62 protein-coding genes, 1 tRNA gene and 1 pseudogene (1 of these 64 only partly in view) are annotated in these 54,222 nt (G+C 62.7%); 37 read left to right on the plus strand and 27 right to left on the minus strand.

Going from position 1 to position 54,222, the window contains the following annotated elements:
- Positions 1–407: hypothetical protein (locus tag QZ409_RS20400; protein WP_296715041.1), on the plus strand; the 407-nt coding region annotated here is incomplete at its 5' end.
- A 32-nt stretch (positions 408–439) separates the two neighbouring features.
- Positions 440–1,552 carry a hypothetical protein gene (locus QZ409_RS20405; RefSeq protein WP_296715043.1) on the plus strand — a complete coding sequence of 371 codons (1,113 nt, stop codon included), beginning with the start codon at positions 440–442 and terminating at the stop codon, positions 1,550–1,552.
- A gap of 287 nt (positions 1,553–1,839) precedes the next feature.
- Here the strand turns inward: QZ409_RS20405 and QZ409_RS20410 are convergent, their stop codons facing one another.
- Genes QZ409_RS20410 through QZ409_RS20420 form a run of 3 tightly spaced genes read right to left on the minus strand, consistent with a single transcriptional unit; the run spans position 1,840 to position 3,685 of the window.
- Entirely contained in the window at positions 1,840–2,235 is a 396-nt protein-coding gene (locus tag QZ409_RS20410) for a hypothetical protein (RefSeq protein WP_296715044.1), read from the minus strand.
- The gene (locus QZ409_RS20415; protein WP_296715046.1) at positions 2,232–2,441 is read right to left on the minus strand and encodes a hypothetical protein; all 210 of its coding nucleotides are present in this window, start codon (positions 2,439–2,441) and stop codon (positions 2,232–2,234) included. The genes QZ409_RS20410 and QZ409_RS20415 overlap by 4 nt, the downstream gene beginning before the upstream one ends.
- Positions 2,438–3,685 carry a site-specific integrase gene (locus QZ409_RS20420; RefSeq protein WP_296715049.1) on the minus strand — a complete coding sequence of 416 codons (1,248 nt, stop codon included), beginning with the start codon at positions 3,683–3,685 and terminating at the stop codon, positions 2,438–2,440. Before QZ409_RS20420 ends, QZ409_RS20415 begins: the two co-directional genes overlap by 4 nt.
- A gap of 159 nt (positions 3,686–3,844) precedes the next feature.
- On the opposite strand from QZ409_RS20420, the gene QZ409_RS20425 reads away from it, so the two are divergent.
- The 21 genes from QZ409_RS20425 (at position 3,845) to QZ409_RS20525 (ending at position 17,396) form a co-directional block, all read left to right on the plus strand.
- Positions 3,845–5,542, plus strand: a complete 1,698-nt coding sequence (locus QZ409_RS20425; protein WP_296715050.1) for an ATP-binding protein — start codon at positions 3,845–3,847, stop codon at positions 5,540–5,542.
- 140 nt (positions 5,543–5,682) lie between these two features.
- Entirely contained in the window at positions 5,683–6,003 is a 321-nt protein-coding gene (locus tag QZ409_RS20430; RefSeq protein ID WP_283364461.1) for an iron-sulfur cluster assembly accessory protein, read from the plus strand.
- A gap of 30 nt (positions 6,004–6,033) precedes the next feature.
- Positions 6,034–6,324: a NifU family protein gene (locus QZ409_RS20435; protein WP_296715051.1), complete on the plus strand. Its 291-nt coding sequence runs from the start codon at positions 6,034–6,036 to the stop codon at positions 6,322–6,324.
- Between the two features lie 47 nt (positions 6,325–6,371).
- Positions 6,372–7,097, plus strand: coding sequence for a serine O-acetyltransferase (cysE, locus tag QZ409_RS20440; protein WP_296715052.1), 726 nt, complete (start codon positions 6,372–6,374; stop codon positions 7,095–7,097).
- 3 nt (positions 7,098–7,100) lie between these two features.
- Complete coding sequence (gene nifW / locus QZ409_RS20445) at positions 7,101–7,442, plus strand: nitrogenase stabilizing/protective protein NifW (protein ID WP_296715053.1); 342 nt, start codon at positions 7,101–7,103, stop codon at positions 7,440–7,442.
- A 140-nt stretch (positions 7,443–7,582) separates the two neighbouring features.
- The gene (gene nifA / locus QZ409_RS20450) at positions 7,583–9,298 is read left to right on the plus strand and encodes a nif-specific transcriptional activator NifA (RefSeq protein WP_296715054.1); all 1,716 of its coding nucleotides are present in this window, start codon (positions 7,583–7,585) and stop codon (positions 9,296–9,298) included.
- A 185-nt stretch (positions 9,299–9,483) separates the two neighbouring features.
- On the plus strand, positions 9,484–9,678 hold the full coding sequence (locus tag QZ409_RS20455; RefSeq protein ID WP_283364465.1) for a 4Fe-4S binding protein: 195 nt from the start codon (positions 9,484–9,486) through the stop codon (positions 9,676–9,678).
- 145 nt (positions 9,679–9,823) lie between these two features.
- On the plus strand, positions 9,824–10,042 hold the full coding sequence (nifT, locus tag QZ409_RS20460; RefSeq protein WP_296715055.1) for a putative nitrogen fixation protein NifT: 219 nt from the start codon (positions 9,824–9,826) through the stop codon (positions 10,040–10,042).
- Between the two features lie 2 nt (positions 10,043–10,044).
- A complete protein-coding gene (locus QZ409_RS20465) occupies positions 10,045–10,911 on the plus strand; it encodes an SIR2 family protein (RefSeq protein ID WP_296715555.1) in 867 nt (288 codons plus the stop codon).
- Positions 10,908–11,156, plus strand: a complete 249-nt coding sequence (locus QZ409_RS20470) for a hypothetical protein (protein ID WP_296715057.1) — start codon at positions 10,908–10,910, stop codon at positions 11,154–11,156. The genes QZ409_RS20465 and QZ409_RS20470 overlap by 4 nt, the downstream gene beginning before the upstream one ends.
- A gap of 25 nt (positions 11,157–11,181) precedes the next feature.
- Positions 11,182–12,747 carry a nitrogenase cofactor biosynthesis protein NifB gene (nifB, locus tag QZ409_RS20475; RefSeq protein ID WP_296715058.1) on the plus strand — a complete coding sequence of 522 codons (1,566 nt, stop codon included), beginning with the start codon at positions 11,182–11,184 and terminating at the stop codon, positions 12,745–12,747.
- Between the two features lie 24 nt (positions 12,748–12,771).
- A complete protein-coding gene (locus QZ409_RS20480; RefSeq protein WP_283364468.1) occupies positions 12,772–12,993 on the plus strand; it encodes a 4Fe-4S binding protein in 222 nt (73 codons plus the stop codon).
- A 7-nt stretch (positions 12,994–13,000) separates the two neighbouring features.
- Entirely contained in the window at positions 13,001–13,312 is a 312-nt protein-coding gene (locus tag QZ409_RS20485; protein WP_296715059.1) for an iron-sulfur cluster assembly accessory protein, read from the plus strand.
- Between the two features lie 31 nt (positions 13,313–13,343).
- On the plus strand, positions 13,344–13,898 hold the full coding sequence (locus tag QZ409_RS20490) for a hypothetical protein (RefSeq protein WP_296715060.1): 555 nt from the start codon (positions 13,344–13,346) through the stop codon (positions 13,896–13,898).
- A gap of 7 nt (positions 13,899–13,905) precedes the next feature.
- On the plus strand, positions 13,906–14,679 hold the full coding sequence (locus QZ409_RS20495; protein WP_296715556.1) for a 4Fe4S-binding leucine-rich repeat protein: 774 nt from the start codon (positions 13,906–13,908) through the stop codon (positions 14,677–14,679).
- Positions 14,676–14,993, plus strand: coding sequence for a nitrogen fixation protein NifZ (locus QZ409_RS20500; protein ID WP_283364471.1), 318 nt, complete (start codon positions 14,676–14,678; stop codon positions 14,991–14,993). The genes QZ409_RS20495 and QZ409_RS20500 overlap by 4 nt, the downstream gene beginning before the upstream one ends.
- Positions 14,990–15,229: a nitrogen fixation protein NifZ gene (locus QZ409_RS20505; RefSeq protein ID WP_296715063.1), complete on the plus strand. Its 240-nt coding sequence runs from the start codon at positions 14,990–14,992 to the stop codon at positions 15,227–15,229. Before QZ409_RS20500 ends, QZ409_RS20505 begins: the two co-directional genes overlap by 4 nt.
- A gap of 27 nt (positions 15,230–15,256) precedes the next feature.
- Entirely contained in the window at positions 15,257–15,526 is a 270-nt protein-coding gene (locus QZ409_RS20510; protein WP_296715065.1) for a hypothetical protein, read from the plus strand.
- Entirely contained in the window at positions 15,523–16,710 is a 1,188-nt protein-coding gene (locus tag QZ409_RS20515) for a DegT/DnrJ/EryC1/StrS family aminotransferase (protein WP_296715066.1), read from the plus strand. The genes QZ409_RS20510 and QZ409_RS20515 overlap by 4 nt, the downstream gene beginning before the upstream one ends.
- Positions 16,711–16,748: 38 nt before the next feature.
- Positions 16,749–17,048 carry a 2Fe-2S iron-sulfur cluster-binding protein gene (locus QZ409_RS20520; protein ID WP_296715067.1) on the plus strand — a complete coding sequence of 100 codons (300 nt, stop codon included), beginning with the start codon at positions 16,749–16,751 and terminating at the stop codon, positions 17,046–17,048.
- Positions 17,049–17,180: 132 nt separating this feature from the next.
- Complete coding sequence (locus QZ409_RS20525) at positions 17,181–17,396, plus strand: hypothetical protein (RefSeq protein WP_296715068.1); 216 nt, start codon at positions 17,181–17,183, stop codon at positions 17,394–17,396.
- Positions 17,397–17,481: 85 nt separating this feature from the next.
- Here the strand turns inward: QZ409_RS20525 and QZ409_RS20530 are convergent, their stop codons facing one another.
- Positions 17,482–17,907 carry a SufE family protein gene (locus QZ409_RS20530; protein ID WP_296715069.1) on the minus strand — a complete coding sequence of 142 codons (426 nt, stop codon included), beginning with the start codon at positions 17,905–17,907 and terminating at the stop codon, positions 17,482–17,484.
- Between the two features lie 143 nt (positions 17,908–18,050).
- On the minus strand, positions 18,051–18,695 hold the full coding sequence (locus QZ409_RS20535; RefSeq protein ID WP_296715558.1) for a glutathione S-transferase N-terminal domain-containing protein: 645 nt from the start codon (positions 18,693–18,695) through the stop codon (positions 18,051–18,053).
- Positions 18,696–18,834: 139 nt separating this feature from the next.
- On the opposite strand from QZ409_RS20535, the gene QZ409_RS20540 reads away from it, so the two are divergent.
- The 4 genes from QZ409_RS20540 to QZ409_RS20555 are packed head-to-tail and all read left to right on the plus strand — an operon-like array spanning position 18,835 to position 20,154.
- Complete coding sequence (locus tag QZ409_RS20540) at positions 18,835–19,299, plus strand: Rieske 2Fe-2S domain-containing protein (protein WP_296715071.1); 465 nt, start codon at positions 18,835–18,837, stop codon at positions 19,297–19,299.
- Positions 19,300–19,301: 2 nt separating this feature from the next.
- The gene (locus QZ409_RS20545; protein ID WP_296715073.1) at positions 19,302–19,592 is read left to right on the plus strand and encodes a DUF6156 family protein; all 291 of its coding nucleotides are present in this window, start codon (positions 19,302–19,304) and stop codon (positions 19,590–19,592) included.
- Positions 19,589–19,756 (plus strand): hypothetical protein, encoded by a 168-nt coding sequence (locus tag QZ409_RS20550; RefSeq protein WP_296715074.1) that lies wholly within the window; start codon positions 19,589–19,591, stop codon positions 19,754–19,756. The genes QZ409_RS20545 and QZ409_RS20550 overlap by 4 nt, the downstream gene beginning before the upstream one ends.
- Positions 19,753–20,154 carry a group II truncated hemoglobin gene (locus QZ409_RS20555; protein WP_296715075.1) on the plus strand — a complete coding sequence of 134 codons (402 nt, stop codon included), beginning with the start codon at positions 19,753–19,755 and terminating at the stop codon, positions 20,152–20,154. Before QZ409_RS20550 ends, QZ409_RS20555 begins: the two co-directional genes overlap by 4 nt.
- 169 nt (positions 20,155–20,323) lie before the next feature.
- Here the strand turns inward: QZ409_RS20555 and QZ409_RS20560 are convergent, their stop codons facing one another.
- A complete protein-coding gene (locus QZ409_RS20560; RefSeq protein ID WP_296715076.1) occupies positions 20,324–21,757 on the minus strand; it encodes a DUF1254 domain-containing protein in 1,434 nt (477 codons plus the stop codon).
- 130 nt (positions 21,758–21,887) lie between these two features.
- On the opposite strand from QZ409_RS20560, the gene QZ409_RS20565 reads away from it, so the two are divergent.
- On the plus strand, positions 21,888–22,913 hold the full coding sequence (locus QZ409_RS20565; protein WP_296715077.1) for an AraC family transcriptional regulator: 1,026 nt from the start codon (positions 21,888–21,890) through the stop codon (positions 22,911–22,913).
- A gap of 42 nt (positions 22,914–22,955) precedes the next feature.
- Here the strand turns inward: QZ409_RS20565 and QZ409_RS20570 are convergent, their stop codons facing one another.
- The 8 genes from QZ409_RS20570 to gltB form a co-directional block, all read right to left on the minus strand.
- On the minus strand, positions 22,956–23,195 hold the full coding sequence (locus QZ409_RS20570) for a hypothetical protein (protein WP_296715079.1): 240 nt from the start codon (positions 23,193–23,195) through the stop codon (positions 22,956–22,958).
- Positions 23,196–23,229: 34 nt separating this feature from the next.
- Positions 23,230–23,469 (minus strand): hypothetical protein, encoded by a 240-nt coding sequence (locus QZ409_RS20575; protein WP_296715080.1) that lies wholly within the window; start codon positions 23,467–23,469, stop codon positions 23,230–23,232.
- A gap of 29 nt (positions 23,470–23,498) precedes the next feature.
- The gene (gene nifV, locus QZ409_RS20580; protein ID WP_296715082.1) at positions 23,499–24,656 is read right to left on the minus strand and encodes a homocitrate synthase; all 1,158 of its coding nucleotides are present in this window, start codon (positions 24,654–24,656) and stop codon (positions 23,499–23,501) included.
- An 8-nt stretch (positions 24,657–24,664) separates the two neighbouring features.
- The gene (gene nifS, locus QZ409_RS20585) at positions 24,665–25,849 is read right to left on the minus strand and encodes a cysteine desulfurase NifS (RefSeq protein WP_296715085.1); all 1,185 of its coding nucleotides are present in this window, start codon (positions 25,847–25,849) and stop codon (positions 24,665–24,667) included.
- Positions 25,850–25,867: 18 nt separating this feature from the next.
- A complete protein-coding gene (locus QZ409_RS20590) occupies positions 25,868–26,188 on the minus strand; it encodes an iron-sulfur cluster assembly accessory protein (protein WP_296715088.1) in 321 nt (106 codons plus the stop codon).
- Positions 26,189–26,302: 114 nt separating this feature from the next.
- A complete protein-coding gene (locus QZ409_RS20595) occupies positions 26,303–27,196 on the minus strand; it encodes a helix-turn-helix transcriptional regulator (RefSeq protein WP_296715090.1) in 894 nt (297 codons plus the stop codon).
- Positions 27,197–27,327: 131 nt separating this feature from the next.
- On the minus strand, positions 27,328–28,746 hold the full coding sequence (locus QZ409_RS20600) for a glutamate synthase subunit beta (RefSeq protein WP_296715091.1): 1,419 nt from the start codon (positions 28,744–28,746) through the stop codon (positions 27,328–27,330).
- A 14-nt stretch (positions 28,747–28,760) separates the two neighbouring features.
- Positions 28,761–33,419: a glutamate synthase large subunit gene (gene gltB / locus QZ409_RS20605; RefSeq protein WP_296715560.1), complete on the minus strand. Its 4,659-nt coding sequence runs from the start codon at positions 33,417–33,419 to the stop codon at positions 28,761–28,763.
- A gap of 543 nt (positions 33,420–33,962) precedes the next feature.
- Between gltB and QZ409_RS20610 the strand changes: the two genes are divergently transcribed.
- Positions 33,963–34,607, plus strand: coding sequence for a hypothetical protein (locus tag QZ409_RS20610; protein ID WP_296715092.1), 645 nt, complete (start codon positions 33,963–33,965; stop codon positions 34,605–34,607).
- A gap of 73 nt (positions 34,608–34,680) precedes the next feature.
- Here QZ409_RS20610 and QZ409_RS20615 read toward each other — a convergent pair whose 3' ends face one another.
- On the minus strand, positions 34,681–35,169 hold the full coding sequence (locus QZ409_RS20615; protein ID WP_296715095.1) for an Hsp20 family protein: 489 nt from the start codon (positions 35,167–35,169) through the stop codon (positions 34,681–34,683).
- Between the two features lie 197 nt (positions 35,170–35,366).
- Between QZ409_RS20615 and QZ409_RS20620 the strand changes: the two genes are divergently transcribed.
- Entirely contained in the window at positions 35,367–36,353 is a 987-nt protein-coding gene (locus tag QZ409_RS20620) for an alpha/beta hydrolase (protein ID WP_296715098.1), read from the plus strand.
- On the opposite strand, the gene hisN is transcribed toward QZ409_RS20620, so the two are convergent.
- Both hisN and QZ409_RS20630 read right to left on the minus strand, forming a co-directional pair.
- The gene (gene hisN, locus QZ409_RS20625; RefSeq protein WP_296715562.1) at positions 36,336–37,139 is read right to left on the minus strand and encodes a histidinol-phosphatase; all 804 of its coding nucleotides are present in this window, start codon (positions 37,137–37,139) and stop codon (positions 36,336–36,338) included. The two genes, QZ409_RS20620 and hisN, sit on opposite strands and share 18 nt — an antisense overlap.
- Before the next feature lie 484 nt (positions 37,140–37,623).
- Complete coding sequence (locus QZ409_RS20630) at positions 37,624–38,547, minus strand: N-formylglutamate amidohydrolase (RefSeq protein WP_296715099.1); 924 nt, start codon at positions 38,545–38,547, stop codon at positions 37,624–37,626.
- 207 nt (positions 38,548–38,754) lie between these two features.
- Between QZ409_RS20630 and QZ409_RS20635 the strand changes: the two genes are divergently transcribed.
- The 3 genes from QZ409_RS20635 (at position 38,755) to ada (ending at position 40,596) form a co-directional block, all read left to right on the plus strand.
- A complete protein-coding gene (locus QZ409_RS20635; RefSeq protein ID WP_283364496.1) occupies positions 38,755–39,135 on the plus strand; it encodes a response regulator in 381 nt (126 codons plus the stop codon).
- Between the two features lie 94 nt (positions 39,136–39,229).
- Positions 39,230–39,304: transfer RNA gene (locus QZ409_RS20640), tRNA-Val, on the plus strand.
- Between the two features lie 206 nt (positions 39,305–39,510).
- A complete protein-coding gene (gene ada / locus QZ409_RS20645; protein ID WP_296715116.1) occupies positions 39,511–40,596 on the plus strand; it encodes a bifunctional DNA-binding transcriptional regulator/O6-methylguanine-DNA methyltransferase Ada in 1,086 nt (361 codons plus the stop codon).
- Between the two features lie 11 nt (positions 40,597–40,607).
- On the opposite strand, the gene QZ409_RS20650 is transcribed toward ada, so the two are convergent.
- Positions 40,608–41,264 carry a pyridoxamine 5'-phosphate oxidase family protein gene (locus QZ409_RS20650; protein WP_296715119.1) on the minus strand — a complete coding sequence of 219 codons (657 nt, stop codon included), beginning with the start codon at positions 41,262–41,264 and terminating at the stop codon, positions 40,608–40,610.
- Positions 41,265–41,832: 568 nt separating this feature from the next.
- Entirely contained in the window at positions 41,833–42,300 is a 468-nt protein-coding gene (locus tag QZ409_RS20655) for a YdcH family protein (protein WP_296715121.1), read from the minus strand.
- Positions 42,301–42,397: 97 nt separating this feature from the next.
- Between QZ409_RS20655 and QZ409_RS20660 the strand changes: the two genes are divergently transcribed.
- Both QZ409_RS20660 and QZ409_RS20665 read left to right on the plus strand, forming a co-directional pair.
- Positions 42,398–43,315 carry a hydrogen peroxide-inducible genes activator gene (locus tag QZ409_RS20660; RefSeq protein ID WP_296715122.1) on the plus strand — a complete coding sequence of 306 codons (918 nt, stop codon included), beginning with the start codon at positions 42,398–42,400 and terminating at the stop codon, positions 43,313–43,315.
- 650 nt (positions 43,316–43,965) lie between these two features.
- Positions 43,966–44,712 (plus strand): SH3 domain-containing protein, encoded by a 747-nt coding sequence (locus tag QZ409_RS20665; protein ID WP_296715124.1) that lies wholly within the window; start codon positions 43,966–43,968, stop codon positions 44,710–44,712.
- A 108-nt stretch (positions 44,713–44,820) separates the two neighbouring features.
- Here QZ409_RS20665 and QZ409_RS20670 read toward each other — a convergent pair whose 3' ends face one another.
- The 7 genes and pseudogenes from QZ409_RS20670 to QZ409_RS20700 form a co-directional block, all read right to left on the minus strand.
- Entirely contained in the window at positions 44,821–45,615 is a 795-nt protein-coding gene (locus tag QZ409_RS20670; protein ID WP_296715126.1) for a TonB family protein, read from the minus strand.
- The gene (gene exbD / locus QZ409_RS20675) at positions 45,612–46,064 is read right to left on the minus strand and encodes a TonB system transport protein ExbD (RefSeq protein WP_296715128.1); all 453 of its coding nucleotides are present in this window, start codon (positions 46,062–46,064) and stop codon (positions 45,612–45,614) included. Before exbD ends, QZ409_RS20670 begins: the two co-directional genes overlap by 4 nt.
- 3 nt (positions 46,065–46,067) lie before the next feature.
- A pseudogene (exbB, locus tag QZ409_RS20680) lies at positions 46,068–46,763 on the minus strand (tonB-system energizer ExbB); the annotation flags it as partial.
- Positions 46,764–46,786: 23 nt separating this feature from the next.
- Positions 46,787–47,470, minus strand: a complete 684-nt coding sequence (locus QZ409_RS20685) for a Fe2+-dependent dioxygenase (RefSeq protein ID WP_296715131.1) — start codon at positions 47,468–47,470, stop codon at positions 46,787–46,789.
- A gap of 13 nt (positions 47,471–47,483) precedes the next feature.
- Positions 47,484–49,949 (minus strand): TonB-dependent receptor, encoded by a 2,466-nt coding sequence (locus QZ409_RS20690; RefSeq protein ID WP_296715133.1) that lies wholly within the window; start codon positions 49,947–49,949, stop codon positions 47,484–47,486.
- A 37-nt stretch (positions 49,950–49,986) separates the two neighbouring features.
- The gene (locus QZ409_RS20695) at positions 49,987–50,226 is read right to left on the minus strand and encodes a hypothetical protein (protein WP_296715135.1); all 240 of its coding nucleotides are present in this window, start codon (positions 50,224–50,226) and stop codon (positions 49,987–49,989) included.
- A 337-nt stretch (positions 50,227–50,563) separates the two neighbouring features.
- A complete protein-coding gene (locus QZ409_RS20700; RefSeq protein ID WP_296715136.1) occupies positions 50,564–51,631 on the minus strand; it encodes a potassium channel protein in 1,068 nt (355 codons plus the stop codon).
- 195 nt (positions 51,632–51,826) lie between these two features.
- Here QZ409_RS20700 and QZ409_RS20705 point away from each other — a divergent pair, with 195 nt between their 5' ends.
- Positions 51,827–53,320 (plus strand): hypothetical protein, encoded by a 1,494-nt coding sequence (locus QZ409_RS20705; protein ID WP_296715137.1) that lies wholly within the window; start codon positions 51,827–51,829, stop codon positions 53,318–53,320.
- Between the two features lie 10 nt (positions 53,321–53,330).
- Here QZ409_RS20705 and QZ409_RS20710 read toward each other — a convergent pair whose 3' ends face one another.
- Positions 53,331–53,672, minus strand: a complete 342-nt coding sequence (locus QZ409_RS20710; protein ID WP_296715138.1) for a hypothetical protein — start codon at positions 53,670–53,672, stop codon at positions 53,331–53,333.
- 287 nt (positions 53,673–53,959) lie between these two features.
- On the opposite strand from QZ409_RS20710, the gene QZ409_RS20715 reads away from it, so the two are divergent.
- On the plus strand, positions 53,960–54,222 hold the beginning of the coding sequence (locus QZ409_RS20715) for a DEAD/DEAH box helicase (RefSeq protein WP_296715139.1). 1,102 nt of this gene lie beyond the right edge of the window; 263 of the gene's 1,365 nt are visible here — the first part of the coding sequence; it begins with the start codon at positions 53,960–53,962; its stop codon lies beyond the right edge, outside the window.

A 54,222-nucleotide genomic window follows, 5' to 3' on the forward strand; every position in this document is an offset into this window, starting at 1 on the left:
ACGGCGAAACATCATCAATCCTGACCTGCGGCGGCAAACTGCAAGTGGCCGGCTTCAAATCGGAACGCTGGCCGGCTTCAGATCGGAATAGGTGGCCGGCTTCCTATTGGAATGCGTGGCCGGCTTCGTCGGAATCCGCATGTTCTTCGCTCCTTGGCTTTGATTCCTTGTTTTGGTGTGTGACCAGAATCAGAGATATCGCAAAGATCACGCCGGTCCAATGGTTGGTTGCAGATGCGTTGCGGCGGCTGGCGCACGATCACCCTCCAATTCATCCCGTATTCTTTTTCAGGCTATGCGCAACAATAAAAAAGATTGTGGAAGTACAACTGCAAATAAAAACGCGCAATCATGGCCGTTTAACGCTGGCCGCGCTTGACTGTAGGCAGGCCTACACTATTATGTAGGCAAGCCCACAAACACGCAAAGCCGCAAAGTCATGTCTATTCTTGAAAAAATACCGTCAGCTCGCAAAGTCATGCGTGACAACTTCGATGACGCCTGCGCAAAGGCCAGCGGCGACGGTCAATATCGTTTCAGCCTGCGGCAGTTGTTCTACGTGCTGCGGCCTTTAGTCATGGCGGCCACCGGCAAGGCGCTGGAATACGGGAACTTCGAGGCCTTCATTACCGATCATGAGGCCAAGGAGGGGGAAACCCCCGGCATTTACCGCGACAACCGCGGAGTGCTTTACCAGCCGCACTCCGGGCTGAGCGAGGATGGTGAAAAGCCCCTCGGCACGCTCATGGTCGAATCCTATGCGCGCCCCGCGTGGACGTTCAACAAAATCATCTACATCGAAAAGCAGGGCTTCTTTGAACTGCTCAAGGACCAGAAATGGCCGGAGCGTCATGACTGCGCCCTTATCACGTCGAAGGGCTTCGCCAGCCGCGCCGCCAAGGACTTGATTGACAAGCTGGTCGAAACTGGCGAGCCAATCCAAGTGTTCGTGGTCCATGACAGTGACGCCGCTGGGACCATGATCGTGCAAACCCTGCGCGATGAAACCAAGGCGCGCGGCGCGCGTCAGGTGGAAGTCATCAATATCGGCTTGGACCCTTGGGAAGCTGCGGCCATGAACCTGCCAGAAGAAGCGGTTGAGTGGCGCGGCAAGAAGGAGCAGGCGGTTGCGCAATACGTCAAGGATTATGACGCGGAGCATGGGACCGACTACGAGGGCGACCTTGGCGTAAGACGCACCGAACTGAACGCCATGACCAGCCCAGAATTCCTTGAATGGCTCACGTCGAAGATGGAGGCGCATGGCGCGGGCAAGGTCATCCCGCCGGTCGAGGTCATGTTGCACACCGCCCAGTTCGGCATTGAATATAATCTTGAGCGTCGGGTCCGCGCCAAAGTCATGGCGGAACTTGATATTGAAGGGCAGGTCGCGGCGCGCTTGACGGCGGCCAAGGCGCTTGTGGGCTTGCCTACAGTGTCATTGGACGCCGCCGCCGCATGGCTTGAGCGTCGCCCTGAGCGCACCTGGAACGGTTACGCCTTTGCCGTTGCGGACGGCTTGACGGGGGAAATTGACGACGCCGACCTGTGACGGGGCGCGGATCGGGCCAGTCATGGCGAATGCCAAAACATCCACAAAATCTTAGCAATCACCCAAGCCAGCGCTATGAGCTCGTGGTTGGTCCAGTTGGCGCACCACCGCATGAAGGCGGAACGCTTGGTTGTATTCTTGGGATTGTCAGTCAATTGCCGGTCCTCTCACCAAAAAAGCTATGAGAGAAGCGGAGCTATTTAGTAGTCGCGCGCCGAGGCGGATCGGTCAAGATGCAGTTTGTGTGAGATAGACCTCTGTGGACAACCTCGCGGCTCGATCAGGGCCTAATTTTCGCCCGAATCATTCCAACCAAGCTCCTTAGCCACCTTGCGCAGTTCAGCCATGTCGGGGTCTTCTGGCTCGTCCACTTCAGAACCTGCCACCGGCTCCCGGTCTTCGCCCTCAAGCGGCACGTAGCCCGGCGGCGGCTGTAGCACGGGCCGCTTGCCCATTGCGCCCTTGACCGGGCGCACGCCGTCCCACACGTAGCCCTCGGGCGAAGGGCCGGGAACCATCTGCCCATTGACCAGATACCCTATGACATTCAGCAGGCCATTATCGCCCATGCCCGGCAGCGGCCCATACACCCATTTGTTGCACCAATCTTCAAAGGTGCGCTTTGACTTTTCCTTCTTCCACTGCGCCCGAGCGCGCTTGAGTTCGGCTTTCGTCAGCTTCATGCCCGCCTCCTGAACACAAGCACATTGCCGCCGGTCAGGGGCGGCGCTACGGCGGCCCGGCGCGGCCTAAGGCCCATGCCCACCTTGACCGCGTACAGCATGGCCACGGCGGCCCGGCAGGCCGCCCAGCCCAGCACGGCCAGCACCCACCGGCAGGCCCAAACCGTCACCATGATCGTGCAAAGGATAATCAACGCGGCCATCATGCCATTTCCTCGACAGGCGGCTTGGTGGCAATCCGCCACATGGCCAGAACATGGTCAGCCCACGCCTGCATCATCAATGCCCGTTCATCCAAAAAATCCGTCCGCAAATACGCACGAGTCACGGCATTTCCAACGCTATGGGCAATCGCAGTCTCGGCGTGGTTATCGGGGTAGCCCTTGACCGCCGCCCACACGCGGAAGGAACTCCTCATGCCATGCACGGACATCTGTCGATAACCCAACACTTCATGCAGACATTGGAACAATGAACCCCCAGCCAACATCTTGCCGGTCGTCGGTGACGGAAACACCAGCATGTCCGCCTTGACCTGCTTTGGCCGCACCATGCTCAGGATTTCCATGGCCGCCGTGCTGAGCGGGACGCGGTGCTCCTTAGCTCCTTTCATGAGAGCAGGGGGACAGGTCCACAAGGCCTTGTCCATCGACACCATGCCCCACGTCATTCCCCGCACTTCTGCGCCGCGAGCGGCTGTGAGCAGGCAAAAAGCCAGCGGCTTGGCCAAGGCGCTGCGGTCGAACGCCCTCCGCATGACATAGTAAAGCTCGGGCACCTTTTCCCATGGCATGGAATCATAATGGCCGGTTTCAATGGGCCGCTTTCCAAGTTGCGCCGTCAGCTTTTTGATCTTGACCGGATTGATTTCCACGTACTCGCACGCCTCAAGCCAATCGAACACTTGCCGCAGGTGCCCCACGGCGGCCACGGCGGCTTGATGTTTGGTGCCCCATACCGGCTTGATAGCTGCCCGGACCATTTCAAAGGTGATCTGGTCAATGGGAATGTCATTCAAATCCGCAAAATAGCTGCGCACTGACCGTTCAATGGCGTCACGGCGGCTCGACCCTTTCCACTCGTGCTTTTTCAGCGCCAGATATTCCGTGGTGAAGGCCTTGAGCGTTTGCGCTTGGCCTTCGACCGGGGGCGCTGGCGTGGTGTCCACCACCACGGACGGAGGCTTGGCCTGACGCTTGCTTTCTGAAGGATCAATTCCGCCCGCGACCAACGACATCAATCGTTTGGCCTCCGCACGCGCGGCCTTCAAATCCATCTCAGGGTAAGGCTCACCGATGCTTATCTCAGTGACGCCGCCGGTCGGCCTCGAAAACCGCAGCCGCCATGTTTTGCCCCGTGCCCCTGCGCAGAAATACAGGTTCGGGCCGCAGAGCAGCCGCGCGCCGGGCAGGGCGGCTTCCAGTTGTTTGTCAGTAACGCTTGTACCCATTCTGTTCCTCCCTCTGTGTCAACGCTATTACAGTGAGGGGATAAAGAGCGCAAGCAGGATTTCCCGACGCCTTGGCCTGCGCCCCTTTGTAAACCCCTATTTACAAGGGGCTTGGCCAATCTCTAAACCCCTCCCCCTCAAGGCATATGGAAGTTGAGCATGAAGCTTCATATCGCGCGCCCCTATGTCGAGGCTCTGGCCGCTGATTTCCCCGAGCTCGAATCCCTCAAGGCGCAACTGGTTTTCGGCGACAAGGTCGAGGTTCCGTTTCAGCAGCTTTCCGGCCCGCAGGTCGATCGTCTTCACGAGCTTTACGGCGAGGCGGGCGCGCCGATGTACAGCGCCCGCGCGCAGCTGGCGACGCTTCGCCGCGCGCTCGAAGGCGGGGCCACGCGCTTTACGGCCGAGGATCTCGAGGCCGTCGTGCCGGCCATCGCGGCCTTCCTGATCGAGGACGCGCAGCGCGGCTGGCTGTTCTCCATCAATGTCGCCGGAAGGCCCTTGCCCTTCGTCGTCGCGCGCATCGATTACACGCCGGCCTCCAATGACGAGACCGGCCGCATCTTCGTCGAGCTGAAGGCCAATTCGAAAGGCGAACTCGCGACAGTGCAATTGCGCATCGCCGCGGGCGATATCGTCGGCAAGACGGTCGCGGGCATTTTCGCGGCAAAGGGCTTTTTGCGCGAGACGCCGGAGCTGATCGCCGCCTATGACGCCAATGCGCGCAATTATTTCGAGTGGCGCTCGCATTATGGCGCGCAATTCTCGGGCAGCGGCCTTGGCTTTTTCGCCGAGGATCCATCCTCATCCCACCGCAGCAACGACTGGACCCGGAAGGACAGCGTGATCCTGTCCTCGGGCGGCAATCCGGCCCGTCTGGTCAATGACGAAAGCCTACTGGCCGGCCGCGCGCTGACCCTGGAGCTGACCGGCGACATTCTCGGCAATTATCTCCGCAAGGCGGCCAAGAGCAATCTCTATGCGGAAGAGGATGAAGTCGCCGCCGCCCAGGCGACGATCAGCAAGGATTTGTTCCGGCAGATCCCGGTCCATCCCTTCATCCTGATGTTCCATCTCGACCTGCATCATTATGTCTGGGCGCATGTCGAGGACGTCCAGCCCTATGCCTACCAGCCGGACCTCAAGCAGAAGCTGGTTCTGCCCGAAGAGCAGACCGACCTGATCGACATTCTCACCGCCGAGATGGACGTGCTGATGGACGACATCGTCGCGGGCAAGTCCGGCGGCACGACCGTGCTTTGCGCCGGCCCGCCCGGAGTCGGCAAGACGCTGACGGCCGAAGTCTATTCGGAAATCGTCCGGCGGCCGCTCTATCGCGTCCATTCCGGCCAACTCGGCCTCAATGTCGCGGCGATGGAGACATCGCTGAAGGAGGCGCTCCTGCGCGCACAGCGCTGGGGCGCGGTCATGCTGATCGATGAGGCCGACGTCTATATCAAGCGGCGGCAAGACGACATGACCATGAATGCGGTGGTCGGCGTGTTTCTGCGCGTGCTGGAATATTTCAACGGCCTGCTCTTTCTTACCACCAACCGCATTGACGATATCGACGAGGCTATCGTTTCGCGCTGCATCGCGCTGATCCGCTTCCATGCGCCGGACGGCGAGGCGCGCCATCGCATCTGGCAGGTGATGTCGGAGCAGTTCGCCCTGAACCTCGACGACAGCCTGATCTCGACCCTGGTCGAGATCTATCCCCAGACGAGCGGACGCGACATCAAAGGTCTGGCGAAGCTGGTCGCGAAATATTGTCGCCATCGCGACATCCCGCCGGATATCGACGTCTTCAAGCGTTGCGCGATCTTCCGTGGGCTCGAACTCGCCGCCACAGCCTGAATCCGTACATGTCGCCAACCTGACAACGCGGCGACCCTTGTGAAATTCCCAAGAAAACAAAGGGATAAAAAGTTTTCAGGTTCTGGCGCGGGTCTTGCTAATTCATAAGGCAAAGCGCCTTACATTTTGGAGGACCGGCAATGATCCATCTGACCGACAGCGCCATCAACGCTGTCCGCAACGCCATCAAGGGGGCGTCCGAGCCCGTGCAGGGCTTGCGCCTCAAAGTTGAGACGGGCGGCTGCGCCGGCAACAAATATCTGATGGGTCTCGTCAAGACTCCGGAAGAGAGCGACGAGGTGGTCGAGCGCGACGGCGTCAAGGTTTTCGTCGAGAACAGCAGCCTCGAACTTCTCGCCGGCATCACCATCGATTTTGTCGTCGCCATCGAAGGCGCCGGCTTCACGTTCGACAATCCGAACGCCACGCATTCTTGCTCCTGTGGCAAGAGCTTCGGCTGATTTTCCCGCGCAAGCAGAGGGTTCAAGACCATGCAGACTGATGTTGTGGAAACCAAGTCCGAAGCCGCTCCCGATGCCGAGCGCCTGCGTCGCATCCGCGACGTGATCGAGGAAATCCGTCCGAACCTGCGTCGGGACGGCGGCGATTGCGAGTTGATCTCGGTCGAGGGCAACAAGATCAACGTCAAGCTCACCGGCGCCTGCGTGTTCTGCAAGCTGGCCAGCGCGACGCTCGAAGGCATCCAGGCCAAGATGGTCGAGACGCTCGGCGAGTTCGTTCGCGTCATTCCGGTTCCGATGGGTTCGCGTTCGGGCCATTGAGGCTGAAAATGTCCATAGTCGCCACATCTTTCGACAGGGACGCAGCTATGAAGTCGTCCAAAAGTCCTGGGAAAGAGCGTCTCTGGAAGCTGTGGCGGGATGACGTCGCCTGCGTGAAGGCGCGCGATCCAGCGGCGCGCAATGTGCTCGAAGTGGTTCTGACCTATCCGGGCGTCCATGCGATCATCTGGCATCGCCTCGCCAACAGGCTATGGCTGTCCGGCTTCAAGTTCCCCGCGCGATTCGTCTCGTGGTTTGCTCGTCTGGTCACCAATGTCGATATTCATCCGGGCGCGACCATCGGGCGGAGCTTCTTCATCGATCATGGCGCAGGCGTTGTGATCGGCGAGACCGCCGAGATCGGCGATAACGTCACCATGTATCACGGCGTCACGCTTGGCGGCGTGAGCTGGTCGCCCGGCCGGCGTCATCCGATCATCGAGGATGGCGTGCTGATCGGCGCCGGGGCGAAGATTCTCGGGCCAATCAAGGTCGGCGGGGGCGCTCGGATCGGGGCCAATTCGGTCGTGGTCGAAGAAGTTCCTCCCGGCGTCACGGCGGTCGGCATTCCCGCGCGGATCGTCCGCGCGCCGACGACCCGCAGCGCCATCGGCACACGGGTCAATCTCGACCATCATCTGATCGCCGACCCGGTCGGCGAGGTTTTGTCGCTCCTGCTCGATCGCGTCGAATTTCTGGAGGCGCGGCTCAATCACATGCAACGCCGCGCGAGAAAGCCGGAAGCTGCGTGCGAAGAGAAAGTGGAAGGATAAATCATGAGCGTGTTGCAAGATCTTGGGCAGTTGTCTTCGGCTGAGGATTTCTTCAGCTATCTTGACCTGCCTTTCGAGCCTACTGTGGTTCAAGTCTCGCGCCTGCACATTCTTCGCCGCATGGGGCAGTATATCAAGGGCAGCGAAATCGACGGCGCTTTCGACGGCCTGAGCGAAGAGCAAATCAAGACTTTGTGCCGCGAACATCTCGACCAGGCCTATCAGGACTTCGTCGCCTCGACTCCGATCCAGGAGCGCCTGTTCAAGGTGCACAAGGAAGCGATCGAGCCAAAGCCGGAGCCGGCGAGCAATTTCGTGCCGCTGGATTCGCTCAAGGTTGTTTGAGGCTCCGAGCGCGGTCTGTCCGCGCGAATGATCGTCTGGCCGCGTTCTGGCGGGCCTGGAGGCGGGGATGGACTGCGCCCACTTATCGTCGCAAAAAGGAATGCTCGCTGACCATTCGCGGTCGCGGGAGTTCAGCCGTCATGGCTAGTCCGGAGGGCGATAGTCTCATCCCGCCGATGCCGGCGCTATCCTGCCGCTCGGATATCGCGTTGCGCGGGATTTATGAGATTTCCAAGGTTCTTGCGGTTCCGGGACGCCTGGATGAGGTGCTGTCGCAAGTCCTCATGCTCCTCTCCAGCTTCGTCGATACGCGGCGCGCGATCGTCGCGTTGATTGACGACAAGGGCGAAGCGCGGTCCGTCGCTTTCCAGGGCGCATTTTCGGGCGAAGCCCGGGGCGTCCTGCTGCCGGAACGGGCCGTCGGTCGTGTGGTCACGAGCAAGGCGCCGCTGATCGTCGACAATGTCGAGATCGATTCCGATTTCGCCGGCTGGCCTTCGGACACAGGCTTCGCCGACGGGGTCCAGGCTGTACTCGCGGCGCCCATTCTCGACCGCGGACAGGCGATCGGCGTTCTCGCCATCGACCGGCGCTCGGATGGAAGCCATCGCGCCTCGATGGATTCGGATTCCCGCTTTCTTGGCATGATCGCCAATATGATTGGCCAGACACTGCATCTTTACGACGTCGTGTCGCGCGATCGTGAAAGGTTGATGGAGGACCAGCGGCGTCTCGAAAAGGAATCGCCGCGTCGGGTCGAGATGAGCGGCGAACAGGCGCTCATCGGCATTGTCGGCGCGAGCCGGGCGATCCGTCGGGTTTTCGACCAGATCAACGTGGTCGCCAGGACGCATACCACGGTCTTGCTGCGCGGGGAGTCCGGCACGGGCAAGGAATTATTCGCCCGCGCAGCCCATGATCTTTCGCCGCGCAAGGACGCGCCCTTCATCCGGCTCAACTGCGCGGCGCTGCCTGAGTCCATGCTGGAATCCGAATTGTTCGGCCACGAAAAGGGATCTTTCACTGGCGCTGTCGGGCAGCGCAAAGGGCGCTTCGAACTGGCGGACAAGGGCACGCTCTTTCTGGATGAGATTGGCGAAATTTCGCCGGCCTTCCAGGCCAAGCTCCTGCGTGTGCTGCAGGAAGGCGAGTTCGAGCGCGTCGGCGGGTCGCAGACGGTCAAGGTGGACGTCCGCTTTGTCTTCGCCACCAACAAGAATCTCGAAGTGGCGGTGGAGCGCGGCGAATTCCGCGCCGATCTTTATTACCGCATCAATGTCGTCTCGATCCTGCTGCCGCCCCTGCGGGAGCGCCATGAGGACGTCGCGCTGCTGGCGCAGGAATTCCTCCGCCGGTTCAACGAGGAAAACGGAACCCGCAAACGGCTGACGGCGCCGGCGGTTCGGCTGCTGCAGGGCTGCAACTTCCCCGGCAATGTACGCGAGCTGGAAAATTGCGTGCGCCGGACCGCGACGCTCTCGCATGACGACGCGCTGAACGAGGGCGATTTCGCCTGTACGGTCGGGGCCTGCCTGTCGTCGACCCTCTGGAAGGACTTTTCTCCTCCGCCCGCGCCTGCGGAAAGGACCGCGCCGGAGACGACGGAAATCGGACATTTCGACGCAAGCGGTGGAAGGCGCCCGGCCATCGCGTCGTTTTCTCGCTCCGACGCGATGCGCTCGCGGCCAAATGCTCGGGCCAGCGTGGCGGGCGGCGCGACCGATCGGGACAGCCTGATCAACGCCCTGGAAAAATCTGGCTGGGTCCAGGCCAAGGCGGCGCGTCTGCTGAATCTGACGCCGCGCCAGATCGCTTATGCGCTGGGCAAATACAACATCGAAATCAAGAAATTTTGACGCGCCGCCCGCGCTTGTCGCAATGCGAACGTGGACGTTGCGAACCCTCCAAAGCGTCTGCTCGCCGCCGAAAAAGCGCGCATTTCGACGCTGGCACAAGCCTTGCTCCCTTCTGGACGACGTTCGACCGCGATCCCGACCGCCCGCCGATGTCACGAACGCGCTAATTATCGAGGAGAGTTTCGATGTCTTACAAGATCATCGCTTCGCAGTGCACGGGCTGCAGCCTTTGCGAATTTGAATGCCCCAACGCGGCGATTTCGATGAAGGGCGACACCTTCGTGATCGACCCCAAGAAATGCACGGAATGCGAAGGTCATTTCGATACCGCCAAGTGCGACGAGGTTTGCCCGGTTCCCGGAACCTGCGTGAAGGCCTGATTCAATCCGCACGGACCGGGCGCGCGTCGCGCCCTGGTTCCGCGCTGCGATAGCCGCGCCGGCGGGTCCGCCGGCGCTTAGCGTGCGGTCGCGCGCGTCGACAGAAGTGAAGCCGCCGACCGGCGCCATCGAAGGAATTGAGTGCATGAAGGTCATGATCCGACGCTCCGCCGAAGTTGGGCTTTCGATCTATGTTCCGAAGAAGGACCTCGAAGAGCCGATCGTCGAATCTGAATTCGAGACGCTCTGGGGCGGCTGGATCAAGATCGCCAATGGCTGGGTGCTTGAGTTGCCGGAAATGGCCGCTGACACCCGTTTGCCGATCACCGTTAACGCTCGCAAGCGCGGCGAGGAGGAAGAATGAGCATGATCGCGGCCATCCTCGACGAGGACCTGTTGCAGCCGCAGGATGCGGAAAAGCTCGTCGGCGAACTCGCCGGCCGCTTGCGCGCGGGTCAGATCGTTCCTTTCGTCGGCCCCGGCCTGGCGGAATTGTCGGCGCCTTCGGTTCCCCTGACCCCCGAAGCGCTCGCGGCTTTCTTCGGAACCAAGGTGGCGCTGCCGCGCCGCGCCAAGGGCAATCCTTGGACCGCCGCGCAGCACATCGAGAGCTTCAAGCATCGCGCGACGGTGACGGCGTTTATGGCTGAAGCCTTCGCTGCGCCAGTCACGCCGACGCCGCTGCACCAGTTCCTGGCTTCGCTGCCGCTGCCGCTGATCGTGGACGCCTGGTATGACGGGGCCTTCCGCAAGGCGCTGGAGTCGCGCAGCGACTGGGGCGAGGTCCAGGGCAACACCCGCGCCGGCATTGGCGAAGACCGCTGGTATCGCTTCTATGGCGCCGCGGCCGAAGAGGCGACACGCGAAGATGCGGAGGGCTGGAAGACGGTCCTCTACAAGCCGCATGGCGGCGTGATTCCGGCCAAGAATTTCCTGATCTCCGACGCCGATTATGTCGAGGTTCTGACCGAGATCGACATTCAGACGCCGATCCCGGACGTGGTCAAGAACCGCCGCACCGAGCGCAGTTTCCTGTTCCTCGGCTGCCGCTTCCACGACCAGATGTTGCGCACCTATGCCCGGCAGATCAGCAAGCGTTCGGCCGCGCCGCATTACGCGGTGGTCGATGTCGAAAAGCTGACGCTGAACGAGCGCCGCTTCCTCGCGAGCGAAGGCATTGTTCCGATCGCCTTGCCGCTGCCGCGCGTCAGCGAAATTCTGATCGCCGGATGAACTCCTCGGCCATCAAGCCATTTGGAAGGGGGCCGCTTGCGGCTCCCTTCTCGCTTGTGGACGCCCAAAAAAATGCGTTGTCAGCTTTGCAACAGGTAGAAAACTCCCCGAAAACCCTGTGTGCAAGCCGACAGAGTGCAGTGAGCGATGCGCATAAACAATTGAAAAATAAAGATAAAACAAAAAATGCCGTGTTGGCATATGCGTTGCTACCTTTATGGCAGGGCAAAGCTTTTAGAGCTTGAGCTGAAAAGCGAGAGAGGGTCGGACATGGATTCTACGGCAAATCTTGAATCGGGCGCGTCCGGCGCCAGCGTCGATCTGGACGCGGTTATGCAGCAGGTCGCCGAGCACAAGGGTTGTGGCACGGAAGGCGGCAGCGGCAAGGCGAGCTGCGGCTCGGGCGCCGGCGAGAACGATCTGCCTCAGGAGATCTGGGACAAGGTCAAAAACCATCCCTGCTACAGCGAAGAGGCGCATCACCATTACGCCCGCATGCATGTGGCCGTGGCGCCGGCGTGCAACATCCAGTGCAATTATTGCAACCGCAAATATGATTGCGCGAACGAGTCCCGCCCCGGTGTGGTCAGCGAGAAGCTGTCGCCGGAACAGGCGGCCAAGAAGGTTCTGGCGGTGGCTTCCACCATCCCCCAGATGACCGTGCTCGGCATCGCCGGCCCCGGCGATCCGCTGGCCAATCCGGCCAAGACCTTCAAGACCTTCGAGCTGATCTCGAAGACGGCGCCGGACATCAAGCTCTGCCTGTCGACCAATGGTCTGGCTCTGCCCGATCACGTCGACACGATCGCCAAATATAACGTCGATCACGTCACCATCACGATCAACATGGTCGATCCGGAAGTCGGCGCGAAAATCTATCCGTGGATTTTCTGGAAGCACAAGCGCATCGAAGGCATCGAAGCGGCGCGCATCCTGACGGAGCGCCAGATGCAAGGCCTGGAAATGCTGACCGAGCGCGGCATTCTCTGCAAGGTCAATTCGGTGATGATCCCCGGCGTCAACGACAAGCATCTTGTCGAGGTCAACAAGGCGGTGAAATCGCGTGGCGCCTTCCTGCACAACATCATGCCGCTGATCTCCGCTCCGGAGCATGGCACGGTGTTCGGCCTGACCGGTCAGCGTGGTCCCTCCGCGCAGGAACTGAAGGCTCTGCAGGATTCCTGCGAAGGCGAAATGAACATGATGCGGCATTGCCGCCAATGTCGCGCCGACGCCGTGGGCCTGCTCGGCGAAGACCGCAGCGAGGAATTCACCACCGACAAGATCATGGCGATGGAGGTGAATTACGATCTTGAGACCCGCAAGGCCTATCAGGCTGCGGTGGAGCTCGAGCGCGTCGCCAAGGTTGAGGCGAAAAAGGAAGAGCTTGAGACCCTCGCGGGCGTCGCCAGCAATATCAAGCTCCTCACGGCCGTCGCGACCAAGGGCTCGGGCCTCATCAACGAGCATTTCGGCCACGCGAAGGAGTTCCAGATCTACGAACTCTCGACCAGCGGCGCGAAATTCGTCGGCCATCGTCGCGTCGATCTCTACTGCCAGGGCGGCTTCGGCGACGAAGACTCGCTGGAGACGGTGATCCGCGCGATCAATGATTGCCATGCGGTGTTTGTGGCCAAGATCGGCGGCTGCCCGAAGGGCGACCTCGCCAAGGCCGGTATCGAGGCGGTCGATGAATTCGCGCATGAATTCATCGAGAAGTCGGCGATCACCTGGTTCAAGGCCTATCTCGAAAAGGTCAACAGCGGCGAGATCGTTCACGAAGTGCGCGGCGACGCCGAAATTCGTCAGGGCGCCCTGCTCGCGGCGGCGGACTGATCGTTTCAAAGAAAGGGATGATCCATGACGTACAAGATCGTCGCTTCGCAATGCACGAGCTGCTCTGCCTGCGAAGCTGAATGCCCGAACATGGCGATTTCGGAGAAGGGTGGAACCTTCATCATCGATCCGAAAAAATGCACCGAGTGCCTCGGCCATTTCGATACGCCGCAATGCGTTGCGGTCTGCCCTGTCGATAACACCTGCGTTATCGACAATTCCCTGCCGCGTTATCAGGCTCCGTGAGGATAGTATGAATTTCGAAATTACCCCCAAAGCCGCGAAATTCATCCGTATGATGATCATGGCCGACGGCGGTCCGGGAGCCGGTTTCCGGCTCTCGGTCAGCCCCGGCGGCTGCTCGGGCCTTTCGGCGGAGATAGCCGTCAAGGCCGAGCCGGATGCGGGCGACGCTGTGGTCGCGCGCGATGGCGTGAAGCTGTTTCTGCCGGCCGAAAGCCGTCTGCTGCTTCAAGGCGTCACGATCGATTTCGCGGAAACGCCGACCTCGACGGGTCTGGTGTTCTTCGACCCCAAGGCGCCGGCCACTTGCGGCAGCCATTGAGGCTGGGGGCGCAGCGGCATCAAGAACGCAAATGACCACTGCACGACAACAGAGCAGGGAGCCCTCGCCAGTTGGCGAAGACTCCCTGCTTTCTCATCCCCTGTTTGGCGGAGGGCTGCCGCCACTCGCCGAACAATATCTTGCCTGGGCCGGGGACAATTATTCGTCCGACCGTGTCGCGGAAGAATATCTGAATCAGGCGCAGAACCTCGCGCCTGATCATTTCGCCGTGTTGATCGGCTTCTACCGCTATTATTTCTACAAGGGCCGCCTGCAAGAGGCGCTCGCCATTTCCAGGATTTGCATGGCCAAGGCCGCGCGCGAGAAGAATTTCGCGACGGACTGGCGCGCTGTGCAGAAGGAAGACGCCCAATTCGGCGATTACGACGACGTGATCGCGCGCTTCTTCATGTTTTGTCTGAAAGGCTACGCCTATCTGCTCCTGCGCCTCGGGGATTTCGTCGAAGGGCGCGCGGCGGTTGAAAAGCTGTTGCAGCTCGACGCGACCGACAAGATCAACGCGCGTCTGCTGATCGACATTCTCGAACGCCAAAAAGCCGAAGAGGAGCCAGCCGACGATGAATGAGCCGACGATGAATGACGATATCACCGAGGCGATCGACTGGCAGGGCAATCCCGTTGACTGCTCAAGCTGTGTGCATTCCGACATGCTCGCGACAGGGCGTTGTAAGTTTTCGCACGCATGCGTGATCGACCGCTACGCGCGGCGCATCGACCGTTTCTTCAACTGGAATCCGGCGCTCGCCAACCAATACATCACCCACCCGCATTTTGAGGTGCGCGCGATCGCCTCCAAACATGCGGCGGTCTTCCTCTTGCTGCCTTTGCTGGATGATCCGGAAGAAACGGTGCGCTGGAACGCCGCGCGGCGGCTGCCCAAAAAGCACATCCTGAAATTGCGCAACGATCCGCATCGCGAAGTGCGCATCCGCATTGTCACTCTTCTCGAAGATTCCGATCTGGTCCCAATGTTGCAGGACCCGGATTATTACGTCCGTCTGTCGGTCGCGCGGCGGCTGCAGCCGGAACTTCTGGAATGGATGCTGCATGACGAGGAGGCGGAGGTTCGCCGCGTCGTCGCGCAGCGCCTGCCGGACGAGATGCTGATGCGCATGGCTGGCGATCCCGAGCCGCGCGTCCGCCTTGAAATCGTGCGGCGTCTGGGAAGCGACAAGCTCGGCGAGATGCGTCGCGATCCGGACTGGCGGATACGCCATGAGGTGGCGGGCCGCATCGCGCTCGACCAGCTCGGCGAGCTGGTTGAAGACGAGGACGAACTGGTGCGGGAGACCGCCTGCGCACGTATGGCGGGCGGCGAATTGCGAAGGAAGGAGGGACCATTATGAGCAATATCGTTCGTGACAGCGATGTGGTCGAGTTGGACGCGCCACCCTATTTCACCTTCGGCGACAAGGTTCTGGCCAAGCGCACGGTCCGCAATGACGGGACCTATGCGGGCAAGGAGATCGGCGACGTCCTGTGTCGCAAAGGCGAGGCCGGCTACATCGTCAGCATCGGCACCTTCCTGCAGCAATTCTATATTTACGCCGTCGAATTCACCGAGAGCGGCAATCGCGTCGGCATGAAGCGCAAGGAGCTCGAGCTTGCGGTGCCGCGCGACGAACAAGAAATCCCACTCCCTGCGGAGCTGCCAGCATGATCGAGCCGCGTCTTCCGAAATTTCAATGGGGCCAGCGCGTGCGCTGCCTGATCGACCTCGTCAATGACGGGACCTATCCCAACGCCGAGGAGGATGCGGTGCTCGCGGCGGCCGGCGCCCAGGGCGAGATCGTGCAGGTGGGCTCGCATGTCGATTCCAACACGCCGGTCTACATCGTCGAGTTCGAGGAAAAATATGTGATCGGCTGCCTCGAAGAGGAAATCGAAGCGGCTTGACGAACCCATTGCGAGCGAGGGCGGAACATGGCGATCAACACGGAAGAGCTGCAAGAAATCGAGACGCTGCTGGGCGGCGCCGAGGCGGATCCGTCCCTGCTGACTGCGCTGCGGCTGAAATTTCCCCACCTGAAATGGTCGCGCTGCGACGCTGAGGACGTGACGGAAGAGCCGTTCCGCTCCTTCGCGGCCTATGACCTGCATTTGATGGACGTCAGCAATCATTGTCCGGTTGTCGTCACCGAGCCTTCGGCCGCGAGCGGCGCCATTCTGGCTGTTCGGAGCGTGAAGATATGAACGAGCCGGCGCTGGAGCAGGACGAGATCGAAGACGTCGACGACGTCCTCATTCCGCTATCCGATCCCGACATGACGACGCTGGAACTGGAGGCGGTCGATTCCGTGCTTCGTACCTCGCGGCTGTCCCGCGGCCCGGTGGCGGAGGAATTCGAAAAGGAATTCGCGGCCTATCTTGGCCGGCGCTACGCCATCGCCGTGCCGGGCGGAACGATCGGACTTCATCTCATTCTTGCCGCCAAAGGGATCGGTCCAGGCGACGAAGTGATCGCGCCGAGCTATGGCTTTCGCGAGACGCCGCAGGCCATCGCCATCATCGGCGCGACGCCCGTCTTCGCGGATATCGACTATTGGTCGGGCACGATTGCTCCGGCCAAGGTCGAAGCCAAGATCACGCCCAAGACGCGCGCCATACTTGCCTCCAACGCCAATGGGCATCCTGCCGACTGGACGGCGCTCCGCGAATTGGCCGACAAGGCCGGGCTGCTGCTGATCGAGGATTCCAGCGAAGCAATCGGCTCGAAATACAAGGACAAGCTGGTCGGGACGTTCGGCGACGTCTCGATCTTCGACTTCGCCCAGCCGTCGCCCCTCACCTGCGGCGAAGGCGGGATGATCGTCACCGACGATCCTGATCTCGCCATGGCGATCAAGCGAATCCGCGCGCACACGCCCGAGGAGCGATCTTCGGTCGCCGTCAGCGGCGCCCCGGCCTTGCAGGCGCAGATCAGCGACATTTCCGCCGCGCTTGGGCTGGCGCAATTGCGCCGCCTGGACGAGATCCTCGAGAAGCGCCGGACGATCGAGCATTATTACGAGAAATACGTGCAGTCTTTCGAGGGCATCAAGCCGCCCTATGTCGCACCGGACGTCACGGAGGCGCATTGGTTCCTCTATGTCGTTCACCTCGGCACGCGTTTCTCGAAATCCAGCCGCGACGCCATCATCGACGACCTCGCGACCGAGAAAGTCGAGTCGACCGGCTACTGCAATCCATTGCATCTCCAGCGCTATTACGTCGATCGCGGCTGGCGGCGCGGGGATCTCTTCGTCACCGAGAAGCTCGCGGATCGCGCGGTCGCGCTGCCGTATCACTGCCATCTCGCCGAAGAAGAAATCGAGTTCATCGTCGCGACCATGAAGGACGCGTCGGTCAATGTGGGGGCCGGCGCCGCCATCTATTGATGCGGCCGGCGTTACCAATAGCAAGAGAGGGAAAATCAATGTCTCTGGTCACCTTTGCGCCTTCGGGCAAGGAGTTGGAAGTCGCGGAAGGGACGACGCTGCTGGCGGCGATCCTCGAGTCGGATCCCAACTTCCCCCACAAGTGCGACGGAAACGCCAAATGCGGTTCCTGCCACATCTACGTTCTCGAAGGCCGCAAGGGCGTCAGCAAGACGACCCGCGAGGAGAACGAAAAGCTCGACTCCATCGTCGGCGTCAGCTCCAAGTCGCGCCTCGCTTGCCAGGCCAAGGTGCTCGGCACGGAAAACATCAAGGTCGAGATTCTGAGCTTCGTCTGAAGCGGTCGCCCTGGCGAGAGGGCCGGGGCGATATCTGCCGCGCGACGCAAAAAATGCGCGCGCAAACCGTTTTCCGGCGACGGCGGTCCGCCGCCGGGAAATGGATATTCTCAGGGAAAAGGAGTGTGAGAGATGGCGCCTACCGAAATCGTGATCCACGCGCGCTATGCGCCCGATGGAACCTGTCTTGAGATCGGCGAACGTCCCGCCGACGTCAGCGCGCAGAAATGGTATGCCTTCCTGTATGAGAAGGTCGGCGAGACCGCGCAGCCGCTCGCTGGCGGACGCCTCATTTTCCGCGTGCCGGCGACCGACCTCGCCAATCTTCAGGCCGCTGCGGCCGCCTGAAAATCAGCGTTCGCGCATAAAGCAAACCCGCCGGGGCGTGAGCCGACGGCGGGTTTTGTTTTGAAAGACCTTTGCCCGGCGTCGCTCAGGCGGCCGCCAGCGCGCGCGTGGCGTCATGCTTGATGCGCTCGACCATGGAGCGTAGCCCGTTCGAGCGTTGCGGCGTCAGGTGCTGCTCGAAGCCCAGGCTGCGGAACAGGGCCTGGGCGTCGGCGCCGATGACGTCCCGCGCCGTGCGGCCCGAGAAGAAAGCTAGCGTCAGGGCCACCAGGCCGCGCACGATATGGGCGTCGCTGTCGCCGAGAAAGTGCATCACGGGTTCGCCGTCGGCGCCGGGTTCGATGCTCGTCTTCAGCCAGACCTGGCTGGCGCAACCGCGCACCTTATTGGCCTCGCTATGGTCTTCCTCGGGCAGCGGCGCCAAAGTCCGGCCAATTTCGATCAGATAACGATAGCGATCGTCCCAATCGTCGAGGAATTCGAAATTTTCGATGATTTCGTCGATGGTCATTCCATATCCCTTCGATCCGCTTGCGCGGCGCGATGCAAGAAACGCGCACTTTGCCAATTGGAGCGCCGCCGGGACGTCCGCTTCAATCCTAGATGGCGCCATGTCGGTCTTGCGACAATAGTTCGATCGCAATTCTGGTTCTGTCATATTTCGGCGCGTTGGCCCAGCGTCTCGGGCCGATAGCCTTCCTCGCGCAAGACCTGCGACACGGCGGGGCGCTCCAACATGGCCCGATAATGCCGCAGGACGTTCTGCGGGAGGTCGATCTCGGTCTTGTCGGCCCAAAACTCGACATAGAACAACACGGCGTCGGCCACGCTATAATCGCCCGCGATCCAGCTCTTGCCCTCCAGCGCCTTGTTGACGATGGAAAAGGTCTTCTCGACCAAAAGGCGGCCCTGCGCCTTGATGCTCTCGTGCAGCGAGGAATCGGGAGAGAAATTGCCGGTCGCGAAAATGCGGGCGAAGCCGTGGCCATGGATCGAGCCGGCGACAAATGTCATCATTTCCAGTGCGCGCGTCTCGTTCTCGACGTCTTTCGGCCAAAGTTTTCCGCGCCCGCGCGCGCGCCCTAGCCAGAAGGCGATGGCGGGGACTTCGGTCAGAACAGTGCCGTCCTGACGCATCAGGGCCGGAATATTGGCCTTGGGGTTGATCGCCAGATAGTCCGGCTTGAACTGGTCGCCTGCGGGAAGGTTGACGATATGGGCCTCGAAAACTTCTTCCAGTTCTTCAAGAATGATGTGGATCGCCGTCGAGCAGGAGCCCGGCGTCATATAGAGTTTCATGTTCATCGGGCGATCGACGCTCCTCATTGTTCGTCCATGGCATGGTTCATGCCGAAAATTCGTCCATGGCATGGTTCATGCAAAAAGTGGCGCACTGACTGAAGCTTTGGGCCGGGGACGCCATGAGCGAGACGACACCATGAGCGAGACGACACAAGGACAGGGGCCCGACGAGGTTTTCGTGATTTGCGCGATGGACGCCGTCGCGCCGGGCGCGGCGAAGGCTTTCGATCTCGCCGAGGCCGACGGGCAGGGCGGCGCGAAGCCGCTCCGCATCGTCGTCGCGCGCAACAAGGCCGGCCAATATTTTTCTTATCGCAACGCCTGCCCACATCAGGGCGTGTGGCTGAACATCGGCTCCGGCTCCTTTCTCGACGAGACCGGCGCCCAGATCAAATGCGGCCGCCACGGCGCGACCTTCACCATCGAGACCGGCCATTGCGTGTCGGGCGCCTGCGAGGGCGCGCAATTGCAGAAGATGGACGTCGAAGCGCTCGACGGCGACCTTTGCATTCGCGGGGTGACGCTGGTCGAAGACGATCCGCCGCTTCGCCATGACGACGACATGGACGAGACGATGGAAATCACCATCCATCCGGGATGAACATGACCGAGAACCAGCAAGTCTTCCGTTATTTCCTCGCCACCTCTGGCGTGAAGCTGCCGCTCAAGCTCGTCAACGAGATCGAGGCGGAGGCTTTGTCGAACCGCAACACCTATATTCGCGCCAGCTATGACGCGTCCGGGCTGTTGCTGAAATTCGAGAAAATGGTCTATGGCGATGTCGAACTGAGCCATAGCTACAGCTATGACGAAGCTGGCGTGTTGCGCCGCGCGGAAGTCCTCATGCTCGATGAAGACCCGACCGTGCTCGAATTCAACGGCGCGCCGGCATGACGGTCGCGCAGCTTGTCGAGGCTTTGGCGAAGCTGCCGGCAGACGCCGTCGTGCTGATGGAAAGCGACGGCGGCCTGTCTTTGGTCTCGGCGCTGGATTTCGTCGCGTCGCAAGGCCCCGGCGCTCCGGCGGAGGTGATTCTGCTGCCGAATATGGAGGAATGAGCTTGAGCGAGATGGTGGCGGAAATCACGATGTTCGACCGGATCGGCGGAAAGGCGACCGTGGATCGTCTGGTCGAAGCCTTTTACGGCTATATGGATAGCCTGCCGGAGGCCAAAACCATCCGCGACATGCATGACGGCGACCTCGGCCCGATCGGAGACGTGCTGAAGCGCTATCTGACCGAATGGACGGGCGGCCCCAAGCTTTACTCGCCGGAAAAGGGCCATCCCCGCCTGCGCCAGCGCCATATGGGCTTCCCTATCGACAATGCGGCGCGCGACGCCTGGATGACCTGCATGCACAAGGCTCTGGTCGAAACGATCTCGGACCAGGCCGCGCGCGAGGAACTCGAAGGCAATATGAAAAAGCTCGCCGACTGGATGCGCAATCGCGAGTAGGCTTGACGTCAACGCCGGTCTTTATCGGCGAACGCGTCTGCGTGCGTTTTAGCGTTCAAAATCATACGCTAGGCGACTTCGATGGCAAGGATGGGTCGTTGCGGTTTGCGCCACAACCACCCATCCAGCACCCTTGAATCGCCGGCAAGTCAATCCCGGAACGGGTGGTCTACACCGCGTTCTTGACGGGTGGAATCGACCAGCTTCCGTCGAGAATCGACGGGGCCTTGGGGTTCGGCCAATACATGCGCAGCATCAACACGAACTTGCCCGCGGGCGCGGGAAGCCAGTTGGATTCCTTGTCCGGCCCCGGCGAGTCGTGCTGAATATAAAGATCGATGGAGCCGTCCGCGTTCGCCTTGAGGTTCTGCCGCGCGCTGATCGAATAGCGATTGATCGGATTGGCGACGAAGAAATAATTCTCGTCATACATGGTCAGCGACCAGAACCCCTTGACGGGCGGTAGCTGACCTTTCGGGAAGTGCATGACATATTTATTCGCGCCGTCATATTTGCGCGCCAGCAGGCCGCCGCCCGCTTTCAGAGACGTCGGGTAGACCGCATCTTCCGGCCGATTGGCGCCGAGGCCGATCGCGGTGACGAGCGCGCGCTGGATGTAATCGGTTCCGTAGAGGCCGGTCTTGGTCGTGAAGCGCCAGCCATTGGCATTCTGGATCTCCGGACCCGTAACGAAATGCAGCATGATCCGGTTGAAGCTGATCTTCGGCACTCGGTTGAGAACGGACGGGTCGGCGGCGGAGGGATCGAAATCCTTGCCGGGGACAACGCCAACCTGCGCAAGTTTGGGAAGGATCGGGGCGTCGGCGGCTGTCGGCGGATTGGTCTTGAGCAGGTCCGCCAGCAACCGGAAATAGTCGACGCCGCTCAGCGCGTTGACTTGGTCGCGCACCGCCGTCTTCATGTCGATCGAGGCGTCGACCTTGCCTGCCGGCGGCGTCCAGTCCTTGCCCCAGGCGCTGAGCGGGCAAATCTTGCACGCGTCCTGAAGGGCGTGAACGGCGGCGTAATCCTCGGGCGTTCCGGTGCAATAGATGCGGCCCAGAAGCCAGACAAGCGCGGTCGGCGACTTATATTCGACGACGCCCGCGGGCAGCGTTCCCTTCCAGCCCGGGCCGGTGATGGCGTAGGTCTGCGCTCCCGTTCCCGTCGTACGCGTTCCGGGGACCTGGAACACGTCCGTCCAGCCATCGAGCATCGGAAACAGGAAATAGCGGCCCTTCATGTCGGGAAGGCTGAGAATCCAGGGCTCCTTGCCGACGTCCAGCCAGGCGGTGGTGTAGAGGGTATCGGCGTTGGGAGCGGTGACGTCGCGATAGCTCGCGTCCGGATAATTCCGCAAGCGCACGAACTGCCCCATCGGCGCGCGAGTCCCTTCGGCGGCCGCGACATTGGTCATCACCCGGCGCGTCATTTCCATCGTCACGAGCGGATAGCCATAAATATAGGCTTCAGACGCCGCGCGAAAATCTTCGACGTCGCCGACCAGATCACTGAACACGCCTTCCGCGCGGGCGGATGTGAGCGCGGGACTTGCGCCCAGAACGCCGAGCCCCATCGAAACCGCGCGCCTCGAAATCTTCATTTCTCTCTCCCCGAATACGGAAATTCCAAATCATTTTCCCGGCGGACCGTCGCTGACTGCCGTGGCGGCGATATGCTATAGCAATCGAAACCCGACCGTTTATCTCTTCACGACAAGACGCCATTAGCTGATGCCTATGAATGGTCCTCCATTACAGAGGGTCGCCGGGCTTTCGGGAGCGCCAGACCTGCTGCGCGAACTCGGAACCGATCCGCGGGACGCCTGCGCGGGATTGTCCTTCGCCCCTGGCGATCTTACGCCCGACGCGATGATTCCTTTCGCCGAGGCGATCCGGCTCCTGGCGAATTGCGAGCGGGTGACGGGTCTCGAGCATTTCGGGCTGATGCTTGGCGCCCGGCACGACCACCTGTCGCTCGGACCGATTGGTCAGTTAATGCATGTTGCGCCGACGCTTGGCGACGCCATCCGGGATTATATCCGCGTACAGGTTGGGCTTTCGCGCGGCGCGACTGCTTATTCCTATCCAATCGATGGGGGCGTTACGCTCGGATTCGGCATTTACGATCGCCATTCCCCTGGTGCGAAACAGGCCTATGGCTTCACCATGGCCCTCGGCGCAAATATCGTGCGCGCATTGACCGGCGGGAAGGCGAACCCCGTCGAAGTTCATTTTTGCCATCGTCAGCCCGCCGATCCAGGCCTTTACGAGCGGATCGTGAAGGCGCCGGCGCGTTTCGATCAGTATCAATCCTGCGTGATTCTGACGCGCGCGGACCTCAAGCGGAGCAACCCTCATGCGGACACGGCCAGATATGCCAGCCTTTCCGCGCAACTGGCCGCGATGATGCGGATGGATGATGTCAACCCGGCCGCGCTCTTGCGTCACCGCATGAAGCCGCTCCTGATGCAGGGCGAATACACGCTCGAGGCGATCTCGAAACGACTGGAGATGCATCCGCGCATGCTCAACCGGCGCCTGCTCGAAAACGGAACGTCGTTTGTCGCTATCCGCGACGAGGCGCGTTTTCGCTTGGCGCAGGAACTTCTCGCGCTTACCGACCTCCCGATCGGCGAGATTGCCACTGCCTTGTCCTTTTCAACGCATGGCAATTTCGTACGCGCCTTTCGTCGATGGGGAGTACTTACGCCTTCGGAATGGCGTGCAAGAACCGTCGAACTTGCGTTCTCGAAATGACAGCGCATGTTCCAAGTCGTGGCCTTGGCGAAAGCCGGGGGGTTACAAAGGCACGCCGAAATAATCCTCTTCGTCGCCGCCCCAGGCGCGGTGCAGGCCGAGTGCGTTGGACCAGACCGCCTTTTCCGCCTCATCCGCCTCGCGATGGCTGACCGAGCCGTCCGGGTTTTCAGCCAGCAGCCAGGGCTTGCCGTTACGCAGGAATCGCTGAAGCCCCTTCATGTCATTGGGTCGGACGACGCAGCGCGGCTTTTCGTCAACGAGAATGGTCATGGGAACCAAAGCCGCGCTCCTTTTTGCGGTGCAGGGGCCTTACTCAGAAACCATCCTTGGGGGCGGCCCAGGGATGGGAGCCGGGGACGAGCTTGGCCTTGATCCCCGCCTTTTCGAGGTCTGCTTCCGTCTTGTAAAAAGTGGCCTCGTGGATCAGCGCGCCGTTTTTGGAAAGAATCGCGACATAGCGCGCCGGAAGATCCACGTCGCAATGATAGCCGCCGCCGGGTTCGTCCGTGCTGCGAAGATCGCCGTTCCAGTCGACAAAAAAGCCCGCGCTCATTCTACGTCCTCAGATTGATTGGATTGATTTCAGAGCGAATCGTGAACTTCGCTTCGCGCCATTTCCTCATGCGCAAGCTGGCGCACGCGCGCGTCGGGCACCAGGGATTTGGTCAGCTTGGCAATGGTCTTGACCCGCGCCAGAACCGCCGCGCCGACGCCGCCGCCGATGTCGAGACCCGCCGCCGCGCAGATCGCGCGTATGGCGGCGATGCCGGAATGCTTGCCGATCACCACCTTGTGGCGCCGCCCCAGCATGGCGGGATCGAGGCCTTGATAGGTTCGTACGTCGGAGAGCAGGCCCGCGACGTGAATACCCGATTCATGCGTGAAGATATCGGCGCCGACGATGGGCTTTGCACGCGGAATGGAATCGCGCGCCGCATGGGCGACCAAAGCCGCCAGAGGCACAAGTTGCGTGAGATCGACGCCGGTGCGGGCGTCGGCCGTGCGCGGCAGGGCGACGCAAACTTCCTCCAGTGGGGCGTTGCCGGCGCGCTCGCCCAGACCCAGCACGGTGACGCTGGCGTGGCTCGCGCCTGCGCGCATGGCCGCGAGCGTATTGGCGGTGGCGAGGCCGAGATCATTGTGGCCGTGGAACTCAACCGGCAGGTCGGTCACTTCGCGCAGCTGGCGGATATATTCATAGGTCGAGAACGGATCGAGCAAGCCGAGCGTGTCCGCGAAGCGGAAGCGGAAGACGCCGAGCCGCGCCGCCGCCCCGGCGATCAGGGCCACATCGCGCAGATCGGAGCGCGAGGAATCCTCGCCGCCCAGCGCGACTTCAAGCCCTTTTTCGCGCGCATAGCCGATGACGCGCGTCACGCGCTCGGCGACCTCGTGAGGTTCGCTTTTCAGCTTGACGCGCATTTGCAGGCGCGACATTGGCGCGGAAATATTCACGACCTTCACGCCCGCGCGCAAGGCTGCGTCCACATCCGCCTCGTTCAGGCGGCACCAGGCCGTGACGCGCGGTCCGCGAACGGCGCTGGCGATGGCGGCGATGGCCTCGACTTCCTCATCGCCCATGGCTGGCGTGCCGGCCTCGATTTCATCGACGCCCGCCGCCGCCAGCTCGCGCGCGATGGCCAGCTTTTCCGCAAGCGAGAAGACCACGCCGGGCGCTTGTTCGCCGTCGCGAAGCGTCGTGTCGTTGATCTGGATGCGGTTGGAGGCGACGCCGGTCATTTTGGGCCTCACGCGACTTGCGAGGGGCGGACTTCCGCCCATAATGGCGATTTTTCCCGCGTGGCGGCGACGATCTCCGGCAGCGTTGCGAGGACCCGGGAAATGTCGTCTTCCGTGCTTTCGCGCGACAGCGAGAAGCGGATGGCCCCTTGCAGCGCATAGGCGGGGATGTTCAGCGCGCGCAGCACATGGCTCGGCTCCATGGAGCCGGAAGCGCAGGCCGAGCCCGAGGAGGCGGCGACGCCCGCGCGGTCGAGCTTGTGCAGCACGGCCTCGCCATCGGCGTAATCGAAGGAAATATTGCAAGTGTTGGGCAGGCGGTTGTCGCCGCCGCCATTGATCCGCGCCAGCGGGATCGCCGCCAGCAGGCCGCTTTCCAGCCGGTCGCGCAAGGCTTTTATGCGCGCATGATCGGCTGCGAGATTTTGGCGGGCGATGTCCGCGGCGAGGCCGAGGCCGACAATGCCGGGCACATTTTCCGTGCCCGCGCGGCGGCCGCGCTCCTGCTTGCCGCCGCGAAACAGCGGGCTGAGCTTCACGCCCTTTTTAACATAAAGCGCGCCAACGCCCTTGGGGCCGTGAATCTTGTGGCCCGATAACGACAGCAGGTCGATGGCGGCGCCCTTCAGCGCCATGTCGATCTTGCCAAACGCCTGTACCGCGTCGGTGTGGAACAGGGCGCCCACGGCCTTGGCCTCGGCGGCCAGATCCGTGACCGGGAAAATCTTGCCTGTCTCGTTATTGGCCCACATGATCGAGACCAGCGCGGTCTTGTCCGACAAAGCGGCGCGATAGGCGTCGAGGTCGAGATCGCCATTGGCGTCCACGCCAATATAATGGATTTTGGCGCGTCCGGTCCGCTCCAGAGTCTGGCAGACGTTCAGCACGGCGGGGTGCTCGACCGCGCTGGTGACGATCTCGTTGCGCTCGGGCGAGGCCTCGAGCGCGGAGAAGATCGCGGTCGTGTCGGATTCCGTACCGCCCGAGGTGAAAACCACCTCATGGTCGAATTCCGCGCCGAGCAGGGCCTGGACCTGCTTGCGCGCCTCTTTCAGCGCGGGGGCGACGGCCGCGCCGTAATCATGGGTCGAGGAGGCGTTGCCGAACGACTCGGTGAAAAACGGCAGCATGGCCTGAACGACCTGGCGGTCGACCCGCGTGGTGGCGTTGTTGTCGAGATAGACCACAGCCATGCCCGGCGCTCCCGAAAATCAGGCGAAGGATTTGCCGCAGCCGCACTGCGTGGTGGCGTTGGGATTTTCGAAGACGAAGCCCGACTTTTCGAGCGAGCTGACGAAATCGACCCTCATGCCCTTCACGAAGCCGAGCGAAAGTTCGTCGATAAAGAATTTCACGCCATCGGCCTCGACGACATTGTCGCCGTCGCGCGTCGCGCTTTCGAGATCCATCTTATAGGTGAAGCCCGAGCAGCCGCCGGCTTCGACCAATATCCGCAAGCCGTCTGCGGGGGTCGTGGCGGTTTCGAGAATGGTGCGCGCCGCGGAAACGGCGTCGGGCGTCAGAGTGATCATGACAAGCTCCGGATGCTTTTCGCATTGCGGGAGCAACGAATGTGCCAGCAGGAAAAGGCCCGGAAACTGGGGCTGGCTTGAACAAATGTCAGCTTTGCGACAGGCGCGCCGCGTCTATTTTGCGCCGTTGAAATGGACTGCGCCGAGGCCGGAAAGATCGTAGCCGCCAAATGATCTGGCTTTTTCAGCGAATCGTTCCGTGGCGCAGATCGCAAGTAGTTTCTGGAAGGGCGGATCGAAAAAGGCCTTGCGCCAGACGAGCAGATCGAACCGTTCTTCGATCAGCGGAACGAAATCCAGCCTGAACCGGCGCGCGGCGGCTTCGAGCCCGAGTCCGACATCGGCGCGGCCCTCGGCAAGCGCGGCGGCGAGATCGAATTCTGAACGCTCGACGCTGTCCAGTATGTGAAGATCGGAACGGGTCATGCTTTCGGCGGCGAGCAGGCGGTCGAGCACCAGTTCGCTGCCGGCGCGCGATTGCCGGGCCTGAAAGCGCAGGCCTCGCGCGCCGCGCAGATCTTGGGGCTGTTTCAACAGGCCGGGGCGCAGGATCAGGCCGCGCCGCCGTTTGGCCCATTCGATCAGAACCCACGGCTTTTGTCCGAATCGCGCCGCGACCGCTCGGGCGTTCCAGCCGCCGTCTTCCGGAATATGCAGCCCGGCGAAAGCGCACTCGCCCTTTTCGGCGCGGGCGAGCCCGTCGAGCGCGCCGTCGAAAAAGCCCGCTATGCCCGATTGCGATTCCCGCAGAGCCCAGTCCAGCAGCGGATCGTGCCCGCCGGCGGCGATAAGCGGAAGCTCTGCCGCGCCTTCCGCGGCGGGCGCGGTTTCCGTCGAGGCCGCGCCATCTGGCGTTCCGAGCCAGCTTTCGATCTCGGCGCGCGGAAAGAGCAGCTTGCCGGTGATCTTGCGCACGGGGAGTGCGCCCTCGGCGACCATGTCGTAGATCTTGCGCTGCTTGACGCGCAGAAGAGCCGCGACTTCGGCGGTTGTGTAAAATTCTGCCATTTTTCCGATCTGTGTCTAGCTGACGGAAAAAATGACATAAAATGCATAAAAAGACAGAAAAAAGCGCAAGCCAAACAAAAAGAGACCGGCGCGCGGGCGCCGGCCTCGGTGTCAGGAATGGACTGTTGCGCTCAGCGCGGCAGGTTGGTCGCGCCCATCAGGAAGTGATCGACCGCGCGCGCCGCCTGGCGGCCTTCGCGGATCGCCCAGACCACCAGCGATTGGCCGCGGCGCATGTCGCCCGCGACGAAAATCTTGTCGAGGCTGGTCTTGTAGGCGAGCGTGTCGGCCTGGACATTGCCGCGCCCGTCGAGCGCGACGCCCAGCTGCTGGATCATGCCCTCATGCACGGGCGAGACGAAGCCCATGGCGAGCAGGATGAGATCGGCGCGAAGCTCGAATTCGGAGCCAGGAATTTCCTGCATCTTGCCATCGACGCGCACGCATTGAAGCGCCTTGACCACGCCGTTCTCGCCGACGACCTGCTTGGTCATGACCGCGAAATCGCGCTCCGCGCCTTCCTGATGCGAGGAGGACGTGCGCAGCTTCAGCGGCCAATAGGGCCAGGTGGTCAATTTTTCTTCGCGCTCGGGCGGCTTGGGCATGATCTCGAGCTGCGTGACCGACAGCGCGCCCTGGCGCACCGAGGTTCCGATGCAGTCCGAGCCCGTGTCGCCGCCGCCGATGACCACGACATGCTTGCCTGAGGCGAGGATCGGCTCTTCCGGTCCGGCGTTCTCGCGTCCGACGCGGCGGTTCTGCTGCGGCAGGAATTCCATGGCGAAATGCACGCCCGCGAGATCTCGGCCAGGCACGGGCAGGTCGCGCGGCTTTTCGGAACCGCCGGCGAGGATCACCGCATCATGGCCGCCGACGATGTCCGACGCCTGAACGTCGACGCCGACATGAACGCCGTAATGGAATGTGACGCCTTCGCCCTCCATCTGCGCGATGCGACGATCGATCAGATGCTTCTCCATCTTGAAGTCGGGGATGCCGTAGCGCAGCAGGCCGCCCGCCTTGGCGAATTTTTCAAAGACATGGACGTCATGGCCGGCGCGGGCCAATTGCTGCGCGGCGGCGAGGCCCGCGGGGCCCGAGCCGATGACCGCGACAGTCTTGCCGGTCTTGGCGGACGGGGGCTCGGGGCGAAGCCATCCGTTTTCCCAGGCCCGGTCGACAATGGCGCATTCGATCGTCTTGATGGTGACCGGCGTGTCCTCGATGTTCAGCGTGCAGGCCGCCTCGCAGGGCGCGGGGCAGACGCGGCCGGTGAATTCGGGGAAATTATTGGTGGAGTGCAGGTTGCGCGCCGCCTCTTCCCAATCGCTGCGATAGACCAGATCGTTCCAGTCGGGGATCTGGTTATTCACCGGACAGCCGTTATGGCAGAACGGAATGCCGCAGTTCATGCAGCGCGCGGCCTGATCGCGCGTGGCTTCCTCGGAGAGAGGAATCACGAACTCATTGTAATGGCGGATGCGATCGGCGGCCGGCTTGTACTTGCGGTCCTGCCGGTCGATTTCGAGGAAACCCGTGACCTTGCCCATTTCGTTCCCCTAACTCATTCGCCAGCGGCGACGGTCTGCCGCGGTTCGGTTTGCGTCATCAATTCCGCGAGAGCGCGGCGATATTCGACCGGCATGACCTTGCGGAACTGCGGCAGATAAGCGTCCCAATTGTCGAGAATCTCGCGCCCTCGCGATGAGCCGGTATATTGCACATGGTTGGCGATGAGCTGGCGCAGGCGCTCGGCGTCGAAGCGCGACATGTCGCTCATCACGTCCACGCGGCCGTGGCCGGCGAGATCGCCACCTTGATGATTGAGGCGCTGGTTGAGGTCTTCCTCCTCGACCACCGGTTCGAGATCGACCATGGCCATGTTGCAGCGCGAGGGGAAGTCGCCAGCCTCGTCAAGCACATAGGCGATGCCACCCGACATGCCGGCCGCGAAATTGCGGCCGGTGGAGCCGAGTACGACCACCACGCCGCCGGTCATATATTCGCAGCCATGGTCGCCGGCGCCTTCCACCACCGCGATCGCGCCGGAATTGCGCACCGCGAAGCGCTCGCCCGCGACGCCGCGGAAATAGACCTCGCCGGAGATCGCGCCATAAAGCACGGTGTTGCCGACGATGATCGAGTTCTCCGGAACGATGTGCTTCGCCTCGCGGGGCGGATAGACGACGATTCGGCCGCCGGACAGGCCCTTGCCGACATAGTCATTGGCCTCGCCTTCCAGCTCCAGCGTCACGCCATGGGCGAGCCAGGCGCCGAAGCTCTGTCCCGCCGTGCCCTTGGCGCGGATGTGGATCGTATTGTCCGGCAGGCCGGCGTAGCCATAGATCCGCGCGACTTCGCCGGACAGCATGGCGCCGACCGAGCGGTTGACGTTGCAGATTTCCGTCTCCAGCCGCACCGCCGCGCCGCGATCCAGCGCCACGCCGGAACGGGCGATCAGCTGCTTGTCGAGCGCCTTTTCGAGATTGTGGTTCTGGAATTCAGAGCGATAGACGGTCTGACCATCGAGCGGTTGCGGCTTGTGGAACAGCTTGGCGAAATCGAGCCCGTTGGCCTTCCAGTGCTGGATCGCCTTGTCGCGATCGAGCATCTGCATCTGGCCGATCATCTCGTTCATCGTGCGGTAGCCGAGCTGGGCCATATATTCGCGGACTTCCTCGGCCACGAAGAAGAAAAAGTTGATGACATGCTCGGGCTGGCCGACGAAGCGCTTGCGCAACACCGGGTCCTGGGTGGCGACGCCGACCGGGCAGGTGTTGAGGTGGCACTTGCGCATCATGATGCAGCCGGCGGCGATCAGCGGCGCGGTGGCGAAGCCGAATTCATCCGCTCCCAGCAGGGCGCCGACGATCACGTCGCGTCCGGTGCGCAACCCGCCGTCGACCTGAACCACGATGCGCGAGCGCAGGCGGTTCAGAACGAGGGTCTGATGGGTTTCGGCAAGGCCGATTTCCCACGGGCTGCCCGCGTGCTTGATCGAGGTCAGCGGAGACGCGCCCGTGCCGCCCTCATAGCCGGAAATGGTCACATGATCGGCGCGGCCCTTGGACACGCCGGCCGCGACCGTGCCGACGCCGACTTCCGACACCAGCTTGACCGAAATATCCGCGCGCGGATTGACGTTCTTCAGGTCGTAGATCAGCTGCGCGAGATCTTCGATCGAATAGATGTCATGGTGCGGGGGCGGCGAGATCAGGCCCACGCCCTGCGTCGAGTGGCGCACCTTGGCGATGACCGCGTCGACCTTGTGGCCGGGCAGCTGACCGCCCTCGCCGGGCTTGGCGCCCTGGGCCATCTTGATCTGAATCATGTCCGAATTGACGAGATATTCCGTCGTCACGCCGAACCGCCCCGAGGCGACCTGCTTGATCGCCGAGCGCATGGTGTCGCCATTGGGCATGGGCTTGAAGCGGTCGGATTCCTCGCCGCCTTCGCCCGTATTGGACTTGCCGCCGATGCGGTTCATCGCGATCGCGAGCGTGGTGTGCGCCTCGCGCGAGATCGAGCCGAACGACATGGCGCCGGTGGCGAAGCGCTTGACGATCTCAGCCGCAGGCTCGACCTCCTCCAGCGGAACGGGCTTGCGGCCGTCCTCGCTGGCGTCCTTGATGCGGAACAGGCCGCGGATGGTCAGCAATTGCTCGGACTGGTCGTTGAGCAGCTTGGCGAAGGCGCGATATTTTTCCTGGCTGTTGCCGCGCACGGCGTGCTGCAGCAAGGCGACCGTGTCGGGCGTCCAGTTATGGGCCTCGCCACGGATGCGATAGGCGTAGTCGCCGCCGACGTCGAGCGCGTTGCGATAGACGGGCGCGTCGCCGAAGGCGAGCTTGTGGCGCTCGACGGTCTCGATTGCGATCTGCTCCAGGCCGACGCCTTCGATCGGCGTGGCGGTGCCGGTGAAATAGGCGTCGACCAGATCCTTGGATAGGCCGACGGCGTCAAAGATCTGCGCGCCGCAATAGGACTGGTAGGTCGAGATGCCCATCTTCGACATGACCTTGAGCAGGCCCTTGTCGATGGATTTGATGTAGCGCTTGACCGCCTCGTAACCGTCGACTTCCGCCGGGAATTCGTCGGCCATGTCGGCCAGGGTCTCGAAGGCGAGATAGGGGTTGATCGCCTCGGCGCCATAGCCCGCGAGCAGGGCGAAGTGATGCACTTCGCGCGCCTCGCCGGTCTCGACCACCAGGCCGACGGAGGTGCGCAGGCCCTTGCGGATCAGGTGGTGGTGCACGGCGGCGGTGGCGAGCAGCGCCGGGATCGGGATGCGGTCCGGGCCGGTCATGCGATCAGACAGCACGATAATGTTGTAGCCGCCGGTGACCGCCTGTTCGGCGCGGTCGCACAGGCGCTCAATCATGAACTGCATGCCATGCGCGCCGAGTTCGACGGCATAGGTGATGTCGAGCGTCTTGGTGTCGAAAGAATCCTCGAAATGGCCGATCGAGCGGATCTTTTCGAGATCCGCGTTGGTCAGGATCGGCTGGCGGACTTCGAGGCGCTTCTTCTTCGCCGTGCCTTCATGGTCCAGAATGTTCGGGCGCGGGCCGATGAAGGAGACGAGGCTCATCACCAACTCCTCGCGGATCGGGTCGATCGGCGGGTTGGTGACCTGGGCGAAGTTCTGCTTGAAATAATTATAGAGCAGCTTCGACTTCGACGACATGGCCGGGATCGGCGTGTCCTGGCCCATCGAGCCGATGGCTTCCTGGCCAGTCACGGCCATGGGCGCCATCAGGATGCTGGTGTCTTCCTGGGTGTAGCCAAAGGCCTGCTGACGGTCGAGCAGCGGCACGTCGGCGCGCGATGAGCGGGCCTCGACCGGCTTGAGGTCTTCGAGCTGAATCTGCGTGCGCTTGAGCCATTCGCGATAGGGATGCGAGGTGGCGAGGCTCTTCTTGATCTCGTCATCGGAGATGATGCGGCCCTGCTCCATGTCGACCAGCAACATGCGGCCGGGCTGGAGGCGCCATTTGGTGATGATTTTTTCTTCCGGAATCGGCAATACGCCCATTTCGGAGGCCATGACGACCAGACCGTCTTCCGTGACGAGATAGCGCGCCGGACGCAAGCCGTTGCGGTCGAGCGTGGCGCCAATCTGGCGGCCGTCGGTGAAGGCGACGGCGGCGGGGCCGTCCCACGGCTCCATCAGCGCCGCGTGATATTCATAGAAGGCGCGGCGCTCTTCATCCATCAGCGGATTGCCGGCCCAGGCTTCAGGCACGAGCATCATCATGGCGTGGGCCATGGAATAGCCGCCCTGAACCAGGAATTCGAGCGCATTGTCGAAACAGGCGGTGTCGGACTGGCCTTCGTAGGAGATCGGCCACAGCTTGGAAATGTCGTCGCCGAACAGCGGCGAGGCGACCGAAGCCTGGCGCGCCGCCATCCAGTTGACGTTGCCGCGCAGGGTGTTGATCTCGCCGTTATGCGCGACCATGCGATACGGATGGGCGAGCTGCCAGGACGGGAAGGTGTTGGTCGAAAAGCGCTGGTGCACGAGGGCCACGGCGGATTCGACGCGCTCGTCGCGCAGGTCCGCGAAATAATCCCCGAGCTGCGACGCGAGCAGCAGGCCCTTGTAGACGATGGTCTGCGACGACAGCGACACAGGATACCAGCCCTGCATCTTGGGATCGTGCCGCGCGTAGACGGCGTTGGAAACGATCTTGCGGATCAGGAACAGCTTGCGCTCGAACACCGTCTGGTCCGGCGTGGTATCGCCACGCCCGATGAAGATCTGGCGATGGGCCGGCTCGGTCGGCTTGACGGTTTCGCCGAGGCCGCTCGGATCGACCGGCACGTCGCGCCAGCCGAGCACCATCTGGCCATGTTCGGCGACCACGCGCTCGAAGATGCCTTCGATGATCTTGCGGGCTTCCGGGTCGCGCGGCATGAACAGCGCGCCGACGGCATAGGAGGCGGGCGCCGGCAGCGAGAAGCCGAGACGCGCGGCTTCTTCCGAGAAGAAGCGATGTGGAATCTGCATCAGCAGTCCGCAGCCGTCGCCGGCCTTGGGATCTGCGCCGACGGCGCCGCGATGGTCGAGGTTCAGCAGGATCTGCAGGCCCATCCGCACGATCTCGTGGGATTTGGCGTTGTGCATATTGGCGACGAAGCCGACGCCGCAGGCGTCATGCTCGTTGCGGGAATCATACAGGCCTTGCGCTGGCGGCAAGCCATTGGCGGTTTCGAAAACCATCGCTTGCTCCACCCTCAGGTCCTTGGACGTGTCATTGGCCGTGTCCTTGGACATGTCCTGGGCTTGCGTGGCGAGCGCGGCGCGAAAATCACTCGACCTGGTCAATTCGTTCATGCCCGTCCATCCTGCCCAATCATGGCGACGCGCCGATGGCGACGGTCACCTGTTGTTCTCGACTGTCCCACCCTTCAGACCCCGCCGCTTTCACGCGACCGTCGCCTCAGGCGGACGGCGCGACAAGCCGGCTGGAATGTGAGGGCAATAAATGGTCAGCAAGGCTGTCCTATTTATTAGGGCGGGACATTGCCAGATTAGCACTTGCCACACAAGACGTCATGGGTTCGCAGGGGGCGTCGAAGGCAAAAGTTTTTTCACTTTCTCGAATTAGGCGCCGTAATTTCAGCCGCACTGAATGGTTTGAAGGCAAAAAGCTGCTTTGCGCGCCGAATTGTTCATGTCCAGATTTTCGGCCTGTCGGCTTTGTGGCATAAATGGCGGCAATCGGATTCGGAAAAACGCTCGGAAAATTGATCGGAGAATTTCTTGGAGACTTTTATGGCGCGGGCGCCGCTCGGGTGCTTGAAACGCTGGGCGCCAGCATTATTAGCGGGGGCGTTTCTGTGGGTCGGCGGACCGGCGCGCGCGCAATTTTTCCCCTTTGGCGGTCAATCGGAAGCGCCGCGTCCGCAGGCCGCGCCTCCGCATCTGTCGCCAGGCCAGGTTCGCGCCGTGCTCGCCCGCGAGGGGGCGCGCCTGGTCGGAGCGCCCCGCCTTCGTGGTCCCGACATTATCGCCATCGGCCGTGACGACGAGGGCGCCCGCAAGCGATTCACGCTCGATGCGATCAGCGGCGAGGTTCTCGACATCACCGTGCTCGCCCGCCGCGAGGATCGTCCGGCGCGGTCGCCGGGCTCCGATCTGTCCGAGCCCGGCGTGCCGCTTCCGCCGCCCGACCATGCGTCCCCCGGGGGGCCGAATGCGCCGACGGGCCTTGGCGAGCCTGTCGCTCCAGCGACTCCCGCCGCTCCGCCGCAGCCCTCTGGCGCCAGAGCCGTCTCCGCCGCTCCGGCCGCTCCCGCGCAGCCCGGCGCCGCGCCGCGCCCGGTGAATCCCGCCGATTCCGCGCTGAGCCCGATCAAGCCGCTGCGTCCCGCGGGCGCGCCAAAGGTCGAGCCGTTGCCGCAATAGCCGGTCGCGTTTCAGCAAAAAAACGGGCGCTCAGAGCGCCCGTTTCCTTTTCTGGGTCAGCCTTATCGCCGGATCAAGCCGCCTTGGGCGCTTCCTTGGGGGCATCCTTGGGCGCCTCGACCGTGGCAGGGGCGCCGTGACCGATCGGAATCGTGCGCGGACGCTGCGTTTCCGGGATCTCGCGGACCAGGTCTACATGAAGCAGGCCGTTTTCGAGACGGGCCCCCGTCACCTGCACGTGGTCGGCAAGCTGGAAGCGGCGCTCGAAAGCCCGTGCGGCGATGCCCTGATAAAGGACCTCGCTGGACTCGCCCTCCTTGCGCGCTTCTTTCGCGCCTTTGATCGTCAGGGCGTTCTGGCGCGACTCGATCGACAGATCGCCTTCGCCAAAGCCCGCCACCGCCAAGGTCAGGCGATAGGCGTTTTCGCCGGTTCGCTCGATATTATAGGGCGGATAGGACGTGGCCGCGCTTTCGGGCGCGCCGGCCTGATCGAGCAGCGAAAACAGACGGTCGAAACCGATGGTCGACCGGTAGAGGGGGGAGAGATCAAATTGACGCATTGCACATCCTCCTGTTGAAGCGACATGCGGCCGGTCCGGTCCAGATGGGCGCCGGAGCCGCGCCGTGTGAGCGCGCCCGTCATCGGCCCGCGCTGACCACGAGATTGGAAGCGCCCCGCGCTTTTTCAAGAGCGCGCGGCGCGGTTTCGCTGGCGGCCTATTTATGCGAATCTGTCCGCCCCGCGCAGGAAGTTTCCATGGAACTCTATGATACGCCCGCCAACCGATGTCCGCCCGGCGCCAATATCGTCGGCTTGCGCGCCAGCGACGGCGCGCAGCTGCGCGCGGCCTATTGGCGGCCCGAGGGAATTCCGCGCGGCTCCGTGGCCGTAATTCAGGGGCGGGCGGAATTCATCGAGAAATATTTCGAGACCATCGGCGAACTGCTGGAGCGCGGCTTCGTCGTCGCGACCTTCGACTGGCGCGGCCAAGGCCTGTCGCAACGGTTTCTGCGCAATCGCGCCAAGGGTCATCTGCGCCGCTCGACCGATTATCGGCTCGATCTCGAAGCCTTCATCCGTCAGCTTCTCGCGCCCGACTGTCCCAAACCCTGGTTCGCCCTGGCCCATTCCATGGGCGCGGCGGCTGTGCTGGACCATTCCGCCGCCTGCGACGCAGAGGAGCCCTTTGCGCGGATCGTCGGCACCGCGCCGATGGTCGATCTTCACGGCTTTCCAGGCTCGCACATGGCGCGCCGCCTCGCGGCGGGTTTCCGCAACATGGGCCTCGCGCGGCTGTTCGTTCCTGGCGGGGGGCCGCGCACCTTGATGGAAAAACCCTTCGCCAATAATGTCCTGACCGGGGATCAGCGCCGCTTTGTCCGCGCGGCACAAACCATCCAGGCGACGCCGGCTCTCGGTATTGGCGATCCGACGGTCGGCTGGGCCCATGCCGCCTATCGCCTGATGGATCGGTTGACCGCGGATGGCTATGCGGAGCGCATTCGCACGCCGACGCTTCTGTTCGCGGCGGGCGACGAGCGCCTTGTTTCGACGCCGGCCATCGAGCGTTTCGCGCGGCGGCTCAAAACGGCGACCTGCGTGGTGCTGCCGGAAGCGCGTCACGAAATCCTGATGGAGCGCGCGGAAATCCGCGCCAAGTTCTGGGCGGCCTTCGACGCCTTCGCGCCCGGCGAGCGCTTTCTGCACGAGGCTGCGGAAAAGATCTCACAGAGCGGCGCTTAGCGCCTCGATCGCCTGTTCGTGGACGCGCTTGTCGCCCGCCGCGACAATGGCGCCGCCCCTGGACGGGTCGCCGCCGTCCCAGGTCGTTACGATCCCGCCCGCGCCGCGCACGATGGGAATCAGGGCGACAATGTCATAGGCGTTCAGCCCGGCCTCGACCACGAGATCGACATGGCCGGCGGCGAGCATGCAATAGGCGTAGCAATCGCCGCCATATCGCGCCAGCCGGGTCTTCGCTTCCAGCGCGTCATAATGGGGGCGCAGAGGCTCCGGGATCAGCTTGGGCGAGGTGGTCATGAGCGTGGCGCGATCCAGCCCCGAGCAGGGGCGCGTCAGCAACCGCCGCGAGGCCGTCTCGCCATTGGCGCCACGGCCGGCCCAATGCGCGGCCTCGCCGTCGCCGAAAAATTTTTCCCGGGTGAAGGGCTGGTGCATCAGACCGTAGCAGGGCGCGCCCTTGTGCAGCAGGCCGATCAGGGTGCCCCACAGCGGCAGTCCGGCGATGAAGCTCTTGGTGCCGTCGATGGGATCGAGCACCCAGACATATTCCGAATCCTGCCTTTCAGCGCCGAATTCCTCCCCGATCACGCCATGATGGGGAAAGGCCTCGCCGATCAGCCGGCGCATGGCGGCCTCCGCCGCGCGGTCGGCCTCGGTCACGGGGTCGAAGACGCCGCCGCCGGACTTGTCCTCCATCGCGAAAGCGGCGCGGAAGAAGGGCATGATCGCTTCGCCCGATATCTTGGCAAGCCGCTCCACAAAGGGAACGAAATCCACCGCCGTCATTGCGCCGCCCTCCAGCTGATTCGTTTGAGACATGCCACGAACCGGGCATGAAGGCCAGAGCGGCGAGTCGGGACCAAAAATGCCCTGCGGCAGCGGCGTTTTTATCCGACCAAAGTAGGTTAAGCATTGCAGTGCGAGAGAGGCGCCCGGATTGGCGCTTCGATAAAATATTAAATTAAAACATAATGTTATGCGCTCTGTGCCTTCTTTGCCTTGGCTGGGAACGCCCGGCTCCACGCCCGAATGCGGGGATAAAGGCCCAAAACAGCCTTGCTTTTTGTGCGGCGCGGCGCCATCATTCCTTATCGCGGCGCGTTCCGCCGTCGAGGCCCAATTTTTGGGCGTTTCCTCCCTTGACTTGGGCCGCTGACAAATCGTTGGCGGTCTTTTTTTGGGCCCGATTCCTTTTTGGGCTCCTTTTTTGCTCAAGTCCTCCCGGCCCGGTTCGAGGCCGGCCGAGAACGCCGTTTTCTCTGGATTGTCCCTATTCGGCCGCCTGCCGCCAGGCGCCATTCAGTCCGAGGCCCGTCCGGGCGCCCGCCGGCGCGATCTGGGCGATGAGGCGGGTCAGGTCGGCCTTGAGCCCGGCAAAGCCGGGGCCAAGCGTGAGGCTCTTTTCGTCCATATAAAGCGCGCGATTGATCTCGATCTGCAACACATGGCGGTTGTGCGAGCGAATGGCGTAGTTTTCCGTGATGAAGCCGCCGGCATAGGGCTTGTTGCGCGCGACGCGATAGCCCATGCCCGAAAGCAGGGCATGAACCTTGTGGGAAAAGGCCGGGTCGCAGCTTGCGCCATAGCGGTCGCCAATGACGATATCGGCGTTGATCGGCTCATAGGGACGGCGGGAATCGCCGGTCGGCACGCGCGAAGGCATGGAATGGCAGTCGATGAGATAGACGGCGCCGAATTGCCGCTCGGTCCGGTTCATCAAGGCTTCGAGCCTTGCGTGATAGGGCTTGTAGAAGGCTTCGATCCGCGCCAGCCCCTCCGCGAGCGGAACGCGGTCTCGATAAATGGCCCGGCCTTCGGCAACGACGCGGGCGAGGGTGCCAAGGCCGCCGGCGACGCGCAAGGAGCGCGTGTTGGCGTAGTGAGGCGGCGCCTGGTCGAATAATTTGGGGTCGAGTTCGTAAGGCTCTCGATTGACGTCGAGAAAGGCGCGCGGAAAATTGGCGCGGAGCAGGGGGGCGCCATACAGCGGCGCGGCGGCGAAGAGCTCGTCCACAGCGACGTCTTCCGAGCTGCGCAGGGTCTGCAGGTCCAGCGCAGAGGCGGCGAGGAAGGCGGCCGGATAGGCCCGGCCGGAATGCGGCGAGGAAAAGACAAGCGGCGAGATCAGCCGTTCAGGCTCAATCGTCTCGCAATGCGGTCTGACGCGAGCCGCGTCGTCCGCGAGAACGTGCATTTGTCCAATCCTGATTCTGGCTGAAGCCGGTCCTGACCGGCTCCTCCCGTCGTTAGCAAACATGATGCCGCGCGGGGAGAATGTCCAGCCTGTCGCCCGGGCGCCACGAAAAGAACGAAATGCGTTAACTGTCGCCGCATTTTAATGATTTTTCATCTGTTGTTTACCACGATGGGTCTTTAACTGGTTCGCAAGAACGAGGGTGTCATGAACCACCAAATCCAGTCATCGGTGAAGATCCTGCTTGCGGAAGACGACAACGACATGCGTCGTTTTCTCGTCAAGGCGCTACAAAACGCCGGCTATGCCGTCATTTCCTTCGACAACGGTCTCGCGGCCTATAACCGGCTGCGCGAGGAGCCGTTCGAACTTCTGCTCACGGATATCGTGATGCCGGAAATGGACGGCATCGAACTCGCGCGCCGCGCCACCGAGCTCGACCCGGACATCAAGGTGATGTTCATCACTGGCTTTGCGGCCGTCGCGCTCAATCCTGACAATCAGGCGCCGCGCCAGGCCAAGATTCTCTCCAAGCCATTCCATTTGCGCGATCTGGTCAATGAAGTGACCCGTTTGCTGGCGGCCTGAGCGAAGAAGCGTTTTTTTGCCGCCGACGGCTTGCGCGCACCACGGCGAATCGATATACACCCCGAACCCTGACGGGGCCGATTCTACTGGCTTCGGGCGCGTAGCTCAGCGGGAGAGCACTACGTTGACATCGTAGGGGTCACAGGTTCGATCCCTGTCGCGCCCACCATTTCGAAAGCCCTGGAAACGCTGAAAATCTCAGCTTCCAGGGCTTTCGCTTTTCTAAGACCCGATCCCCGGTCAATTCAGCCGAAGCTTTGCGAACAGTCATAAGCCTGCGCCATTTTTTCGATTTGGGAGCAAGGATCGGAGTGCGGCGAGGACTGAGCGCGCCTATCTTGCGGAGAGACTCGAAAGGCCGTCACGATGATCCGCATGATGGAAAATACGCCGCCGCATCCGGAGCCCGCATTGGACGACGAACTGTGCTGGGCCGCCGTGGTCGCGCGCGACGGGTCATTCGACGGCAGGCTCTATTATTCCGTGGCGACGACAGGGGTATATTGCCGTCCCTCATGTCCGTCGCGGCAAGCCCGGCGCGAGAATGTTCGTTTCCATACGACGCGCGGCGCTGCTGAAGCGGCGGGCTTTCGCCCGTGCAAACGCTGCAAGCCGGACATCGCGCCCCTGCAAGAGCATTATGCGCGGACGGTGGCGCTGGCCTGCCGCTTGATCGAGACCGCCGAGGAGCCGCTCCCGCTGGAGCGTCTCGCCGGGGCCGTCGGCCTGAGCCCTTTTCACTTTCATCGCGTCTTCAAGGCGGTCGCCGGCGTGACGCCCAAGGCTTACGCTTCTGCCCATCGCCACAAGCGCGTCCGCGCCAATCTCAGGACGAGCGGGACCGTGACCGGCGCCATTCACGACTCCGGCTTCAATTCGAGCGGACGTTTCTATGCGGGCGTGTCGGAGGCGCTCGGCATGACGCCGACCGATTTCCGCAACGGCGGCGGCGGCGTTGAAATGCGTTTCGCGATCGGGGAATGTTCGCTGGGTTCGATTCTGGTCGCGGCCACAAGCAATGGCGTGGCGGCCATTTCGCTGGGCGAAGATCCCGAATCACTGCTCCGCGCGCTGCAGGACGGCTTTCCAAAAGCGAAGCTGATCGGCGGCGACGCCGCGTTCGAGCGGATCGTCGGCGCGGTCGTTGGACTGGTAGAGCGGCCGGCCGGCGGCTTCGATCTCCCACTCGACGTGCAGGGAACCGTCTTCCAGCATCGCGTCTGGCGGGCTCTACGCGACATCCCGGCCGGCGCGACGGCGACCTATGCGCAAATCGCCGAACGGATCGGCGCGCCGACGGCGGCCCGCGCCGTCGCCGGAGCTTGCGCGGCCAACAAACTCGCGGTCGCCATTCCCTGCCATCGCGTCATTCGCAACGATGGTTCGTTGCCAGGCTATCGCTGGGGGGTGGAGCGGAAACGCGCCTTGCTCGCAAAAGAGTCGGGCAGCGAGTTGGAATGACGGCGGGCAGTCTAGCCCTTGCCCTGCGCCAATAGCTCCACATAGGCCTCCATTGAAAGCTCCCCGCCGGCGCCCGCGACCTGCGCCCGATCCAATGCGGGGATCGCCTCCTGCACGATATCTAATCGCTTCCAGCCGGGCAGCGGAGCCGGGCGATCTGGTTTGGGGACGTATTTGGACTGCGCGAGTTTCTGGTGCGGATGGATGTAGCGGGGGCAATTGACCCAGATCGCCTCAACCGCCACGCTGACCAGGAATTCCGCGCCGGGGTATTTTTCCAGGAGCGGGTGGTCGAAAAGGATCTCGGCGTCGCCCTGCACGCGCAGACGGTTGGGCGTCTGGAAATCGATGAACAGCAAACCGACTTGCGGGACGTTCATCAGGTTTCCGGCCGAATAATACATCCCGTTGCCGTCATACCAGGGAAAGACCAGCGTCGACGGGCCTGTGATGGTCACGAATCCGCGCGCGCCGCCCTTATAGGAGACGGTTGGCCGGCCCGCCGTGTCGATTGTCGTGAGAAAGAACATGTCGAGCGACTGGATATAGGCGCTCTCCTCCTCCGCGAACTCGTTATGGACAATGGCGTTCTCCATCAGATCCGCCATCCGGCGCGAGTCGAACTTGTCCTGCAGCGCCCGATGCTGGTCGGTGTAAAACTTCGACATCGCAAGTCGCCCCTGCTCGATGCTGGCGGAACCCGGGTTCGCGCAACATCCGAGGATCCCACCCTCGGAAAAGCATTGGCAAGAGGCCCCTCCCGATAGCAGCCGGGAAAGCGCGGGGTTTTTCATGGAAATCATTTAGGTTCCGGAGCCGCCTTGCGCCGTCCAGCTTCCTTCCCTCACATTTTCGCCTTCGATCGGAAATTGACAGGCAGGTCGAAGGTCAGTTCGTTTTCCGCGATTTCCGGCGGAAGCGATCGTCGCGAGGGGAGATTTGGGCGCTGCTGTTTTCGGCGGCGCGGTCGCCGCCATCGTCGAGGGCTTCGCGGAGGCGATGCATTATTCCTGCGCTGGTCGGCCCAATCCTCAGCGTGAGCCAGCGGGGCGGAGCTGACGAGAGCAAGGGCGGCGACGCTCCAGATTTTTCCGCCATGCGAAAACCTTGAGGAATCCGGCCGATCGGTTAGACTCCCTTTCGCGCCCACCATTTCGAAAGCCCTGGAAACGCTGAAAATCTCAGCTTCCAGGGCTTTCGCTTTTCCAAGACCGCAATCCGCGGTCAATTCCCAGTTCAGGTTGCCGCTGCCTGCCGGATCATGCGCTTTTTCGCTCTCAGGCGGGCGATCCTGTTTCGCAGGGCGCGTTTCAGGAACCCCAATTCCTGCGAGGCGGCGCTGAGCTCCGAATAATCGCCGTCGTGGCGCGCCAGCAGTTCGGAGATGCGGCCTTTCAGGAAGCGGTATTTGGCGCCGATGGCGCCGAACAGCCGATCCCGCTTTCGGAGCCGCTTGAAACCTGACGTGGAAGCGCGATCCGACAACAAGGGAGCGTCGATGACGACAAGCGCCGGGAGGGGCTCGCGCCGGACGGCGAATCGAACGGCAGTTTCAAGCCGATGCAGCTTCTCGCGCAACCTTAGCTTGCTCCTCTTCAGCTCGCCGAGAACCAGCGCCTCCGGGCAGGGGCGTGCGTATTCGGCGTCAATTTCCGCCTGAATCGCCGAGTGCTTGTCGCGAAGGGCTTTCAGGTAGCTATCCATGTCTCGTTCTCCTCTTGGTCAGCGAGACAAGAATGCCGTCTTGAGGTGATAGTGCCAATTCATTGATTCAATCATCATCATAGTCTAAAACTATTGAATGGCCTTTCGTCCCAGTCACCGCCAGTTGGAATATGTCGTCGCCCTGAGCGAACTCGGGCATTTTGGCCGTGCTGCGGCGCGGTGCCATGTGTCGCAGCCGACCCTGTCCGTTCAGATCGGGCTGCTGGAAAAGCAACTCGGCGCCACCCTGTTCGAACGCACGACGAGCGGCGCCGCGCCAACGCCCGTCGGGCGTGAGATCGTCCAGCGGGGGAAGGCTGTCCTCGCCGCGCTCGACGATATCGTGGCCATCGCCGAACAGGACGCCGTTCGTCTTGGCGGCCTCTTCAGGATCGGGACCGTGCCGAGTTTCGGGCCTTATTTCCTGCCTGCGCTGCTGCGGTTGACGCATCGCAAATATCCCGAGCTGAAGACCTATATCCGGGAGGATCGTCCGATCGATATCGAGCGCGCCGTCGCCGACGGAACGCTGGACTGCGGGATCGGACCCGAGCCCCACGCCGACGCTCTGGCCTTTCGCGCCGTTGGGACGGAACGGCTATTGATTGGCCTTCCAGCCGAGCATCCGTTGGCCTGTCGCGAGGCGCTGACGTTCGCCGACCTGCGCGGCGAAAAATTCTTCAGCCTTGGCGCCGGGCACCGCCTCGCCGAAATCCTGGCCAGCCTCGCCTTGCGGACAGGCGCGGAGGTCGTCAGCGATTATGAAGGGACCAGTCTGGACGCGATCAGACAGATGGTGTCGGTCGGCATGGGCTGTTCGATTTTTCCGGAGCTTTACGCCCGCTCGGAATTCCGGGCCGACGACGATGTCGTCCTGAAATCATTGGAGGGATGGTCAGCCGAGCGCGCGGTAGGCATGTTCTGGCGGGAGAGCAGCGGCCGTATTCGGCAATATGAAAAACTCGCAACCGAGGCGGAAATCGCCGCCGCCGCCTTGGGGATCGCGTCGCATTGAAAGTGACAGGTTCAGCTTTCCCCTGTCAGAAATTCACCGAGGCCATTCACCTTTTATTAATCAGCGGAAGCGGACCCTCCCGAAGCGACGCCTTCCAGATGCGTTCAACGCTCACGTCGTATGAAGGGAAGAATCCATGTAGAAGCTCGCTATTTTCGCCGCGTTCGCCGGTTTCCTGATCGTTGGCGCGACATCCGCCTCCGCCGCGCCGATCTCGCCAATGCCTTCGAGTCATATTGAGGGTAGCAGTCCCGAAATCACCAACGTGCAATGGGGACGCCATTGCTGGCGCGACCGCTGGGGCCGCGTCCAATGTCGAGGGGCTGCGCCGGGATGGGGACCCCGCCGCCACTGCTGGCGTGACCGCTGGGGCCGGGTCGTGTGCCGCTAATCTGACGGGAAAACATCGCGCTGGCGACCTCGCATCCTACGGGGTCGCCAGTACGCTTTCGAAGCTATGCCGCATGGCGGCAGGTGCTGGGCGGCAAAGGCCGGACAGCCTTTGCCCCGCCTGCCAACATTTTTACGCGAGAGGTGGACGGCGATTCTCAGCGCCGCCAGTTCGGATGCGGTCCGGATCGGAACCGACGACCAGCGCCAGCGATATCTGATAGGTTATGTAAATCGTGATCGTCAGAGGAGGCGTCGCCATGAAGCGTTTCGCGCTGGCGGTCCTTTTGATCGCTTTTCTGGAAGGCGCGGCTCACGCAGGGCCCTGCGTCATCAACAACCCTTTTAACAGTCTGACGAACGTCAGGGCTGACCCGCTGAGCGCGGCGGTCCTGAAAAGACTCAAGAACGGTGATTCCGTCCAATTCATCGGGACCAAAAAAGATCAGCGAGGCAGAGAATGGGGCGGCGTCACATTTTCGAAAGCTGGCGCCACGGGTTGGGTGTTGCGCGAATATTTGGACTGTGGGCAGCGGGAGCCCGCCCAAATGGCCAATCATCGGAAACCACCGCCAGAGACGTCGGGACCTGGTCCGGAAACGACTGCGACGGCGACAAGGCTGGTGGAACTGAAATGTGATCTCCACGGAGAATGTTCTGGTTTAAGGCGCGGAATTAATAGCGACGATCATTCGTGTCCGAGCGCGCTTGGCGTTACAGACGGCGTATACAAGCTAATTCTCAGTTATAATGATGATTTAATAACACTTATCCATCCGGACGAGATGCAAACCACATTGCATATGGCGTGTGACGCCGACAAATGTCAGGGCTCCAGTGATGGCACACAAAAAATATCGAAATGGGCGCACGCTTTAGTTTTAACAAAAGCAAAAACTATCATTGACTATACATACCAAGTCACAACTGAGCTTGGCGACGGCATATCCTTCATGGTCACGCATGTTTATCATGGCAGTTGCAGCCGCGAGTTGCGAGGCCGATAAATAGTGGCTGACGACAGCGGCAGTGCGGGCGACGCCGCTGGTTCGGACACGGCCGGCGCGAGCGCCGGTTCCGTCTGACGAGCCCACATATCGTCAAGCCATCCGCCCTCACATCTTCGATTTCGAGCGGAAATTGACCGGCAGGTCGAAGGTCAATTCGCTATCCGAAATTTCCGGCGGCGGCGGCGGGGTCGGGTCGGCGCGCTTCATCATGGCGATCGCCGCCGTTTCGAAAATCGCGTCGCGTTCGCCGGGCGCGGCTTCCGCCTTCAGCAGATGCCCCATGCGGTCGATCCGAAAGCGCACAACGACAGTCGCGCTGCGTCCGCCGCCCTCGGCGGGATAGCGCTTGGCGTGGTCGAGATGGGCGACCAGCTTCTTTTGCCAAGTCAACCGCGCGAGCCGCGCCTGCTCAGCGAGGCCCGGCGCCGGCGCCCGGGCCTGCGTGGATTCGCGCGCCGCGAGTGAGCTTGGGGCGGCTGCGGCTTCGGACGCTTGCGCGGCTTCCGAAGCGGCGGTCGCGTTCTGCGTGACCTTGGGCTTGTCCTCGGTCGGCTTGTTGCGGGCCGGCGCGGCCTGCTGCTCGGCCTCGTCGGTATCCTGCGCCTTGGCCTCGGGCAGGTCGCTTTCCTCGATCTTCTTCTCTTGCGCGAGCGCGGCGGCGGCTGCGGTCGAGCTGTCTGCCTCGGGGCCTGGCGGCAGGAAGGAGGGTTCGCGATGCGGCGCCTCGAATTCCAGCCCGACTTCGGTCGCGTTCGCGCCCAATTCGCTATCTTCGTCGGAATTGGCGAGGCCAAAGGCGCCCAGCGCGACCGCGCCGCCGTGCAGGAAGACGGCGGCTGTCGCGGCGATAAGCCAAGGCAAGGCGAGACGGCGCGGCGGCTCGGGTGAGAAAATCTTCATGGCTGTCCTCCCGACGCGGTCTGCGCTTTCCCGGCCTCCAGCGCCACCAGCGCGATCTTGGAATAGCCGGCGCCCTTGATCAGTTCGAGTACGGCCATCAGTTCGCCATAGGCGGCCGTCTTATCCGCGCGCAGATAGATGCGGCGGTCCTTCGCCTCGCCAGCCTCCTCTCCGATCCTTTGGACCAGATCGGCGCGGGCGACCGGCGCCTCGCCTATTGCGAGCGAGAGGTCGGCCTTGAGGCTCACATAAATCGGCTTGTCCGGCTTTTTCTGCGGCGTGGCGCTGGCGGTCGGCAGGTCGATCGGCAGGTCGACCGTCGAAATCGGCGCCGCCACCATGAAGATGATCAGCAAAACCAGAATGACGTCGATGAAGGGCGTGACATTGATGTCATGCGCTTCGGCGAAATCATCATCGCCTTCGCTGGACGGAATGGATGCGGCCATGGCTCAGGCCTTTTCCATTGCTATGGGCGCGTCGATGCGGTCGAGATCGCGCGACAGCAGCCGTCCCGCCGCGCCCGCGGCGCGCTGGACCAGTTCGAGATAGGCTTTGGACGCGCGGGCGACCGAATTATAGAAAACCACCGCCGGGATGGCCGCGACCAATCCGATCGCCGTCGCCAGCAGCGCCTCGGCGATGCCCGGCGCGACGACGGCGAGATTGGTGGTCTGGGCCTCGGAAATGCCGATGAAGCTGTTCATGATTCCCCAGACGGTGCCGAGCAACCCGACGAAAGGCGCCGTGGCGCCGATGGTGGCGAGGGCGCCGGTTCCCCGCCGCGTCGCGGCCGATTCCTCCCGGGCGATCTCCGAAAAGCGCGACGCGGCGCGCTCCTGGAGGCCGCTATCGCGGCGCGCCCCCGCTGAGAGGCTGCATTCGCGCGCGGCGGCCTGCAGCAGGCGCGACAGGACATTGCTCTCGGCGCTCAGTTCCGCGCGGGCCTCGGCCAGGCTGCCAGCGCCGTCGATGCGCTGGAGCGCGTCGGCGAGGCGGCGCCGGGAGCGCCCAACCTCGGTCATCTTGGCGATGAATACCGTCCACGCCACGAGGGAGGCGAAGGCGAGAATTCCCATGACGGCTTTGACGAAGAGAGTGGCGTTAAGGAACATGATCCAGGGCGACAATTGATGCACGGCGGCGGCTCCGGGGGCGTAAGAAAACAGGTTCAGGCTTCCGCATGGGCGCGGATGAGATTGTGATAGACGTGGCTGAGCTTCACGGTTTCCGGGGCGTCGATCCCGAGCTTGCCGGCGACGCCCTGAATCGCCTGGTCGAAATCGAAAATCATCGTGCGGGCCTGCGGGTCGCGGATCATGCTCTGGATCCAGAAGAAGGAGGAGACCCGCGCGCCCCGCGTGACTGGCCGCACAAGATGAAGGCTGGACGCCGGATAGAGCACCAGATCGCCTGCCGGCAGCTTCACCTCATGCGCGCCAAACGAGTCCTCGATGGCCAGTTCGCCGCCGTCATAGTCCTCAGGCTCCGAGAGGAAGAGCGTGGCGGAGAGGTCGGTGCGGATGCGCAGGCCGGTCAGCACATCGCCGCGAATGGAATTATCGACATGCAGGCCGAAGGAGGCGCCCGCGCCATAGCGATTGAACAAAGGCGGAAAGATATGGCGCGGCACGGCCGCCGCGATGAAGAGGGGATGGCCCGTCAGCGCGGAGACGATTCTTTCGCCCAGCCGGCGCGCCAGCGCGGAATCCGGGGGCAATTGCTCGTTGTTCTTGACGACGGCCGACTGGGCTCCGGCGGTGTGGCGGCCGTCCTCCCATGCGGCCGCGTCCATGAGGTCGCGGAATTCCGCGACCTCATGTTTGCCGATGACTTCGGGAATACAGACCAGCACTTCGTCCCCTCCCTCAGAAGCGCGCGTTGAGCGTGAGAAGGGCGGTGCGGCCCGGCGCGACCATCACGAAGGGCGAGGTGCTGCGATAGAGCGAGTCGTAATAGAGTTCGTTGGTGATGTTGTTGACGGAGACCTTGGCGGTGAGCTCCTTCGAAACCTTCATTTCGACGAAGGCGTCGAACCGCCAATGCGCGGGAAGCACGGCGCCGGAATTCGCCGCCAGCGTTCCGCCGTAGATCTGGGACATATAAGTCGCCTGGCCGCCGATCTCATAGGTCTTGAAGAATTCGTATTTGGTCAGCAGGTTGAAGGATTGATGGGCGATATTGGCCAAGGGCAGGCCGACATTGGTCAGATAGAGCGTCGTGTTGGCCGGCGTCGTATTGGAGGCGGTCACCTCCGATTGCATGAGCACGACGCCGCCATTGACGCTCCATTCGGGCGTCAGCTTGCCGGCGATTTCCAGATCGACGCCCTGCACGCGATAGGCGGCGCCGGCGACGACCGTCTGGCCCACCGTTTCACGCGCGTTGGACTTGTCGGTCCGGAACAGGGCGGCGGTGGCAAGCAGGTTGCGATCAAACAATTCCCATTTGGCTCCGACCTCGATCGCGCGGTTGATTTCCGGGCCAAAGACTTGATTGGTCGCGGTCGGGGACAGGCCACCATAGGCGGAGCCGGTCGCGTCCAGTTCGGCGCCGACGGGATTGGAGGAGGTCGCGTAAGCCGTATAGAGGCTGACTGTGGGAATCGGCTTCAGGACCATGCCGGCATTGTAATTGAACAGGGTCGAATGGACCGAGTTCGAGCCCTGATTATTCGATGCGGTGATATAGTAATCGTCGAGACGGATGCCGCCGTTCAGCAGCAGCACGTCGTTATAATTGGCCGTGTCGATGAGATAGACGCTGCCGGTCGTGACGGGAACCGTCGTGGGGTTTGTGCCGAGTGTCCGATCGAAATTCGGAAAGCCGATGAAGGCGGTCTGCGGGTAGAAGATATTGATGCCGCTCAGCGACCCGGAACTGGTAAAGCCGCTGCCGAAACCCTCCGAGGCCAGGTCCGTATAGTTGTTGATCTTGACCGTTTCCTGCGCGATTTCCGCGCCGACGACGGCGGCGTGCCGGAAATCGGCGGTGTTGAAGCGGATCACCGCCTCGGTCTGGTCGGCGATGACGTCGGTGGTTTGAGAGCGGCTTTGCGGGTTGGCGCTTACCGTCCACTTCAAGGGATTGGGATTGGTGACGACAGGGCGTTCGGCGAGGGTTCCGATATAATCGAGTTTTGATTCCGCGATCCGCAGCTTGTTGCTGATCGTGACGGAATCATTGAGCTTATAGATGGCGTTGAGCGTTCCGATGTCCTGCTGGGCTTGCTGGAAATCGCGGTTGATGAAGCCATAGAAATTATTGCGGGACACGCCATATTCGGTGACAGGACCGCCGGTGACTCCAAGATTGGGCCGGTAATAAGGCACGCCGAAATCTGGAATGCCGCTGAGATCGGTGTGGATGTAATTGCCGGTAAGGATGAAGGAGTCGGCCGGCGTCCACTTGAAGGCCGCGAAGGCGCCATTGCGATTGTCCGTCGTGTAATCGCGCCCCGAAACCTCGGCGCCTTGCAGTAACCCGCCGGCCCGGACGGACAGGGTCGGTTTGATGACCTGGTTGACGTCGATCGTCACACGCTTGGTCATGTCGGTCCCATAAGTGGCCTCGACCGAGCGGAAATTGGTGTCGCCCGCAGCCTTGGGGACGATATTAATGGCGCCGCCGGCGGTGCCGCGCCCGGCATAGGACGATCCCGGGCCGCGCAGGATCTCCACCTGTTCGGTGAAGAAATTTTCGCGGATGCTGACGCCCGGGTCGCGCACGCCATCGATGAAAATGTCGTTGCGCGCATCGAAGCCACGGATGAAGAAGCGGTCGCCGAAGGCGTTGCCGCCTTCTCCCGTGCCCAAAGTGATACCCGCTGTGGTGCGGGCGACATCCCTCAGGCTCGTCGCGTTCTTGTCGGCCAGAACTTCCTTGGAGAGGATGGTGATCGTCCGGGGCGTGTTGGCGACCGGTTCCGTGAATTTCTGCGAGGCGACGCGATCGACCAGGTAAGGGTCGCCAGGATGGGCGTAGGGGCTGGGACCGGGAAGATTCTGCAGGGGGTCGGTCGCCGCCGCCGACTGGGAAGACGACGCGGACGCGGCGGCCTGGGGCTTCTGCTGACGGGCGACATTGCGCAGGGCGGCGCGGGCGCGTTGCTGGGCCACGCTGGGCTTGGCGGGCGTCGCGTGGCGCCGCGCGGCCGGCGCGTCGACGGTCAGGGCCGGCAGGGACGACGCCCGCTCCTCGGCTTCCGCCTTATCGGCGCAGGCAGCGGTGGCCAGACAGGCCAACGCCATCCGCGCGCCGGGCTGGACGGCGGCCGCAATGGGTCCACGTAGGGAAAGCGGCGTCCTGACTGCTGAATTGGCGGATAAGGTCATTGCGGGCTCCTTGAAATTTCGGTGGCTGGGGCGCGGATCAATCGGCGCTGGGCGCCTTCATCAGCGAGAACATTTCGTCCACGGTCTTCACGGCCTGAAGGCGGATCGCTTCGGAATCCTGAAGTCCGGCGATACGTACGCCGTGGATGACGGCGTGAATTTCGTCTCGGAAGTCGCTCAGAAAGCCGATCGGGTCGCGCGTCTCATTGGCGACGCGGGCGATCAGGCCGGTGAGAAGAATCTGGCAGGCGACCATCCGGCCGTTGAGTTCGTTCATGCCGCGCTCTCGCCGCGTTTCCGCGGTGAGCCCCGCCGGGAGGCTCGGCGGGCATGGGTGGTCGTTTTCGGGTGGCGGCGCGCCACGCGAATGACAGGGATCATTGGGGTTGTTCCGTTCGCGGATCGAAGCGATCACGATGAATGTCTGATGAACGGATTTCAGCCGCGATCTGGATGCGCCGCAACAAAAAGGACAAAGATTAGAAATATTCTAAACACATGTCGCGCGCACGCGCCGGCGCTTCGCCTTTCCGCGACGCGGGCGGGGCGAGAAAAATTTCCATTTGAATTCAATGCGCGCCAGTCTTTGTCGTCGGCGGCCGGGTCTGGCGCGGTCAGATCGCTCCGCGCTCGGCCAGCGCGGCGGCCATGAAGAGCTCTTCGATTCGCTGCGCCTTTTCCGGGCGGCGCACCAATGCGAGGCCATCGCCTTGGCGGACCGCGATTTCTGAATCGGGCTGCAGGATCGACTCTCCGTCCTGCCGCTCCAGCGCGACGACGAGAAAGGCGCCGGCCCCAAGCGCCTCGATACCGCCGATGGTCAGGCCGGCGCAGGCGCTGCCCGACTCGACGGTGACGACCTCGATATCGAGGCCGAGGCTTTGCAGGTCGAGGGCGAGGCGGTCGAGATTGCCGCCGCGCGCCCGGGCGATCAGCCGGGTCATGTCGCGGTGGAGCAGAAGTTCGGCGACGCGCTCCGCGCCGATCCGGGCGGGCAGCACGACGCGATTGGCGCCGGCCTGGATCAGCTTGCGCTCGGTCGAAGGCAGTTCGCCGCGCGCGATGATCGTCAGGTCGCGCTTGAGGCTGCGGGCGCTGAGCGTGATGAAGACATTGGCGGCGTCCTCGGGAAGGACGGTGGCCAGCGCGCGGGCGCGGGTGACGCCCGCCTGCCGCATGATCTCCTCGTCCGTGGCGTCGCCGTGGATGAAATGATAGCCGGCCTTGCCGGCGGCGGCGATGCGTTCGTCGGAATGGTCGATCACGACGAAATCGCCCCGGGCGGCCTTGAGTTCGTGGCAGAGCATCTGGCCGATTCGGCCGAAGCCGCAAACGATCACGTGGCTGGAAAGCTTGTCGATGTCTTTTTGCATGCGTCGGCTTCCGAAAACCTGCTGGAGCTGGCTGGCCGTGATCAACTGGAACAGGCTGCCGGTGAAAAAGATCATGCCGGTGCAGCCGGCGACGATCAAAGCGATCGTAATGGCGCGCAGAGCCGGCGTATCGACGGGCGCGACCTCGCCATAGCCCACCGAATAGACGGTCAGCACCACCATATAGACAGCGTCGTTCAGGCTCCAGCCCGAGGCGACATAGGCCATCGTGGCCGCGGCGCCCACGACCAGCATGAAACCGACGCCCGCAACAAGGTTGCGCAGCGGCGAAGCGAGAAACTGAACCATCGGAGTCCCAATTCCGGCGGGGAAAGCCTAGCGCGATCCAACTTGCCCGCTGAATGATCCATCGCAAGGCCCGCGGTCAAATGATTTCGGCGCCCCGAGGCGCGTCGCCACTCCGCCGGCGCCGGATTAAGCCGGCGGCAACCTGGCTCGGCTAGGCTTCGCGGCGCGGTTCCGGCCCCTCAGGCGAAAGCGGTCATGAAATACAGATGGATCTTAGGCCTGCTGATCGCGCTCGGCCTTGTCCTGCGCATGCTGGGCGCGCGCGGCGATCTCTGGGTCGATGAAATCTGGACGCTCGCGCTGGTCGCGCCCCTCAAGAACGGTTTCGAGGTGTTCTGGAACATCTCGCACGACAATAATCATTTTCTCAACTCTCTGTGGATGTTCCAATGGGGGCAGGACGCCAGCTCCCTGCTTTACCGCCTGCCGTCGATTCTCTGCGGCGTGGCGTCTGTCGCCGTCGCGGCCAGAATCGGGTCGCGGGACTCGCCGGCGGCGGGGCTGATCGCGGCTTTTCTCGTCGCAGTTGCCTTTCCCTTCGTCAACTACGGGTCCGAGGCGCGCGGATATGGCGCGCTCGTTCTCGCCATGCTGGTCGCCCTCGACGCCTGCGAGCGCGCTACGCCGCTGCTGGGGAACGACGAAGGGCAGACGGAGTCGGGGAGCTCGGAAATTCGGCGCCAGAGCTGGATTATGGCATTGGCCGTGGGCGTCGGCGCGCTCGCTCATCTTGAAATGCTCATCGGCGCCGCGACGCTGGGCCTGACCGCGCTCGTCCGCGCCCTCGCCGAACCGCCGCGCGACGAGGCGCCTCGTCGCCTGCGGGCGACGGTGAAATTCTTCCTGCCCGCGCTGTTCCTGACCCTTCCCGCGATCGCGGCTGTCATAGCCGGCATTGTGATTCACGGCGTGACCATTGGCGGCCTGTCGCGCGGGGCGGGCGCGTTCGCCGAGGGCTATGGCGGATTGCTGGCCGCGCTGGCCGGATTTCCCGCGACATTTCCGGGATGGCTCGCGCTGCTCCTCGCCGCGCTTGGCTTCGCCGCGGCGGCGCTGGCGGGCTGGCTTCCTTTGTCACGGGCCTTGCTCGTCCTGTGTGGGCTTGTCGTCGTTCCGGCTTCGATCTTCTTCGTCAATCCGCCCAATTTGCAGTTCCCGCGCTATTTCCTCGTTTTCGGCGTGATCTTCGTCGTGGCGCTGGCGGCGCTGGCGTCGCGCCTGTGGGAAACGCGCCGCGGCAAGGCTTTCGTCTTCGCCGCCGGCCTGTTGTTCTGCGTTGGACAGGCGATCCAGCTCCAGCCGCTCCTTCGCGGCGGACGCGGCGAAGCCTCGGCGATGATCGCGATCATGGCGGAGCAGCCGCACGCGACCTATGCGTCGCAGATCAGGCGCGCTTCGGAATATGTGCTTGATTATTATAGCCGCCGCGCCGGACTGGACCTGCGGCGCGTTTCTCCGCCCGCGACTTGCGCCGAGCGGCCCGACTTTTATATCGTCGGAGTTCCCATCGACCTCCCGATCGCGGAGGAGAAGGTGACGATCGGGCCGGAGGCCTGCCTCTCCGTCTATGTTCAGGCGTTCGACGCAGCCGGGTCGTCGCTGTCCGGGATGCATTGGCGGCTGTTTCGCCCGGCCGGGGAGGGGGCAGCGTCTGCGCCAGCCCTGCGGGCGGCGACAGATTTCCGCTGAGCAGGCCGCATTATTTCAGCAAAATGACGAAGCTTTGGCTGTCGCCGGGGCGCTGCGCCTCCAGGCGGCGCATGCCGAGATAGCGGATGATGCGGAGTTCGTCGCCGGTCTTGATCCGGGCGCATTGGCCGGCCGCCGCCTGCTCGGACAGGAAGCCCTCCGCCGCTTCGCGGCTTTCCTCGATGGAGAGGTCGATCCAGCGCCTGATCAGGCTCGGGTCCTTGCAGCCGAATTGCGGACCCTGGAGGACGCAGATGTCGCCGACCTTGCAATCGGCCGGGGCGAAAGCCGGCGCGGCGGCGCCGGTTGCGATCAGCACAAACAAGGCCCGTGAATAAGACGAGAACGACATGGGACGCGCCTCGGACGCCGTTCTGGTTCTGGATCTTCCAAGGTCTCGCCGAACAGGCTTGCGCGAAGCCTGCGGCCCCGGTTTGCTTTTCCCCGCCGGATCGGGTATGAAGCGGGCGCTGCATCGCAGCATGAAGAGGCGCCGGCGCATAGGACGGTAACGCGTCGCCCGGTCCCAATCCGCCTCAATGGCCGACAGCCCAATCTATGCGGGGCCGTCTTCGACAACGCCGCATCCAGCGGCGCGCTTTTTCGCGCGCCGTCGCGGCCCCAAATGTAAGATCCCAAGTGACCACATTTTCTGAGCTCGGCCTCGCCGAGAACGTTTTGCGCGCCCTCACCAGCGAGGGCTATGTCCATCCCACCCCCATCCAGGAACAGGCGATCCCGCCGCTGCTCCAGGGCCATGACCTGCTCGGCATCGCCCAGACCGGCACCGGCAAGACCTGCGCCTTCGCCACGCCGCTGCTGACGCGCTTGCTGCAATTCCCGCAGGCCGTGCGGCCCAAGCAGACGCGCGTGCTCGTGCTCGCGCCGACCCGCGAACTCGC

Origin of the sequence: Rhodoblastus sp. (assembly GCF_019449565.1) — a bacterium.
Taxonomy (GTDB): domain Bacteria; phylum Pseudomonadota; class Alphaproteobacteria; order Rhizobiales; family Beijerinckiaceae; genus Rhodoblastus.

Bases quoted from the DNA above. Each gene is read 5' to 3' on its own strand.
- QZ409_RS20405 (WP_296715043.1), top strand. From the start codon at position 440: ATGTCTATTCTTGAAAAAATACCGTCAGCTCGCAAAGTCATGCGTGAC.
- QZ409_RS20410 (WP_296715044.1), bottom strand. From the start codon at position 2,235: ATGAAGCTGACGAAAGCCGAACTCAAGCGCGCTCGGGCGCAGTGGAAG.
- QZ409_RS20415 (WP_296715046.1), bottom strand. From the start codon at position 2,441: ATGATGGCCGCGTTGATTATCCTTTGCACGATCATGGTGACGGTTTGG.
- QZ409_RS20420 (WP_296715049.1), bottom strand. From the start codon at position 3,685: ATGGGTACAAGCGTTACTGACAAACAACTGGAAGCCGCCCTGCCCGGC.
- QZ409_RS20425 (WP_296715050.1), top strand. From the start codon at position 3,845: ATGAAGCTTCATATCGCGCGCCCCTATGTCGAGGCTCTGGCCGCTGAT.
- QZ409_RS20430 (WP_283364461.1), top strand. From the start codon at position 5,683: ATGATCCATCTGACCGACAGCGCCATCAACGCTGTCCGCAACGCCATC.
- QZ409_RS20435 (WP_296715051.1), top strand. From the start codon at position 6,034: ATGCAGACTGATGTTGTGGAAACCAAGTCCGAAGCCGCTCCCGATGCC.
- cysE (WP_296715052.1), top strand. From the start codon at position 6,372: ATGAAGTCGTCCAAAAGTCCTGGGAAAGAGCGTCTCTGGAAGCTGTGG.
- nifW (WP_296715053.1), top strand. From the start codon at position 7,101: ATGAGCGTGTTGCAAGATCTTGGGCAGTTGTCTTCGGCTGAGGATTTC.
- nifA (WP_296715054.1), top strand. From the start codon at position 7,583: ATGGCTAGTCCGGAGGGCGATAGTCTCATCCCGCCGATGCCGGCGCTA.
- QZ409_RS20455 (WP_283364465.1), top strand. From the start codon at position 9,484: ATGTCTTACAAGATCATCGCTTCGCAGTGCACGGGCTGCAGCCTTTGC.
- nifT (WP_296715055.1), top strand. From the start codon at position 9,824: ATGAAGGTCATGATCCGACGCTCCGCCGAAGTTGGGCTTTCGATCTAT.
- QZ409_RS20465 (WP_296715555.1), top strand. From the start codon at position 10,045: ATGATCGCGGCCATCCTCGACGAGGACCTGTTGCAGCCGCAGGATGCG.
- QZ409_RS20470 (WP_296715057.1), top strand. From the start codon at position 10,908: ATGAACTCCTCGGCCATCAAGCCATTTGGAAGGGGGCCGCTTGCGGCT.
- nifB (WP_296715058.1), top strand. From the start codon at position 11,182: ATGGATTCTACGGCAAATCTTGAATCGGGCGCGTCCGGCGCCAGCGTC.
- QZ409_RS20480 (WP_283364468.1), top strand. From the start codon at position 12,772: ATGACGTACAAGATCGTCGCTTCGCAATGCACGAGCTGCTCTGCCTGC.
- QZ409_RS20485 (WP_296715059.1), top strand. From the start codon at position 13,001: ATGAATTTCGAAATTACCCCCAAAGCCGCGAAATTCATCCGTATGATG.
- QZ409_RS20490 (WP_296715060.1), top strand. From the start codon at position 13,344: ATGACCACTGCACGACAACAGAGCAGGGAGCCCTCGCCAGTTGGCGAA.
- QZ409_RS20495 (WP_296715556.1), top strand. From the start codon at position 13,906: ATGAATGACGATATCACCGAGGCGATCGACTGGCAGGGCAATCCCGTT.
- QZ409_RS20500 (WP_283364471.1), top strand. From the start codon at position 14,676: ATGAGCAATATCGTTCGTGACAGCGATGTGGTCGAGTTGGACGCGCCA.
- QZ409_RS20505 (WP_296715063.1), top strand. From the start codon at position 14,990: ATGATCGAGCCGCGTCTTCCGAAATTTCAATGGGGCCAGCGCGTGCGC.
- QZ409_RS20510 (WP_296715065.1), top strand. From the start codon at position 15,257: ATGGCGATCAACACGGAAGAGCTGCAAGAAATCGAGACGCTGCTGGGC.
- QZ409_RS20515 (WP_296715066.1), top strand. From the start codon at position 15,523: ATGAACGAGCCGGCGCTGGAGCAGGACGAGATCGAAGACGTCGACGAC.
- QZ409_RS20520 (WP_296715067.1), top strand. From the start codon at position 16,749: ATGTCTCTGGTCACCTTTGCGCCTTCGGGCAAGGAGTTGGAAGTCGCG.
- QZ409_RS20525 (WP_296715068.1), top strand. From the start codon at position 17,181: ATGGCGCCTACCGAAATCGTGATCCACGCGCGCTATGCGCCCGATGGA.
- QZ409_RS20530 (WP_296715069.1), bottom strand. From the start codon at position 17,907: ATGACCATCGACGAAATCATCGAAAATTTCGAATTCCTCGACGATTGG.
- QZ409_RS20535 (WP_296715558.1), bottom strand. From the start codon at position 18,695: ATGAAACTCTATATGACGCCGGGCTCCTGCTCGACGGCGATCCACATC.
- QZ409_RS20540 (WP_296715071.1), top strand. From the start codon at position 18,835: ATGAGCGAGACGACACAAGGACAGGGGCCCGACGAGGTTTTCGTGATT.
- QZ409_RS20545 (WP_296715073.1), top strand. From the start codon at position 19,302: ATGACCGAGAACCAGCAAGTCTTCCGTTATTTCCTCGCCACCTCTGGC.
- QZ409_RS20550 (WP_296715074.1), top strand. From the start codon at position 19,589: ATGACGGTCGCGCAGCTTGTCGAGGCTTTGGCGAAGCTGCCGGCAGAC.
- QZ409_RS20555 (WP_296715075.1), top strand. From the start codon at position 19,753: ATGAGCTTGAGCGAGATGGTGGCGGAAATCACGATGTTCGACCGGATC.
- QZ409_RS20560 (WP_296715076.1), bottom strand. From the start codon at position 21,757: ATGAAGATTTCGAGGCGCGCGGTTTCGATGGGGCTCGGCGTTCTGGGC.
- QZ409_RS20565 (WP_296715077.1), top strand. From the start codon at position 21,888: ATGCCTATGAATGGTCCTCCATTACAGAGGGTCGCCGGGCTTTCGGGA.
- QZ409_RS20575 (WP_296715080.1), bottom strand. From the start codon at position 23,469: ATGAGCGCGGGCTTTTTTGTCGACTGGAACGGCGATCTTCGCAGCACG.
- nifV (WP_296715082.1), bottom strand. From the start codon at position 24,656: ATGACCGGCGTCGCCTCCAACCGCATCCAGATCAACGACACGACGCTT.
- nifS (WP_296715085.1), bottom strand. From the start codon at position 25,849: ATGGCTGTGGTCTATCTCGACAACAACGCCACCACGCGGGTCGACCGC.
- QZ409_RS20590 (WP_296715088.1), bottom strand. From the start codon at position 26,188: ATGATCACTCTGACGCCCGACGCCGTTTCCGCGGCGCGCACCATTCTC.
- QZ409_RS20595 (WP_296715090.1), bottom strand. From the start codon at position 27,196: ATGGCAGAATTTTACACAACCGCCGAAGTCGCGGCTCTTCTGCGCGTC.
- QZ409_RS20600 (WP_296715091.1), bottom strand. From the start codon at position 28,746: ATGGGCAAGGTCACGGGTTTCCTCGAAATCGACCGGCAGGACCGCAAG.
- gltB (WP_296715560.1), bottom strand. From the start codon at position 33,419: ATGGTTTTCGAAACCGCCAATGGCTTGCCGCCAGCGCAAGGCCTGTAT.
- QZ409_RS20615 (WP_296715095.1), bottom strand. From the start codon at position 35,169: ATGCGTCAATTTGATCTCTCCCCCCTCTACCGGTCGACCATCGGTTTC.
- QZ409_RS20620 (WP_296715098.1), top strand. From the start codon at position 35,367: ATGGAACTCTATGATACGCCCGCCAACCGATGTCCGCCCGGCGCCAAT.
- hisN (WP_296715562.1), bottom strand. From the start codon at position 37,139: ATGACGGCGGTGGATTTCGTTCCCTTTGTGGAGCGGCTTGCCAAGATA.
- QZ409_RS20630 (WP_296715099.1), bottom strand. From the start codon at position 38,547: ATGCACGTTCTCGCGGACGACGCGGCTCGCGTCAGACCGCATTGCGAG.
- QZ409_RS20635 (WP_283364496.1), top strand. From the start codon at position 38,755: ATGAACCACCAAATCCAGTCATCGGTGAAGATCCTGCTTGCGGAAGAC.
- ada (WP_296715116.1), top strand. From the start codon at position 39,511: ATGATGGAAAATACGCCGCCGCATCCGGAGCCCGCATTGGACGACGAA.
- QZ409_RS20650 (WP_296715119.1), bottom strand. From the start codon at position 41,264: ATGTCGAAGTTTTACACCGACCAGCATCGGGCGCTGCAGGACAAGTTC.
- QZ409_RS20655 (WP_296715121.1), bottom strand. From the start codon at position 42,300: ATGGATAGCTACCTGAAAGCCCTTCGCGACAAGCACTCGGCGATTCAG.
- QZ409_RS20660 (WP_296715122.1), top strand. From the start codon at position 42,398: ATGGCCTTTCGTCCCAGTCACCGCCAGTTGGAATATGTCGTCGCCCTG.
- QZ409_RS20665 (WP_296715124.1), top strand. From the start codon at position 43,966: ATGAAGCGTTTCGCGCTGGCGGTCCTTTTGATCGCTTTTCTGGAAGGC.
- QZ409_RS20670 (WP_296715126.1), bottom strand. From the start codon at position 45,615: ATGAAGATTTTCTCACCCGAGCCGCCGCGCCGTCTCGCCTTGCCTTGG.
- exbD (WP_296715128.1), bottom strand. From the start codon at position 46,064: ATGGCCGCATCCATTCCGTCCAGCGAAGGCGATGATGATTTCGCCGAA.
- QZ409_RS20690 (WP_296715133.1), bottom strand. From the start codon at position 49,949: ATGACCTTATCCGCCAATTCAGCAGTCAGGACGCCGCTTTCCCTACGT.
- QZ409_RS20695 (WP_296715135.1), bottom strand. From the start codon at position 50,226: ATGAACGAACTCAACGGCCGGATGGTCGCCTGCCAGATTCTTCTCACC.
- QZ409_RS20700 (WP_296715136.1), bottom strand. From the start codon at position 51,631: ATGGTTCAGTTTCTCGCTTCGCCGCTGCGCAACCTTGTTGCGGGCGTC.
- QZ409_RS20705 (WP_296715137.1), top strand. From the start codon at position 51,827: ATGAAATACAGATGGATCTTAGGCCTGCTGATCGCGCTCGGCCTTGTC.
- QZ409_RS20710 (WP_296715138.1), bottom strand. From the start codon at position 53,672: ATGTCGTTCTCGTCTTATTCACGGGCCTTGTTTGTGCTGATCGCAACC.